Raw genomic sequence first — 56,280 nt, forward strand, 5'->3', positions numbered from 1 at the left:
GCTGCTGTTCTGGAGCGTGGCCACCCTGGCCACTGCCGTGGTGCAGTTCGCCGGTCTGTTCGGCTGGCAGTTCCTCTCCGCCTACGCGGACTGCAAGGTCGGCGCCGACCTGCGCGGGCGCCTGCTGCGCCACCTGTCCTCGCTCGACCGCGGCGCGCTCGCCTCGCGCGGCCACGGCGACCTGTCGATGCGGGCCACCCGGGACACCGACCTGGTCCGCGAGTGGGTGCACGGCCTGGCGATCTGGGTGGTGCTGGCCACCACCTTCGTGGTGGTGCTGCCCGCGCTCGCCGTCACCGACGTCAGCCTGCTGCTGGTGGCCCTGGCCACCCTGCCCTTCCTGGTCTGGGTCAACCTGTACTTCCCCAAGCGCTTCGCCGCCGCCAGCGGCGAGCTGGCCACGGCGCACGGCGACCGGGCCGACGCGGTGGCCGACCTGCTCCAGGTCGGCACCGGCCTGCGCGGCACCGGCGGCCACCGCCCCCTGGTGGACCGTCACCACCTGGCCAGCGCCGAGGTCAAGCGGCGCACCGTGATCGCCGCCCGGGTCGAGGCGAGCTGGGCGGCCGTGGCACCGTTCGTCCCGCGGATCGCGGTCGCGGCCGGCGTCGGCATCGGCGGCCTCGCCGTCCTCGACGGCTCGCTGAAGAAGGGCGCGCTGCTCGCCTTCATCTCCTGGATGGCCATCATCACCCTGGCCACCCGGGTGCTGGTGGATCGTCTGCTGGAGCGCGGCCAGGCCGACGTGGCCGCCGCCCGGATCGACGAGGCGCTCTCCATCCTCCCCACCGTGGTCGAGCCCGCCCCCGGCGCCGCGAAGCCGCTGCCCGCCACCGGTGCGCTCAGCCTGACGGGCGTCAGCGCCGTCCGGGACGGCCGCACCGTCCTCGCCCCGATCGACCTCACCGTCGCGCACGGCGAGTTCCTCGCGCTCGACGGGGCCACCGGCTCCGGCAAGTCCACCCTGCTGCGGATGCTGGTCCGGCTGGACGACCCGGCCACCGGCACCGTCCGCTACGGCGCCACCGACCTGCGGGAGGTGCTGCTGGACGAGGTCCGCACCCGGATCGCCTACGTGGCCCAGCGCCCCGTGCTGCTCTCGGGCACGGTGGCCGACAACCTGCGGCTCGGCCGCGACCTGCCCGAGGAGGCGCTGGTCGAGGCCTGCCGGACGGCCGGCATCCACGACCAGCTGGCCGCCATGCCGGACGGCTACGCCACCGAACTCGGCGAGGGGGGAACCGCCCTGTCGGGCGGTCAGGTCCAGCGCCTGGCCATCGCCCGGGCCCTGCTCGGGGACCCGAAGGTGCTGCTGCTCGACGACTCCACCTCCGCCCTGGACACCAGTACGGAGGAGCTGGTGCTGGAGCGGCTGAAGGTCTGGGCCGAGGACCGCACCGTGGTCTTCTGCACCCACCGCTCCGCCGTGCTGGCCGCCGCCGACCGGGTGGTCACGCTGGCCGCCCCGCTCCACTCCGCCGAGGCGGAGGACCGTACCGAGGAGGTGTCCCGTGGCTGAGCAGCCCGTGCTGAAGGACGAGGCCGACCAGAAGCAGGTGCTGCGCCGCGCGGCCCCGTACCTGCGGCCGCACCGCACCAAGCTCGGCATCGCGCTGGGCGTCGGCCTGGCCGACTCGGCCGCCCTGGTGGCCGTCGCCCCGCTGGTCGGCCTGGCAACCAAGGCCCTGACGGACGGCGACCGTCGGCTGCTCGGCCTCGCGGTGACGCTGCTGGTGATCGCCGCGGTGGCCCAGCTCGCGCTGGCCCGGGTCGGTGAGCTGCTGCTCATCAAGTCGGGCGAGGAGGTGGTCCGTTCACTGCGCGAGCGGGCCGTGGAGAACCTGGCCACCGCCCCGCTGCGCTTCCTGGAGACCCACCGCAGCGGCGAGCTGCTGCGCCGGGCCACCGGCGAGGTGGCCGGGCTGGCCGCCTTCGTCCGGCTGCACCTGCGCAACCTGGTCTCCTCCGGGGCCACCCTGGTCTTCACCGTGGTGCTGCTGGCCGGGTACTCCTGGGTGATGCTGCTGCTGCAGCTCGCCGTCTTCCTTCCGCTGACCCTGCTGGTGACCCGGTGGTTCCAGCGCGACGCCGGTGCCGCCTTCGGCGGCAAGGCCCAGGCCGAGGCGGCCGTCGCGGCCACCTTCACCGAGACCCTGACGGCCCGTGAGGCGCTGCAGACCTCGCGCGGGCTGGCCGGCTGGACCAAGCGCTTCGACCGGGAGAACACCCACGCCGTCACCGCCGCCCGGCGGGCCCTGCTGGTGGAGAACCGGATCGACCTGGTCTCGCTGGTCGAGGGACTGGCACTGGTGGTGCTGCTCGCGGTCGGCGGCTGGATGGTCACCCAGGACCTGATGGGCCTCCCCACGGTGGTGGTCTTCGTGCTCGCCAGCCGGAACCTGTTCGACTCCTTCACCGAGCTCTCCCAGCTGGTCGGCGAGGTACAGGGCGCCAAGACCGGCCTGGCCCGGCTGCTCGAACTGCTGGACGCCACCGCCCCGTCGGGCCCGTCGGGCCCGGTCTCCCTGCCGGAGCGGGGCGAGCTGCGGTGCGAGGCGGTGGAGTACCACTACCGCGCCGACCGGCGGACCCTGCACGCCGTCTCGCTCTCCTTCCCGGCCGGCAGCCGGACCGGTGTGGTCGGCGAGACCGGCTCCGGCAAGACCACCCTCTCCAAGCTGCTCTGCGGCCTCTACGCGCCGGACGGCGGCACGGTGAGCTTCGGCGGCACGGACCTGCGCGAGGTGCCCGAGGCCGAACTGCGGCGCCGGGTGGTGCTGGTGCCGCAGGAGGTCCGGATGGTCACCGGCACGGTGGCGGAGAACCTGGCCCTGGTGCAGGGCGAACCGACCCGCGCGCAGATCGAGCGGACGGTGGAGCGGCTCGGCCTGGCCGACTGGATCGCCGGCCTGCCCGGCGGCCTGGACGCCGAGGTCGGCCAGCGCGGCGGCAACCTCTCGGCGGGGGAGCGTCAGATCCTGGGCCTGGTCCGGGCGGTGCTGGCCGATCCGGCGGTGCTGGTGCTGGACGAGGCCACCGCCGACATCGACCCCGCGACGGCCGCCCGGCTGGAGCACGCGCTGGACGAACTGCGGGCGGACTGCACGCTGATCGTCATCGCGCACCGGCCGGAGACCATCGCGCGGCTGCCCCGGGTGGTGCGGATGGACGGCGGGCGGGTGGTCGCCGACGGGCCCTCGGCCGGGCAGCCCGCCGGGGCTGGCCTTTCACGAGTAAGTTAGGCTAGCCTAAGCTGACTTGATCACTCCTGTACCGAACGGGCCGACCATGACCACCGAAGCCGCCGTGCCCGCCGTGACCGTTCCGCCCCGGCTGCGGATCGTCCGGCACCCGCTCAAGTACCGGTTCCTGGAAGTGAAGCGGGTGCTCCGGGTCACCCCGGGCACGGTGCGGGTCACCTTCGGCGGCGAGGCCCTGGAAGGCTTCTGCGAGCAGCAGCCCACCGACCACGTGAAGCTCTGCTTCGCGGAGGAGGGGGCTGCTGCTCCGGTCGAGCCGGTGGTGGTGGACGACACCTGGGTGGACGCCCCCGAGGGCATGTCCGAGCCGCTCACCCGTGACTACACCATCCGTCACTACCGGCGGGCGGAGCAGGAGTTGGACATCGACATGGTGTTGCACGGCACCGGCGTCGGATCCTCCTGGGCGGCCTCGGCCGAGCCCGGGATGAGGCTCGGCGTCTTCGGGCCGCGCGGCTCCGAGGTGATCGACTTCGTCCACGACTGGTACCTGCTGGCCGCCGAGGAGACCGCCCTGCCGGCCCTCGCCCGCTGGATCGAGATGCTGCCGGCCGGAGTGAAGGTGCTGGCCTTCGCCGAGGTGCCCGGCCCCGAGGACGAGCAGGTCCTCGAGACCGCCACCGACCTCACCATGACCTGGCTGCACCGCGGCACCGCCCCCGCCGGCACCACCGACCTGCTGGAGCGGGCGATCCGCGCCGCCGTCCTCCCCGAGGGGCTGGGCTACTGCTGGGTCGCCGGCGAGGCCAACACCCTCAAGCCGATCCGCCGTCACCTGCGCAACGACCGCGGCCTGTTGAAGCAGCAGGTCGACGTGGACGGCTACTGGAAGCGCGGCACCGCCAACCACGACCACCACGAGGACGACGAGCACGAGCACGCCTGAGTCCGCCGCCCGACCCGTCCGGTGCGATCGCCACGCGGCGGCACCGGCCGCGGGCGGCGTCCGCCGGTGCGTGCCGGTGCCGACGGGGGCGTAGGCATCCCGTTGCGCGGCGCTCCGTCCGTCATCACCCCCTAGGACCCCCCATGACCACCGACACCCTCACCGCCCCGGCCCCGCCCCGGCGGGACGCGGCCGCCCGGCGAGGGCGGTCCACCCGGCGGCGGGTCGGCTGGCTGTTCGGCGGGCTGGCGCTGCTCGTGCTGCTGATGCTGGCCGGGATCGCGGTCGGCGCCCGCTGGGTGCCGCCCGCCCGGGTGCTCGACGTGCTGCTGCACCGTCAGCCCACCGACGAGGACTGGATCGTGGTCCACCACACCCGGATCCCCCGTACCCTGCTGGCCGTGGTGATCGGCGCCGCCCTCGGCCTGGCCGGCACCCTGATGCAGGCCGTCACCCGCAACCCGCTCGCCGACCCCGGACTGCTCGGGGTCAACGGCGGAGCGGCGGCCGCCGTCGCGGCCGGGACTGCGCTGTTCGGGCTGCGCGGCTTCCACTCCTTCGTCTGGTTCGCGCTGGCCGGAGCCGGAATCGCCGCCCTGGTGGTGCAGTTGCTCGGCTCCGGGGGCCGGGCCTCCGCCACCCCGGCCCGGCTGGCGCTGGCCGGGACGGCCGTCACGGCGGTGCTCACCGCCTTCGTCAACGGCCTGATCCTGCTCGACCCGCTCACCCTCAACCGCTTCCGCTACTGGCAGGTCGGCACGCTCGGCGGCCTGGACGCCGCCGTGCTCCGCCAGGTGCTCCCGTTCCTCGCGGCCGGGGCCCTGATCACCTTGCTGCTGGCCCGTTCGCTGAACGTCCTGGCCCTCGGCGACGAGACCGGTCACGCCCTCGGCGCCCGTCCGCTCCGCACCCGGCTGCTCAGCCTGCTCGCCATCACCCTGCTCTGCGGCGCGGCCACCGCCGCCGTCGGCCCGATCGCCTTCGTCGGCCTGGCCGTCCCGCACCTGGCCCGGTACGTGGCCGGTGCGGACCAGCGCTGGGTCCTGCTGCTCTCCGCCGTCTTCGCCCCCGTCCTGCTGCTCGGCTCCGACATCCTCGGCCGGCTCGTCCTGCACCCCGCCGAACTCCAGGTCGGCGTGGTCACCGCCTTCCTCGGCGCCCCGCTCTTCATCGCCCTGGTCCGGGGCCGGAGGATCGCCCAGCTGTGAACGCCCCTGCCTCGCTCCGCCTCCCACGCGGCCTCTCGTTCCGCCTGCACCCGCGCGCCGTCGCCGTCTGCGTGTTCCTGACCCTCGGTCTGGCCGCCTGCGCGGTCTGGGCCCTGACGGTCGGTGACTTCCCGGTCCCGGTCTCCGGGGTGCTGGACGCTCTGCTCGGCAGCGGGCCGCGCGGCACCCGGTACGTCGTCACCGAGCTGCGGCTGCCGCGCGTCCTGACCGCGCTGCTGGTCGGCGCTGCGCTGGGCCTGGCCGGGGCGCTGTTCCAGACGCTGGCCCGCAACCCGCTCGGCAGTCCCGATGTCATCGGCTTCACGGTCGGTTCGGCGACGGGGGCGCTGGCGGTGATCCTGGTCATCGGCGGAAGCGCGGCCTCGGTGGCCGGGGGAGCGGTGGTGGGCGGGCTGGTCACCTCGGCCGCGGTCTACCTGCTGGCGCGGAAGGGCGGCGCCCAGAGCTACCGCCTGGTCCTGGTCGGCATCGGCGTGAGTTCGCTGCTCGCCTCGCTGAACGCCTACCTGATCGCCCGGGCCTCCTTCACCGACGCCCAGAGCGCGGCGGTCTGGCTCACCGGCAGCCTGAACGCCCGGGGGTGGGAGCACTGCGGCCCGCTCGCCGTCGTCCTGCTGGTGCTCCTCCCGGCCGCCCTGGTGCTCGGCCGCTCCCTCCGACTGCTGGAGATGGGCGACGACACCGCCACCGCCCTCGGCATCCGCGCCGAGCCCGTCCGGGCGGGGGTCGTGCTGGTCGGCGTCGCCCTCACCGCCGCCGCCACGGCGGCCGCCGGCCCGATCCCCTTCGTCGCCCTGATCGCCCCGCAGGCCGTCCGCCGCCTCACCCGCGCGACCGGCCCGAACCTGCTCGCCTCCGCCCTGCTCGGCGCGGTCCTCCTCGCGTTGAGCGACCTCGCCGCCCAACGCCTGCTCGCCCCCACCCAGCTCCCGGTCGGCGTCTTCACCGGCGTGGTCGGCGGCCTCTACCTGGTCTGGCTGATCGCCCGTCAGTGGCGCCGCCGCTGACGCCGGTTACGGTGAACCCCGCGAGCCGCTGCGGCGTCTCTCCTCCCGACCGCCACGACCCTCAAGGAGAACAGCGCATGGCCGACGAGAAACCCCAGCAGACCGACGAGCGGGGCCACGACTTCGGGCCCTGGTGGGCAGAGCTCGGAACGGTGGGATCGGTCGCGCTGGTCGTGGTCGGCCTGGTGGCGGTGGTGTGGGTCACCTTCAGACTGCCCGGCACCCCGGAGAACCTGGCGTCCGGCTACTACCAAGCCGCCAGGGTCGTGGCCATCGGCCTGGTGGCCGTGGGGTGCACGGTCCTGGGCCGCCGCCGCGCCCGGGCCGCCTACGCAGCTGAAGTCAGCCGACGCACGACCTCGTGAGCCGTACCGAGGGAGATCCGGGTGCCGGATATGTGAAACGTCGCGAATAGTCGCTGGTCAGGCCGAAGATCCCTGATGGGATTGAGTAACCGCGAGACCTACGATGACCACCATGGAACCAGTGCCCGCCCTCGTCCACTTGGACAGCCCCTTCATCAACTTCCGAGACTTCGACTTCGGTGAGGGCTCCCACGGCTACCGCTGGGTCGACGCCACGCGTTTCCAGTTGTCGTCCGAGGCACTGGACAACCGAGACGTGCTGGCCGCCTTGATCGCACACCCGCAGTTTCGGAACACGTACGACGGAGCCGGCGTCCAAGACTGGCCACGGCACGGGCAGTGGTGGCTTGACCGCATCACCCCCGACGCCTACGAGACCGTCGACGCCGCGACGGCCGTCGATGTCATCCACTCCTGGGCCAACCAACATGGAGACGTCCCGGATTCACTCGCCTCACGCCTGTGTCAGGAGATCTACACCCCAATTCGCGAGGCGACCAGCAGGTACCTACTGGGACAGCTTCCCAAGGACGCGTTCCACGACTACGGCCCCATCCACATCGACTACCACGAACTCGTCCTCATCGACCGCCCCGCAGCGACGCTCACTCTCCTCGTCGCAGCTGACGACTGACGCTTCCGCGATCAGCGCCACAAGCGCTTGAAGGGGGCATTCGGGCAGTTTCCAATACCCGACTCCACCATCACTCAGGTTGAACTCGCCTTGTCGTAGGTGCCGAGAGGTGCCGAGCGGTGGGTATGTCCTGTCCGTGCGATACGCGCAGGGGGGCGGGTTCACTGCCCAGGAACAGCAGCGTCGGGAGTGGGGACGGCTCGATTCTGCCCGAGCGGTAGTAGCACGATATTTCGAGCGGCACGTGGGTGGTTTGTCTACGCTGACGGGCGTGGCTGATGACGATGAGGGACTCGAAGTCCTACGCGCTGCGGCGCTCCTGGACCCGGACGGGCATGATTACTGGCAGGTCGTCAGTGACTTTCACCGCCGTGCGGACCGGTCGGCGTTCGAAGCCGCGTGCACGCTGGCTCGTGCCCAGGACATGCGCGAGCGGGTGGTCGGCCTGGACGTCCTGGGTCAGCTCGGGTACAGCGTCGGCCGCCCGTTCCGGGAGGAGACCCTGCCGATCGTCGTCGAGGCCTGTGTCGACTCGCGCCCCGGCGTGGTCCAGTCGGCGGTCGTGGCATTGAACCACCTCGCCGACCCGCGAGGCTTTGCCGCCGTGCTGGGCCAGGCGGAGCACGACGACGAGGACGTCCGCCAGGCGGTGGCCTTCGCCCTGCCTTCGGTCGCCGGAGCCCCCACCTCCCCGGAAGCCATCGCCGCGCTGATCCGGCTCAGCGGCGACCGGTCGGACTTCGTCCGCGACTGGGCGACCTTCGGTCTGGCACTGGAATCGGCCGGCGACAACGAGCAGATCCGGCACGCCCTGCTGGAGCGGGTGGGCGATCCCGACCCGGACACTGCCGGCGAGGCGTTGCTCGGCCTGGCCCGGCGTGGCGATCGGCGCATCCTGACAGCGTTGATCGCGGCGCTGGACGGCGACGACCCCGACCACATCGCCATCGAGGCCGCGTGCGAGCTGGCCGCACCGGAGCTGCTCCCGGTACTACGCCGGCTCAAGCAGCAGGAACCGCCCGATGACGATGAGGAGCCGTGGATGCTCGACGACGCCATCACCGCGTGTTCCACCGCGGTGTACACGATTGCCGGAGTGGACCCGAAGCGGAGCTAGTGTCCTGCGCCGGAGATCCGTCGTTACAGGTTGAACTCGCGATGTCGGGGGTCAGGTCGGGGCGATGATCAGTCCGGTCTCGGCGAGGCAGCCGTCAACGAGTTGGGGGCGGTACTGGATCTTCCGCAAGCCTCGTCCGACTGTCCGCACGAGGTGGTTCGGATCGGCGAACGCGACGTTGGCCAGGAACCCTCACCGCACTAGCGACCAGATGCCCTCGACCGGGTTGGAGATCCGGAGCGTACGCGGGCAGTTGGTAGACGGTCAGCCAGTCCTGGGTGGCGACAAACTCCAAGACCACATCAGCTGCCCTCCGTCGACGGGCTGCGCACCCCGGGCTGCCGTCGTGAGGGGAGGCGTGAGAGCGTGGGCGCCTCGTGGCGGGAGCGGAGGAGAGCCGATGGGTGCCGGACGGGTGCTGGTGGTGGATGACGACGCGGCGATCCGACGTTCTTTGGAGCGCGGGCTGCGGCTCAGTGGGTTCACCGTCCGGACGGCGGGGAGCGGGCCCGAGGCGCTGGACCTGTTGGCGGGGGAGCCGGCCGACGCGGTGGTGCTGGACGTCTCGATGCCGGGCCCGTCGGGGACCGAGGTGTGCCGGGAGCTGCGTGGGCGGGGTGACGAGACGCCGGTGCTGATGCTCTCCGCGCTGGACGAGACCGCGGACCGGGTGAGCGGGCTGCAGGCCGGTGCGGACGACTACCTGGTCAAGCCGTTCGCCCTGGAGGAGCTGGTGCTGAGGCTGCGGGCGTTGCTGCGGCGGCGGCCCGCGCCGCCGTCCGCCATCCTGCGCTCGGGGCCGCTGACGATCGATCAGGAGACCCGGCAGGTGCACCACGGCACGGTCGAGATCAGCCTCACCCGGCGGGAGTTCGAGCTGCTGGTGCAGTTGGTGAGGAACACCGGCATCGTGCTGAGCCGCGACACCCTGCTGGAGCGGGTCTGGGGCTACGACTTCGAGGTGCGCAGCGACGCGGTCGACACCTTCGTCAGCTACCTGCGCCGCAAGCTGGAGGAGGGCGGACGGCCGCGCCTGATCCACACCGTGCGGGGCGTCGGGTTCGTGCTCCGGCTTCCCGTCGAGGAGGGCGGGCGGTGAAGCTCTCCACCCGGATCGCGCTCTCGGTGGCGGTGATGGTGCCGCTGCTGGTGCTCGGGGCCGGCGGCCTGCTGCTCGGACTGGTCAACAAGGACCTGCGGGGCCAGCAGGACGCCCGGCTGCGGGAACGGGCCGCCGCGGTGCTGCCCTCGGCCCGGGCGTTGCTGGCCGCCGACCACAACGGACGGCCCAGGGCCGAGCAGAACCAGGGGCGCAAGGTGCTCGGCGACGCGCTCGACTCCGGTGTGCGGGTGACCGCCGCGGACGGTGCCGTGGTGCTGGCGGGCGGCCCCTCCCCGATCGACCCGGCCCGGTTGCCGGGTGGGCCCGGTGGGCCGGTCACCGTCCGCGAACACGGAAGCGCCTGGCGGGTGTTGACCGTCCAGGTGGACGGTGCGGTGCCGGGCACGCTGGCCCTGATCGCCCCGGCCGCCGCCGACGGACCCCAACTCGCCGCCGTCCGGCGGCGGGTGCTGCTGGTGACCGTGCTGGCCGCGCCGGTCTCCGGACTGCTCGCCCTCGCCCTGGCCGACCGGGCCACCCTGTCGATCCGCCGGCTCAGCCGCCGGGCCGTCGCGCTCGACCCGGCGGCCGGTGCGGCGGCCTTCGCGCCCGGCCGGAGCCGGATCGCCGAGGTCGACGAACTCGCCACCGCCATCGGCACCCTGCTGGCGCGCTACGACGAACAGGCGGCCCGGACGGCGCACGCGCTGGACACCGCCCGGTCGTTCTCCTCCGCCGCCTCGCACGAACTGCGGACCCCGCTGACCAGCATGCGCACCGACCTCGACGTGCTCGCGGCCCACCCCGACCTGCCGCCCACCGAGCGCGCGGAGGTCGTCCGCGACCTCCGGGCGGACCACGGCCGGCTGGAGGAGCTCCTCACCGCCCTGCGTACCTTGGCCCAGGGCGACCTGGTGGAGGCCTCGGCCTTCGGGCCGCTGGACCTCGCGGAGCTGGTCGAGGACGCGGTCGGGGAGCTCCGCCGGCACCACCCCGAGGTGCTCCTGACCACCGATGTCCCTTCGGAGGTCCGGGTGTACGGCTGGGAGGGCGGCCTGCGGATCCTGCTCGCCAACCTGCTGGGGAACGCCGTGGCGCACGGTCACCGGCCGGGCGAGCCGAGCACCGTCGCGGTGCGGCTGCGGGCCGACGGCGGGGCCGCGGTGCTCTTCGTCGACGACCTGGGGCCGGGGATCGAACCGGCGCTGCGGCAGGCCGTGTTCACCCGCTTCCACCGGCGGCCGGACAGCCCCGGCTCCGGCCTCGGTCTGACCCTGGTGGCGCAGCAGACCGCGCTGCACCGGGGGACGGTGACCGCCGGGCCCGGGCCGGGGGAGCTGGGGACCCGGTTCGAGGTACGGCTGCCGCTGCTGCGGGACGGTGCGTCGACGGTGCCGGGGCAGATGCCGTCGCGGCGGGACTGGCTGACGGCCGATCAGGGGCGCTGAGCGCGCGTCGTGCTCACAGGGATTCCACAAGAAGCCCCGCTACCTTCCTGACCGGCCTGGCCCGGACCCGTGACCTGGGGACCGGGGGCCACCCGTCACCGAAGGAGATCCAGCCATGCCCAGCAACCGCAAGGCCGTCGTCGCCGCCCTCGCCCTGGCCGGCAGTCTGCTCGCCGTCGCGCCCGCGCAGGCGGACACCAAGCCCACCAGTGCCCCGACCGGCGACGGCGCGAAGTCCATCTGCAAGCGGCTGCCCAAGACCCAGGAGCACGTGGCCGCCGCGCTGACCCGGCTGAACGGCGACGCGACCGTCCGCGGCTCGGTGGCCCGGCTGGAGCAGCGGGTGGCGAACGCCAAGTCCGCCGGCCACACCGAGATCCAGACCCTGCTGAACGACCGCCTGACCCACCGCAAGAGCATGGTGCCCACCCTGCAGACCCGGCAGAACGACCTCAAGGCGGTGGCCACCTGGTGCGCCACCCAGGCCGGCGCCCCGGCGCAGGGCAAGTGACCGGCCGTCAGGCCGCCGCCGCCGTGGTCACGCTGGTGACCGCGGCGGTGCTGGCCCTCACCGCCTGCGGCCCGAAGGCCGCGCACCAGGGTACGGACCACGGTTCGGGACAGTCGGCGGGCGCCGACAACGCCCAGGTGCAGGACATGCAGCAGAAGCTCGACGCGGCCGAGAGCGCGGCCGCCGAGGCCGACGCGGACAGCACCCAGGCCGACTGAGGTCCGAGGCGGCGAGGCGTGTCCGGGGCATGCTCGGCCGAACGATCGATGTCCCGGCCGACGCCTGGTCGTTCGCCACCGCGTGTGAGCCGGCCCGCGACGACCTGCTCGACACGCTCCGCCGGGGTGCCGAGGTCGGCCTGTGGGTCGGCGGGGGATCCGACTCCCTGGCGAGGCACTACGCGGGGCTCGACGAGTTGACCGACGGGGCCGCGGCCGCGACGGTGATCGGCCCGGCCCGCGCGGGCCGCGCGGGCCGGGCCCTGATGGTCGGTGACTTCCCGGTCCCGGTCTCCGGCGAGTCCGACGGGGACGTACCGCTTCCGGGTCGGGCGCAGTAGGATTTGACCAACGCCTTGGTTGGCGTTCGGGAGTGTTCAGTACGCTCCCCAGGGGGAGCCTGTCGTCGCAGTCCCGATGTCGCGACGACGGCCGATCGACGTCCTCGGATCGTTGCGCTGATTCCCGCGCAGAACGACCGGGACCACACCGCGCCACCGACGACACGGTGACAGTCGCCGTGCCGTGTCCGGCCCACCGCCGACGCGGGCCGGTGAACGTCGTCGCGGATCCGCTCGACAGTGCCTTCGTCGTGCCACGGAGGAGGGAACTCCGGTGATCCGAAGAATCGTCTGTTTCCTGGCCGTACTGACCTTTGTCATGTACGGCGCAAGCGTGTCGGGGGCGCAGCAGACCGTCCCGCGCGCGAAGTTCGGCGCCACCTTCTACCAGCCGCACACCTCGGGCAGTGACGGGTGGGACACCGCCAGGTGGAACCTGGAACTGTCGCAGATCGCCGCCGCCGGAATCGGCACCGTCATCGTGCAGTCCACCGTCGACGACGGCGGTGTCGCGTCCTACCCGGCGAAGGCCCTGCCCAAGGGCGCGGACGTCACCACGCCGCTGCTCGGCGCCGCGTCGGCGAACGGCGTGAAGGTCTGGCTCGGGCTGGCCGGCCCCGGATACTGGGGCTTCTACCAGAACGCCGCCGACCCGGCCTACACGGCTCAGCTGCTGGCCCGTCAGAAGAGCGTGGCCGCCGAGCTGACGAGCCGGTACCCGGGCAGGATCGCGGGCTGGTACGTCCCGCAGGAGGTCGACGACGCCCTCCTGCTCGACCCGGCGAAGGTGGCCGGTGCCCGGGCCTACTACACCGATCTCGTCGCGTACCTGCAGTCCACCACGGGCCTGCGCGTCATGGCGTCGCCGTTCTACCTCGGTGGCCGCCTCGACCCCGGTCAGTTCGCATGGCGCCTCGGCGCGCTGTTCAACCCGACCCGGATCAACGTGCTCGCGGTCCAGGACGGTGGTGGCAACGGATACGGCGCGGACCAGATCGGCCGGTACTTCCACGCCCTGCGGTACGTCCTGCGGCCGGCGCTCTGGACGAACGCCGACATGTACGACATGGCGCTCGGCGGCGGGCCCATGCAACCCGCGAAGCTCCAGGCCAACCTGACTGCCGTTCAGCCGTACGTCTCGGGATACACCGGATACTCCTTCACCACGCAGCTCGGGCCGTGGGATCTCGGCACCTTCGCCTACTACGACGCGTACCGCGCGTACGCCCAGGGGACCGCGCCGTGAGACCGCCCCGGTGGCGCCGCCGCTGAGCCGGTGCGGGAGACAGTGTCCCGGTCCGGGCGCCGACGGCTCCGGTGCGAGGGGGAGGACCCGCCGTACCGCCGCCGTGGTGGAGCGGTGGGGCGTCCGCAGCGGACGACCGTCGCGGTGCCGGTCGGCCTGGCCCGGGCGAGGCGTCAGGCGGATTCCGGAGGCGGGGTGGTGCGGGAGGTGACGAAGGTGTCGGCCGCGTCGAGGTGGGAGGTGGTGGCGGTGCGGAGGGGGTCGTCCTGGGGGTGGTCCTCGGGGGTGCGGTGGTGGCGGATGGTCAGTTCGCGGCTGCCCTCGGGGCGGGCGGTGACGCGGTAGTCCCAGGGGTGGTCGGACTCGGGGGCGGCGGCGAGGCGGACGCCGACCTCGGTGGGGCGGTTGCCCGGGCCGAGGTAGGTGGACTCCTCGATGGTGCGCAGTTGCTGGGCGGGGTCGCCGGTGAGGTCGTGCTCCTGACGCAGCGGCAGGTTCGGGCCCTCGCCGGAGACGGTGAGGTAGAGCTTGCCGACGGGTGGGAGGTCCGACTGGAGCAGGGGGGCGGCCGCTGCCGCGGCCTCCGCCATCGCGGCGGTGACCAGTTCGTTGGCCGGGCCGTGGTCGGTCCAGGTGGCGCGGTGGACGTCGTAGGGCTCGTGCTCCGGCCAGCCGTCCTTCGCCCCGGCGACCAGGTCGTCCAGGGTGACGGGGCCCTGGGCGGACTTCCGCTCCACGTAGTCGACCACCTGGCGCAGCTCGTCGCCGGTCAGCGGTGTGCCGGCGGGCTTGCCGAGCAGGTCGCCGAGCAGGGTGGAGGTGGCAGTGGAGGAGCCGCCGGAGAGCTCGACCAGTCGGTCGGTGGCCCGGATGTGGGCGGTGCCGGCCTCGGTGGCGGGGCTGAACTCGCCGCCGTAGGCGGCCTGGCCGACCCGGAGGGTGCCGAGGAGCTGCTCGCGTTCGGCGGGCGTGGCGGAGGTGTGGTCGAACGGTGCGTCGGTTCCCGACAGGGTGCGGTGGACGTCGTCGAGCCGTCCGGAGTCCTCGGTGGAGCGGAGCTCGCCGCCGTGGTGCTCAGGGGTGAAGGCCAGGTAGGAGTCGGAGGGCAGGTCGGCCTTGGTGGTGTCGGCGAGTGGGATGTCGACGGTGAAGGGGATGATGCCGGTCTCCTTGACCGGGTTCTGCTTGCCGTCGAAGAGGGTCAGCTCGACCTCGGCGTGGCCCTGGTAACGGGCCATCGGGACGGGGTACTTGGCGTTGGAGATCACCTGGCCGAAGTCGCCGTGGGTGCCGCCCTCGCGCCAGAACCGCTGGGCGCCGCCGGTCAGGGCCGGGTTGTGGGTGACGTCGCCGGTGATCCGTGCGCCGACCAGGCCCTGGGCGCCGGCGTTCTTCGCCGACGGGTCGGAGTGGACGGTGCCCGAGGAGACGGAGTTGGACGGGCTGGACTCCGAGGCCTTCTCGGTGTTCAGGTGCTCGAGGGAGACGATCTTCATGCCGACCTCCAGCCCCTTGCCGCCGCCGAGGGTGATCCGCTTGGTGGGGACGGTGGCCGAGACCTCGGTGCCCTGGGTCGCGGTGGTGAAGAGGGCGGACAGCTGGCTGTGCGAGGTCGCCCCGCTGACCAGCGGCGCCATCTCGTCCCAGGTCTTCCTGCCGAAGAACTCCGGGCCGCGCAGCCGCGCCAGGTCCTGCACGCCGCCGACGTCGCCGAGGAAGCGCAGCACGTCGCTGTCCTTCAGGCCGCCCTCCCAGACCCGCTCCGGCGGGACGCGGACCTCGGTGGTCGCGGGCGCGTCGGGCGACAGCGTCCGGGGCGGCTCCGCGGGCGCGGTCGTCGCGTCCTCGGTGGCCGGTTTTGGGACCGGTACGGTCTCGCCCGTCTCCACGATGGTCTCGAAGCCGATCGCCGCCGTGCGCTGCTGGTGCACCGAGGGGCCGACCAACGGCCGCCTGGTCATGGTGAACTGGAGCTCCGCCTCACCCCGGAAGGCGCTGCCGGGCAGCTTGGCCTTGGTGGCCGAACCCGCCGAGGTGCTGGTGTTGGCGGTCTCCGCGTGCTCCTGGCCGCGCCCGCCGGTACCGGTCAGACCGGCCGTCACCGAGACGGGCGTGTTCGGGATCGGGACGGCGGCCGTCACGCCGAGCAGGCCCTGGTGGCCGTGCGCGGTGCCCTTGGTGTCCGCGAAGGAGCGCTGGACGTCGGTGCCGGTGTTGAACTCGGTGGTTCCGGAGTCGCCCAGGTGCTCCATCCGGTCGCGGAGCACGGCGCCGACCCGGACGGTGGTGCGGCCGTGGTGCACCACGATCTCGTCGCCGGCCGTCATGCCCTTGAGCCGGGCCTGGAGCTTGTCGGGGGTGAGCTCGGCGTCCAGCTTGCTGCGCAGGCCCGGCCAGTCGCTGCCGAACGGGTTGCTCTCCAACTTCGGCTTCCCGTCGGACCGTCCGAAGCTGGGGAGCAGGGAGTTGGGCTTCCAGCCGGACTCCACCTGGGTGAGGAGCGACTCGCCGAGCGTCTGCCGAGGGGGTGGGGTGGTGCCGTCCGTCTTCGGCGGGGTCGGGTCGGGGAGGGCGTGGACGTCGGTGACGATGGCGGAGGAGTCGAGGCGGCGCCCCTCCACGAAGCCCTTGGGCTGGGTGGTGGTGGGCCGGTCGACCGGGCCCGAGACCGGGTCGGCGTCGCGGGTCGGGACGGCCACCCGGGCCACCGTGCCGACCTGTTCGACGTGCGTGCCGTCGTTCACCCCGAGCCGGGTGAACTCCACCTTGACGTCGTAGGCGGCGTTGACGTCGAAGAAGACGGCGGGCTCCACGTGCTTGCCGCGGTTGGAGGCCGAGCCGATGGTCTCCGAGCCGTGGCCGTAGGTGCGGTCCATCCGGTAGGTGTAGCCGCCGGTGGCGTCCACGATCGGGGCCCGCATCCGGAGCAGCCCGCCGCCGTCGAAACGCTCGCGCCCGTCCCGCAGGTTGCCCTGTCCGCGCGAGGAACGGCTGCCCGACTCGAACTCGTACTTGTCCGCCTTGGAGTGGTAGGTCGAGTCCTGCAGCCGTGCGGTGACGGTGACTTCGGCCTTCCAGGTGGTCCCGGAGATCGTCTCGGTGATCTGCCCGCCACGGGTGAGCTGGGAGAGCTTGGTCTTGAGCGCGACCCGGTCGAGGGAGGCGTCGAGCTTCTGCTTCACCTCCTGCGAGGGCTCGCCGTACTTGTTCCGGACCGCGTCCTCCACCGAACTGCGCACCTTGTCGGCGCCGTTGAGGCTGTGCACCACGTAGGAGGCGTTCAGCTCGTGCTGCTCGCGCATCCGGCGGGGTGCGACGTGGGTCGCCTCCGGCGGGGCGGGCTTGGGCGCTTCGGCGGGCGGCTTGCTCCCCGGGGCGGGCTCGGCCGGGCGCTTGAAGTCGACGGTGCCGTCCTCGGTGCGCGGCGCCTGGACCTTGACGGTGTCCCGGGAGTCCAGGCCCACCTCCACCTTGAGCGGGGCCGAGGTGTCGGACCTGCCGCTGCTGCCCTTGTCACCGGGCGGACCGAAGTGCACGTCGACCGTCAGGCCGGCACCGTAGATCACCTGCGGTGCCGAGTACTTGCCGTTGGCGTACACCCGGTCGGCCTGCCGGCCCTGCGCGCCGGCCCGGTCGCGCTGCTGGCCGTTGACGCCGCCGATCAGGTCGGCGCCCGGCGCGCCGGGCGTGGGGCGGGCGACCGTACCGCCGAACTGGCCGTTGACCAGGGCGGTGCGGGAGAGCAGGTTGCGGTCGACGTGGAAACTGCCGGTCTCGTTCACGGTGTTGAGCTCGGCCTTGCCGTCCTCGCGGCGGTAGGTCATCGAGTCGACCCGGGCGGTCGCGGTGACGACCAGGTTCTCCTTGCCCGGGATCTTGATCTCCAGGGGCTCGCCCCGGGTCATGCCGGTGAGCTTGGCCGCCAGGTTGGGCTGGCTGAACCCCTGCAGGACCTGCTCCCTGACGGAGTCCCAGTCCTTGCCGAACCGCTCCCGGCCCTGGGCGTCGACCGCCTTGCGGAGCGCGGCGGTGCTCTCCAGGTCACGGACCACGACGGTCTCGCCGAGGCCGCCCCGGTCGTTGCCGCCGCGCCAGACCGAGTCGGGCGGGCTGGTGACCTCGTGGGTGGGAGGCGGGGTGGTCTCGTCGGCCTTCGGCGCGGGGGTGGTCTCGTCGGGCTTGGGAGTGGCGGGGGCGGTCTCGTCGGCCTTGGGAGCGGCGGGAGTCGATTCGTCGGTCTTGGGGGCCGGGGTGGTGTCCTCGGTCCTGGGGACGGTGGTGTCGGCGCGGTCGACCAGCAGCTTGACGTCCGCCGTGCCCGCCGCGTGCGTCTCGGGCTTGCCGTTGAAGGTCATCTCGAACTGCACCGGGCCCTCGTAACGGACGCCCGGCACCTTGGACTTGCTGGTCAGCTGGGAGGTCCGGCTGTCGCCCGAGATCTCGACGTGGTCCCGCCCGAGCCGCCCCGCGCCACCGCCGCTGAACACGGCGGGGCCCGGCCGCAGCGCGCCGGCCAGTCCGAACTGGCCCGCGTTGCCCCGGTTGCTCGCGGTGCTGCGCACCTGCTGGACGGAGGTGCCGATGTTGAACTCGGTCTCCTTGGTGGTCCCGGTCTGGCGCAGGTCGCCGACCTTGGCGCTGATCTCCACCGAGCCGATGGTCCTGCCGTGCCGGTCCTTGAGCGTGACCGTGCTGGGCTCGCCGGCCGTCATGCTCTTCAAGTCCCGCTGGAGCCGGGGGAAGTCGACCTCGGAGAGGACCTTCTCCCGCATGGCTGGCCAGTTCTTGCCGAACTCCTGCTGCGCGGCCTTCTCCACCTGGTCGAGCAGCGCCTCGACGGGCTGCTTGTCGGTGGGGCCGCCGCCGTGCGGCGAGAGGTCGAGCACGATCTCCTGACCGCCGACCCGGCCGTCCAGCAGACGTTGCGGGGGCGTGCGCGGATCGCCGACCGAGTCACCGTCAGGACGCTGCGGCACCGCGACGTTCAGGCTGAGGTCGACCGCCTCGGTGTGGCTGCCGGTGGGGTCGGTGGTGACGGGCTGGTGGTCGTGGCGCAGCGAGCCGAAGTCCAGCTCCAGCTTCATCTTGGTCTCGAACACGTCGGCGGGCTCGGAGGTCTTGGACCGGGCCACCATGCCGCCCAGGTCGAGGTTGACCTCGCCCTGGCCGCGGTCGTGGAAGTACGAGGCCAGCTCCGCCCCCTCGGCGCCCGCGCCCGCCTGGCGGGTCTGGGCCCCGATGTTGAACTGCCACTGCGAGTCCCGGCTGCCGCCGAGCGCGACGGTGCGGTCGGCGCCGTTCTCGAACTCGATCTTCTCGGTGCGCAGGTGGGTCGACTCGGTGACCTCGCCGCGGAGCTTGATGTTCCCGCTCCAGCCGTTGCCTTCGAGCGGCACCGTCCAGGTCTCGCCGCGGGAGAGCGCGCTGAGCATCGGGCGGAGGGTGGCCGGGCCGAAGTGCGCGTCGGCGAACGCCCGGGCGGCTGCCCGGTCACCCGGGACGACCCCGGAGAGCACGTCGATCACCTTCTGGCGGACGGCCGCCTCGTTCCCGGTGAGGCCGACGACGAGGTCGTTGCCCGCGATCGGGCGGGGGGCGGTGGTCTCCGTGGCGGGGGTCTTCGGCTCGGCCTCGGGGGGCGTGGCCGGCTTCTCGCCGGGCTCCTCGGGCTTCACCTCGGGGTCCTTGGCTTCGGGGTCCTTGACCTCCGGGTCCTTGGTCGTGGGGTCCTCGGCCTTGGGAACGGTCGGGTCCTCGGTCTTGACCTCGGGGGTCTTGACCTCCGGGGTGGGGTTGGGGGTCGGCGTGACGGCCGGTGTGTGGACCGGCGCCGGCTCGCTGCCGTCGTAGTGGTTGCCCCGGTGATACACCGTCACCTGCTGCCCGTCCGGCGGACCGAAGATCGCCAGCGGGATGCCGTCGTGGTCGAGGACCCGCATGCGCAGGTTCAGCGCGTGGGCCGCGGCGGCCGGGAGCATCTCGCCCTCGGTGGTCAGCCAGCGGTTGCGCCAGTCGCGGACCGTCCGCAGCAGCGCGTCCCGCTCCTTGGGGGTCGGAGGCGGGGTGTTGTGGGCGAGGTGGTCACCGACGATGCCCCGGAGGTCGTCGAGCGGCATCCCGACGTAGCCGTCCCGGACGTCGCGCGGGAGGTACGCGAGCAGGTCGTTCGCGGTCAGGTCCGGGCGACCGAGCTGGTGGTTGCGGTAGTTGGCGACCACCTCCGGGGGCCACTGCTCACGGGGCAGGTCGGTGAAGTGCCGGTCCACCGCCGTCTGCAGCCGCCGCGACGGGCTCACCGCACCGGTGCCGTGGGCGCCCGGCAGCCCGGGTGCGCTCACGGCGAGCGAATTGAGCAGGCAGAGGCCGTCGCCGGTCACCGGGACCCGGGGGCCGGGCGGCGGGAAGGTGGCGTCGGAGGTGGCGGGGTGGGAGGCCGGCGGGACGTGGGTGGTCTCGGGAGCGGTGGTGGTCGAGTTGGTGGTCGTCGGGGCTTCCTCGGCGGCCTTCGGCGGCTGCTGGTGCTCCGGGGACGGCGGGGTGTGGGTCGGCGCCGGGGCCTCGGGGTCCACTCGGCCCATGAACTCCCGGAAGCCGTCGTACACCTGATCGTCCGTCGGCGCGGGGCGGCGCGGGGTGCGCTCGGGGCCCGGCTTGAGGGAGCCGCCGCCGGAGGGCGTGGTGGTGGGGGTGGCCGTGGGGGTGGTCGGCCGGGAGGGGGTCGCGGCCGGTTCGGCGGGGCGGGTGGTGGTGCTGCTGCCGTGGTTGCCGGTCGTCGCGGTGCCGTGACCGCCGACCGGGCCGGTGACGAAGCCGTTGGGGACCGGGGGAGTGGCGGCCGGGGTCTGGGGCGTGGCGGAGGGCTCGGGGGAGACCCGGCCGGTCACCACCGGCTCCGGTTCGTTCCTGGTCGGGGACTGGCCGCCGGAGATCCGGGTGCCGCCGTCGAGGGTGGTGTGACCGCTGGTGCCGCCGAGTGCCCCGGCGAGGTTGGGGACCGAGGTGGTGCCCAGGGGCTGCTGCGGCGGCAGGTTGGATGACTCGGTCACGGACTCGCGCACGGGGGTGGCCGAGTGCGCGACGGGCGCGGGCGCGGGGGCCGACTGCTCGTGGACGGGCGTGGCGGGCCGGGAGACGGTCGACTCGGCCGGCGGTTCCTGCCGCTGCACGGTCGTCTCGGTGCTGCCGCGTTCCGGGACGGGCTGGTGGACCGGCGGGGGCGCGCTCTCCTGAGCGGACGGGCGGGGGCTCGGGTCGTGCGTGACCGTCGGTTCGACGGGGCTGCGCTGGAGGGTCGGCTCGTGGGCCGTCACGGGGGCGCTGTCGGTGCGGGTGAGCAGCGGCTCGTGGACGGTGGGCTGCTCCTGACGGAGCGTCGGCTCCGAGTGGCTGCGCTGGAGGGCAGGCTCCGGGGGTGTGACGGGGGTGCTGTCGGTGCGCGCGAGCAGGGGCTCTTGGCGGACGGCCGGCTCGTGGGGTGTGGCGGGGGCGCTGTCGGTGCGGGTGAGCTGCGGCTCCTGGCGGACCGTCGGTTCGACGGGGCTGCGCTGGACGGTGGGTTCGTGGGGTGTGACGGGGGTGCTGTCGGTGCGGGTGAGCTGCGGTTCCTGGCGGACCGTCGGTTCGTCGGGGCTGCGCTGGAGGGTCGGTTCGTGGGGTGTGACGGGGGTGCTGTCGGTGCGGGTGAGCTGCGGTTCGCGGGCCGTGACGGGTTGGTCCTGGCGGAGGGTCGGCTCCGAGTGGCTGCGCTGGAGGGTCGGCTCGTGCGCCTGGACCTGCTCGCGCGGGGTCATGACGGGGGAGTCCGAGCGGGCGGCCACCGACTCCTGGCGCGGGACCGCCGCGTGCATCTGGGTGGGCTCGGCGGGCACCGAGCGCTGGGCGGTGGAGTCGAGGGAGCGGGTCGTCGCGGTCGCCGCGTGCTCGGTGGGCGTGTGCTGGCCGACCTCCGTACGGGAGAACGTCGGTGACGAGGGTTCACTCAGGGAGCGGCTCGAGCCGAACGGCGTCAGCCCGTTCACCCGGGACTCGCCCGGGCTGCTGCTGGGGCGGCCCTCGGTCGTGCCGTGCGTACCCGTGCCGGAGGTCGAACCGCCGCCGTCCAGCGAGCGGCTGGTCGAACCGCCGCCACCACCGCTGCTGCCGCTGCCTTCGCCCGACGGGCCGTGGTAACTGCCCTCCACGGAACGGGGCGTGGGCTTGGAGAAGGTCGGCTGGCCGTCCCCGCCGTCGAGCGAGCGGGTGCCCGAGGTGTCGACGTGCGGCAGGTCGCCGGCCTTGGGGGCGTTGAGGTGGCCCTTGATGGCGGAGGAGCCGGCGTGCAGGCCCGCGCCCGCGCCGCCGGAGAGGCCGGAGCCGAGCAGGGACTCGCTGTCCACCTTGCCGGTGGTGATCAGCTGGGTGGAGACGTCCGCGCCGACGCCGACCGCCGCGCCGGTGGCCACCTTGCCGACCGTGGAGTTCAGCGCGCGTTCGGCGCCGAGCTTGGCGCCCGCTCCGCCGATGCCCTTGCCGATGAGGTGGGCGGAGGCGCCGCCGACCGCGCCGCCGAGGGCGTTCTGGCCGAGCTCCTTCATGTCGATGCTCTTGCGGTGCCCCTCGGCGACCTGGATGCCCTGGGCGAGCAGGTTGATGGCGGCCATCTGGGCGGCCTGCTTGGCCGCCATCTCGATCATTTCCTTGAGCAGGGTCTTGAGGATGGTGGTGACCACCGTCCGGCTGACCCCGACCATCACCGGCACCTGGAGCAGGGAGGCGCCCGCGGTGAACGGGGCCTCGGCCTCGGCGGTGGCGATCTCGAAGGCGAGGATGCCGAGTTGGGCGATGATCTGGATCTTCGCGGTCTCCGCCGCGTTGGCCGTCGCCTCCAGCATGTCGCCCATGCCGTTGAGCGAGTCGACCGCGCCGGGGAGGAAGCCGGGCTCCTCCGGGGTGCCCTTTCCGGTGGCGTACTTCGCCCAGTAGGCGGCCAGCGCCTCGGAGGCGCGGCCCTGTTGGCCGTCGAGCGCGCGCTTGATCGCGGCGTCGGAACTCTCCGTGGCGTCCGTCAGGTCCGAGGCGGCCTGGCGGCAGCGTTCGGCCATGTCGCGGAGCAGGTCCTCGTCGGCCTCCGGCCAGCGGCAGCCGGCCAGCAGCAGGAGCACCCACTGGAGGGGTTCGGGGAGTTCGACGGCCATCGGGTCAGTGCCTTCCGCTCTGCGAGATCCGCGGGGTCACCGGGATGTGCACGGGGTTGTCCACCCGGGCGACCGGCAGGGCCGGGGCCTGGGGTATCGCGATCTCGGCCGCGTCGAGGTCCTCCAGCGTGGAGATGATCGACTGCTCCGCGTTGTCGTAGCCCTCGGCCATGGCCTTCATGCCCTCGGCGATGCCCTTCAGCGCCTCGGGCAGGCTCCTGACCACCTCCAGGGTGTCCTTGCTGAACTTCAGGTAGCCCTTGTCGCCCTCGGCGAACTTCTTCCCCGAGTCGTCGTTGCCCCAAGGGCTTGTGGCTTCCGCCGAGGGCAGGAAGGCCTCCAACGAGGCCGACAGCGCACGGACCTGCTCAGCCGCGGCGAGCAGCGGCGACACCGCCGCCTGGTACTGCTCCGGCTTGACCTGGAACCCCTGCCCGGCGTCACCGCCGCCCTGAGCGGGAGCCGCCGACACGCTCACGCGTCGGGTGGCCTGGAGTCTCTCGGCCCGGACCGGCTCGTCGCTGCTCATGGTGCTCCTCCGTCGTCCACCGGTCAGGTCTTCAGCGGGGGAAGTTAGCCTGCCCGGGTGGCCGCCACATGACGGGCCGGGGGATCGCAGGCATCCGCAGGGATGACGGTGTGACGGCCCATCAGCTCCATGGATGTGCCGGGGGCGGCGTGCGGGTTCCCCTACGGGCGCACCGGTCCGTGTGGTGGAGGGGTGTTCAGAGGCCGCCCGGTCCGTGGCCGGTGAGCTCAACTCGCGTGCGCGACAGTAGATCTGACGGAACGTCGTTTATCGGATGTGTAGTCCGGTCCGTGAAGATCCTGTGCCTGTCCGGCCGTCGGGGCGGCGCACCACGAGTGGAGGAGTACCGGGTGATCGGGTTCGAGATCGAGATCTGTCTTCCCGTCGCGGACCAGGCGGGGGACCCGATCGCCGGGGACACCCTGCTGGCCGCCAGCAGGACCGTGCACGGGTACGGGCGGGGGGACGTCCCGATCTACACGCTGGTCTCCGACTACCGCTCGCTGCCCACCCAGCAGGCGTACTCCAACCTCGAGTTCGTGACCAAGCCCTGGCGCGTGGTCGGGGATGCGCGGGTGGTCGGGCCGGTGCTGGTGGAGAACACCCTGGGCCAGATCCGCCAGGTGCGGGACGCGCTGTACGAGGTGGCGGAGGAGGCCGCCGAGACCGAGGAGGGCACCGCCCCGTTGGACGTGGCGGCCGCCACCTGGCTGAACTACACCACGGCCGGGAAGGCCCTGTTGCTGACCCCGGGCAACGGCTACGAGGAGGAGGCCGGGACCGAGGGCAACGGGGACGGCCTGTACCCGCACTACTCGGTGGGCGTGCCGCTGGGCGGGATGCCGTACTTCCTGGACCGGTTGCGGGAGGCGGCGCCGGTGGTGGACGACGAGATGCTGCTGCCGCAGGCGCGGCACCGGCTGGTGCAGGCCAAGGCCTTCGCCGCCTCGGCGATGGAGGACTTCCGGCAGCGCGGGGCCGGCGAGAGCCGGGCCCGGGAGCGCCGGGAGCTGGACGGCTACCTCCAGTTCGCCTTCACCCAGATCGCGGCCTTCGCGGACTACGTGGCCCCGGACGAGGACGAGGGCCAGATCAAGAACGGCACCGTACTGCTGAGCCGTGCCGTCCTCGCCGAGGTGTTCGCCCAACTCTCCGCCGAGGCCCAGAGCTTCCTGCGGCAGCGGGTGCAGGATCTGATCACGAAGGTGTCCGAGTACCAGGAGGACCCGTACGAGGGGCCGAAGCTGGCGTTCCGCGACCGGGCCACCCGGGCGATCGTCGCCAACGCCCCGGTCTCCCTGGTGGCCTACGCCCAGGCCGCCTTCAACGGCCGCGTCTCGATCTCCCAGGAGCGGGTCTTCGGCGGGATGCGCGAGGTGCCGCCGCACGCGGAGGAGGAGGCCGTGATGATCCCGTTCGAGATCCGCACCCTGCGGGCGAGCCGGAAGACCTGGGGGCAGCTCAGCACGGACCTGGCCGACCTCTGCACCTGGGCCCAGGCCGCCTATGAGCGCGGACGGGTCTGACCGCCCCGCATCCGGTGTTTGATTCTGGTGATTTGGGTTTGATAGCGTTCGATTGCTGTCGGCGACCCCGCCGCACCCGGTCGTCACATGGGCGTGTCGGCTGGTCGGGGTCAAGCCAACAGCGTGGTGGCGGCGGCCGTTGAGGGTCGGTCCGTCGTCACGAGAGGCCGGTGACGCCCCTCCGTTCGTCGGGGGTCACCGGCCTCTCGGCCGTTCTCAGGAGGCCTGGGCGGTCGCGGTGGCGCCGGGGGCGACGGAGACGGTGGTGTAGCTGTAGGTGGTGCCGTCGACGGTCCTGGTGGAGACGGGCCGGGCGGTGCCGTTCACCGTGATGGCGGAGACGGTGCCGGGGAAGCGGGCCTCCCAGGTGTAGGTGTCGGGGCCGGTGGTGTTGGTGAGGGTGGACCTGGTGGCGCCGTCGTGGCGCAGGGTCAGGGAGTTGGCGCCCAGGCGCAGGTCGGAGACCTGCAGCCAGCCCATGCCGGTGGGCAGGTGGGAGGCGGTGGCCAGGGAGCGGGCCGGGGCGTTGGGCTGGACGCCCATCAGGCCCTCGACGGTCTGGCTGACCAGGGTGAAGGAGACCTCGGGGTAGTCGCCGTTGTTGCCCTGCTGGGTGACGGGGTGCTTGTCGTCGCGGCGGTCGTAGACGTACTGCATCCACTTCCACGCGGTGTCGTTGCGGTTGTAGGTGAAGTAGGTGTCGGGCAGGTAGGTGATCGCCTCGATGTTGGCGGGCTTGCCGCTCCCGCTCGCCTGCTGGTCGATGTAGTCGAGGTAGGCGTCGTTGCGGGCGCCCGGTGCGGTGATCCGCTTCATCGGCATGAACCAGCTGTTCTCCTTGCCCCAGCCGGTCGACGAGGAGCCGGCGGTGGAGTAGCCGCGGACCATCGCCGCACCCGAACCCGAGCCGCTCCAGGTGGAGTTGAAGTAGGACTTCAGGTCGGCGGCCTTCTGGGTGTACTGGGCGGAGAGTGCGGAGTCACCCTTGCCGGCGGCCAGCGCGGCCATCGCCAGGAAGGCCTGGTACTGGGAGCCGATGGAGTCGCCGGCCTCGGCGAAGTGGTCGTCGCCGAGCTCCTCGTAGCTGGCGGAGCCGGAGAAGATGCCGTTGCCGGTGCCCTCGGCGACGCCGTTCGGCTTGGCCGAGTCGTGCAGCTCGACGAACTCCTTGGTGGCGTGCCGGTAGTAGTCCCACAGGGCGGAGTCGTCGAGGTAGGAGCGGTCGCCGCTCCAGCGGTAGGCCTCGTCGGCCTTCTCGACCAGCTCGAAGGCGGCCGGGACCTCGCGGACGAAGGAGTCCGGGCCGGCGTAGTCGATCGAGAGGTAGGTCCGGTTGTCGAAGTTGAGTGCCCAGACGGGGTAGTACTTGTGCTCCGGGGTCGCCGAGGCGGCGAAGGCGCGGAGCATGGTGAGGTTCTCCTCGTTGAGGCCCAGCACCGAGGCACCGGCGACCTGGTGGGCCATGTCCCGGGAGTAGTACGCGCTGCGGTGGGCGTAGCCGGCCCAGTAGGAGGCCTGGTAGGTGGCGCTGCCCGAGCCGGAGGGGTGGCCCTCGTCCACGTTGAGCGGGCCGGCGGCGCCGGGGACCTGGACCCAGCTGTTGGCCTTGCGCTTGGCCCAGTCGAAGAGGGCGGCCGCCTTGGGGTCGGAGGAGGTGACCACCGGGTCGGCCGGAGCGGCGGGGGAGAGCATCAGGTCGTCGACGTTGACCCAGGCGGAGCCCGACTCGAAGGCGATCTCCACGCTGTCGCCGGCCTTCACCGGCACCCGGCTGACGGTGTAGCGGGCGTAGCTGGAGCGGCTGGGCAGGGGGACCGTCCCGGCGGTGGCGCCGTTGACCCGGACGGTGAAGGCGGCGCCGGTGCCGCCGGTGGCGATCCAGGCGGTGAAGTCGAAGCTGCCGTCGGCGATCGGGGTGACGGTCTGCCAGACCTTCTTGCCCGCACCCCCGTCCAGGTAGGCGAGCCGGCCGCCGAAGTGCGGGTTGTTGGTGGCGGTGCCGGTGCCGGGTGTGAAGTTCCAGGCGGTGGTGCCGAGTTCGAAGCCGGGGTTGGTCACGGCGATCGGTGCGCTGCGGAAGACGGCGACGTCGTCGACGTTGATCCAGGCGGTGCCGGACTCGAAGGCGATCTCCACGCTGTCGCCGGCCTTCACGGTGACCCGGGGCACGGTGTGCCGGGTGTAGGAGGAGGCCGCCGGCAGGGCGACGGTGCCGGCGGTGGCGCCGTTGACCCGGACGGTGAAGCTGCCGCCCGCGCCGCCGGTGGCGATCCAGGCGGTGACGTCGTAGGTGCCGGCCGTGGTGGGGGTGACGGTCTGCCAGATCCTCTTGCCGGCGCCCGCGTCCAGGTAGGCGAGCCGGGCCCCGGTGCGGGGGTTGTTGGTGCCGGTGCCGGTGCCGGCGGTGAAGTTCCAGGCGGTGGCGCCCTGTTCGAAGCCGGGGTTGGCGAGGGCGGGCGGCGGCGCGGTGGCCGCGGCCGCGGTGGGGGCGGCGGCGGTGAGCGGCGCGAGGCCGGCGAGCAGGGAGAGGGCCACGAGGACGGTCGGGCGCGGGGGCCGGGCGGGGCGCATCGGGGGGCTCCGGTCTGAGGGCGGACGGAAGGCGACGGGCGGACGCTAGCAGTCCGGGTAGGACTTTCCCTAGTCTTGCAAGATTGCGATGCCATATACGTCAGAAAGCTTCCATGAATACCTTGCAAGCAACTTTGCAAGGTTGCTAGCCTCCTGCCCCGTCGGCAACGGAGCCGGCTCGGAGCAAGTGGTCAAGGGGTTCTGACATGGACATAAGCCGTCGCGGAGTGCTGCAAGCCGCAGGGACGCTCGCCGTGGGCCTGGGCCTGTCAGGAGTCGCGGCGTGCGCGAGTACCGGCGCCCCGAAGCCCCGGGCGGGTGCGGACGATCCCGGCTCGGCCACCAAGGGCGACATCTCGGTCTGGAGCTGGCAGGGCCCCGCCGCCCAGCTCAAGGCGCTGGTTCCGGCGTTCAACGCGGTGTTCCCCGACATCAAGGTCACCGTCCAGGACATCGGGAACCCGGCGATCTGGGAGAAGATCAACACCGGCATGGCCGCCGGCGGTGCCGGTCTGGCCGACGTCCTGCACATCGGCGTGGACTACCTGCCGGGCTACGTGGAGAAGTTCCCGATCGGTCTCGCCGACCTGGGCCCGCTCGGCGCCTCCCGCCACAAGGATTCCTTCGCCCAGGGCCTGTGGGCCACCGTCGCCCCCCAGGGCCGCGTCAACGCCCTTCCCTGGGAAGCGAATTCGGGCGGATTCTGGTACCGGGCCGACGTGTTCGAGCAGGCCGGGGTGGACCCGGGCGCGCTGGACACCTGGGACGACGCGATCGAGGCCGGCAAGAAGATCAAGGCCAGGACCGGTAAGTACCTGCTGGGCATCGACAAGCCCGCCTCGCAGGCCGACGCCGCCAACTTCTTCCAGCTGCTGCTCCAGCTCCAGGGCGCCTTCTACTTCAACCTGGAAGGTGCCATCACGCTGGACTCGCCCGAGGCGGTCAAGGCCATGACCGTCATCAAGCGGATGAACGACGCCGGGCTGGTCTCCGACCTGGCGGGCGGCTGGACCGCGCTGATCAGCTCGATCAAGCAGGGCACCGCCGCGGTGCTGCCCTGGCCCACCTGGTTCGGCGGCGTGATCGAGGAGACCGTCCCTGAGGAGGCGGGCAAGTGGGCGGTCCGGCTGCCCCCGGCGATGCGGCGCGGCGGCTCCACCGCCGCCACCGTCAACTCCACCCACCTGGCGATCAACGGCAGCAGCACCCAGCAGGCCGCCGCGTGGACCTTCATCGAGTACGTGCTGACCCGGCCGGAGTCCCAGGTCGCCATCTACCGGGGCAAGGGCATCGCCCCCGCCCTGCTCAAGGCCTACGAGGACCCGGTCTTCCACACCACCTCGCCCTTCTTCCGCGAGCAGCGCAAGGGCGAGGTCTTCCTGGAGGCGCTCAAGGCGCCCTCACCGGCCTTCAACTACACCTCCGACTACGCCCGCGCCCTCAAGGTGGTGACGGACGCGCAGACCAAGGTCCTGCTCAAGGGCGCCGACCCGGCGGACGCGCTGCGCAAGGCCGCCGACCAGCTGGCCCAGCAGTCGGGGCGCAAGCTGGTCAGGTGAGCCGGACGCGGGAGGCGGCGGCCCCCGGGGAGGGGGCCGCCGCCGTGGTGGGGTGACCTTCCGTCAGTGCCAGACCCAGGTCTGCTGGGAGCCGCCGTTGCGGTCCCAGAGCTGGACGTAGGTGCCGTTGTAGCGGATGGTGTTGAGGTCCGCGTCGAGGACGCGGGCGTTCTTCTTGGTCTGCAGGGCGTGGCCGTCCCAGATCCAGATCTGGTTGTCCCAGCCGTTGCAGTCCCAGAGCTGGATCCTGGTGCCGTTGCCCCCGATGGTGTTGAGGTCGGCGTCCAGGCAGCGGTGGTTGTACTCGGTCTGGATCCAGTAGTAGCCGACCGGCTGGCCGGCGACCGGGGTCCAGATCCAGGTCTGCTGGGCCTGGCCGCTGCAGTCCCAGAGCTGCACCTTGGTCCCGTTGCCGCCGATGCTGTTGAGGTCGGCGTCGAGGCAGCGGTTGCTGTACCCGTTGGTCAGGGCCGTGGTGCGGTACTGGGTGGCGGCCAGGGTCGACTGGGACGAACTGCCCACGACCGGGGGTCCCGGGGCCGCGGCCGCCGCCTCCGCACTGGTGGTGCCGCCCACCAGGGCCAGCGAGAGGGTGCTCATTCCGGCCGCGATGCCGAGGCCGATCCGGAGTCTGGTCATCTGTGCCTCACAACGTCTCGTCGCGCGTGCTTCCTTGACCGGTAGTCGGGGGAGGCCTTGCGCCCGTCCCCCGACTGCCTCCTCCAAGGTAGGAGCGAGATAAGCACCGCACATGAGGCCGTCGTCCCGGTCCGGTCCCGGGACCGCTAGAGCTCCTCGTCCCGGGCGAGTTCGTCCCACGGGAGGTCCAGCAGCCCGTCCACCGCCACGGTTCCTGACGGGAGGTCAGGGGTGGGCTGGAGCCAGATCACGGTCAGTTCGGACTCGTGCAGGTACCGGGGCAGCTCCGGATCGACCGGTTCGGAGGTGAAGCGGCCGACGCAGACGACGGCGGGCAGCAGCTCGACCGGACCGAAGGCGCTGCCCGGATCGCCCGTGAGCTCGCGCGGCGGCTCGACCAGGTGGCCGGGGCGCCCGCCGGCGACGGCCTGGCGGCGCAGGCCCGCCAGCTTCATGTCGTTGACGGGTCCGCAGGGGTAGCCCTCCAGGAAGTCGCCGTAGGTCGAGGAGAGCGTGACGGAGCGGAGCTCCACGGTGCGGCCGGAGGCGAGCAGGAGCTGGGTCAGTGCCATGGCCGTACGCTAGCGCGGACGTCCGCCGGACGCCCTCGGCGCTGGTGCGGGCGATCCGGGTGACCCAGGGGAGCGGCCGCAGGTCGTCGATGCCGAGGACGATGGGCGCGCGGGTGTCGTTCATGAGGGCATGCTCCCAGGCGCGCGGGGCGCCGACCAGCGAGTTCCCGCAGCCCGGGCGGGGCGCGCCGACTGACGGGCGGTCGGCTCCGGCCGGCGGCCGACGGGCGGTCAGCCCCGGTCCACGCTGACGCCGCCGACCAGCCCCCAGGCGTTGACGTGGACGGTCGGGCCGCCGAGGCGGTCCGGGCCGTCGTCGCTGACACCGCCGAGGCGCAGGCCGGTGACCTTGACGTTGACGTCGGGGCGGACCCGGAGGCGGACGCCGCCGATCAGGCTCAGTTTGGTGATGCGCAGTTCCGCGGTCTCCGGGAGGTCGACCTCGGTGAGGTCGACGTCGACGCCGCCGATCAAGGAGGCGGCCAGGGTGCGGGCGTGGACCTCCTCGCCCGAGAGGCGGGTGCCGCCGATGATGCTGATCCGGACGTCGGTGCTGCCGTCGTCCTGCTTCCCCGTGTTCGTCATGGGCTTCACCGTAGGGCCGCAGGGGAGTTGACGGACAGTGGGACGACGCACGTGCGGGAGATGACGGATGTCATCCCCCGCACACCGTCGGCTCCGTCACCCCGGGAGGTGCAGGTAGGTGCGCGAGCCCCGGGCCGGGTCCAGGGTGGCCGTCCAGGCGGGCGGGGCCAGCGCGGGCGGGACTTCGGTGAAGCCGTGGCGTTCGAACAGCAGGCCGGAGCCGGTGGTGGCGGTGCAGACGGTGTGCAGGCCGAGCCGGCGGGCCTCGGCGAGGACGGCCGCGACCAGGGCACCGCCCAGGCCCGCGCCCTGGCGGCCGGGCCGCACGCAGAGGTTGTGCAGGACCCCGGCGGGCGGCCGCCCGGGCTCGGGCGGGAGCGGCCGCAGCGCCGCGCAGCCGTCCACCGTCGAGCCGTCGGAGTCGGTCAGCAGGAGGAACTGGGCCGCCGTCAGCCGGTACTCGCGCGGGGTGCGCGGGCGCAGTTCGCCACTGCGCATGAAGGGCCGGGAGAGGGCGTAGAGCTGGCCGGCGTCGGCCGGGACGGCGTGGCGGGGCCGCGGCCGGGCGTGGGAGGGGAGCGGGCGGGTCGGCGCGGCGAGGGTCATCGCAGGGCCGCCGCGAGCCGCTCGGTGGTGGTGACCACGCCGCACTTGTCGGCGATCCAGGCCAGCGCGCCCAGGTGCCGCTCCCGGTCGAAGTCGGCGGTGGCGTCGGCCACCACGAAGGCCTGGAGGTCGTGGCTCCAGGCGTCGGCGGCGGTCATCTGGACGCCGATGTGGGCGTAGACGCCGACGATCACCAGCTGGTCGCGCCCGGCGGCGGCCAGCTGCCCGGCCAGGTCGGTGCGGGCGAAGGCGCTGTACTTCCACTTGGTCACGTGCCCGTCGCCGGGCCGCGGCGCGACGGCCTCGGGGGAGGCGAGCGAGGCCGGGTCGTCCGGCATGCCGGGGCCCCAGAAGTCGTACTGCAGGCCGCGTTCCTCGCGGCTCTGCCCGCCGCGCTGGTGCGAGTGGATCACCGGTACCCCGGCCGCCCGGGCCAGGTCGAGCAGCCGGGCGGTGTTGGCCAGGGCCGGGGCGAGCGGCTCGGCCGCGGGGGCGAAGCGGGAGAGGAAGTGGTGTTGGAGGTCGTGGACCAGGACGGCGGCCCGCGCCGGGTCGACTGCCCAGGGCACCCGGGGTGCCGGGACGTCCCGCTGCTCCGGGAGCGGGTAGGGGGCGATGGTGGGAAGTGCCATGGCGGAGGGGGTCCTTAGCTGAGGAGCGTCGGCCGGAGCCTACTGGGCGGCGGTGGAGCGCAGGTCCTTCTTGCTGACCTTGCCGATCCCGGTCTGCGGGAAGGCGTCGACGAACTCGATCCGGTCCGGCACCTTGTAGTCGGCCAGGCCGGCCGCCCGGACGAAGGCGCGCAGCTGGGCGGCGCGCGGCGGCTCGGCGTCCTGACGCAGGATCACGTACGCCAGGGTCCGCTCGCCCAGGTACGGGTCGGGCACCGCGACCACCGAGGCGTCGTGCACCGCGGGGTGGCCGAGCAGCACGTTCTCCACCTCCTCGGCGGCGACCTTCTCGCCGCCCCGGTTGATCTGGTCCTTGGCGCGGCCCTCGACCACCAGGTGGCCGGTGGGCGTGCGGCGGACCAGGTCCCCGGTGCGGTAGAAGCCGTCGGCGGTGAAGGAGCGGGCGTTGTGCTCGGGCGCCCGCCAGTAGCCGCGGATGGTGTACGGGCCGCGGGTGAGCAGGTGGCCGGTGGCGCCGTCGGGCAGGTCGCGGTCCTGGTCGTCGACGATCCGCACCTCGTCGTCCTGGTCGCTGATCGGGCGGCCCTGGGTGGTGAGGACGGTGAGCTCGTCGTCCTCGGGGCGGGTGTAGTTGACCAGCCCCTCGGCCATGCCGAAGACCTGCTGGAGCCGGCAGCCGAGGGCCGGGCCGAGGCGGCGGGCGGCCTCCTCGCTGAGCTTGGCCCCGCCGACCTGGAGCAGCTCCAGACTGGAGAGGTCGTGCCCGGCGTGCGGGGCCGCGTCCGCCCAGGCCAGCGCGACCGGCGGCACCACGCCGGTGAGGGTGACCCGCTCGCGGGCGATCAGCGCCAGCGCGGTGCCCGGGCTCGGGTCCGGGGCGAGCACCACCCGGCCGCCGACGAAGAAGGTGCCGAGCGAACCCGGGGAGCTGAGCGGGAAGTTGTGGGCGGCGGGCAGCGCGCAGAGGTAGACGGAGGACGGGCTCAACCCGCAGATCCGCGCCGACTCGCGGACGCTGTAGAGGTAGTCGTCGTGGGCCCGGGGGATCAGCTTGGGCAGGCCGGTGGAGCCGCCGGAGAGCTGGAGGAAGGCGAGCTCGGTGCTGGCGGGCGACTCCGCCACCCGCTGCGGCTGCGCGGCGCGCAGCTCGTCCAGCGGGAGGTGCGGCCCGGGCTCGCCGACGACGAAGACCTCGATCGGCTCGGCCAGCGCCGCCAGCACCTCGGAGGCCAACTGCCGGTGGTCGTACCCGGCGTGGCGTTCCGGCACGAAGAGGGCCCTGGCCCCGGCGAACTCGCAGAAGTACGTGAGCTCGGCGCGGCGGTGCGCGGGCAGCGCCATCACCGGGACCACCCCGGCCCGCAGCAGGCCGAAGAAGACCTCGAAGAACTCGGCGGTGTTGGGGAGTTGCAGCACCACCCGGTCACCCGGACGGAAGCCGCGGGCCAGCAGGCCGGCGGCGACGGCGTCCGCCCGGCGGTCCAGCTCCGCGTAGCTCCAGTGGCGTTCGCCGTCCGTGACCGCGATCCGGCCCGGGCGGGCGGTGGCGTGGCGGCGGATCATCTCGTCCAGCCGCTCGCCGGTCCAGTAACCGGCCGCGCGGTAGCGGGCGGCGGTCTCGGCGGGCCAGGAGCCGAGGAGGTCGCGCCCCTCGGGTGCCTCGGGCTCGTCGGTGTGCGTCACTTGGTGTCCTCCAGACCGACCGCGTGCAGGAAGGTGCCGAACTTGGCGGTGGTCTCGGCGAGTTCGGCCTCCGGGTCGGAGGCCTCCACCACGCCGGCGCCCGCGTACAGGCGCAGCCCGTCGCCCTCCGCCTCGGCGCAGCGCAGGGTCACCACCCACTCGCCGTCCCCGTCCGCGTCCCCCCAGCCGACCGCGCCGGTGTACAGACCCCGGTCGAAGGGCTCCAGCTCGGCGATCAGCTCCCGGGCCCGGTCGGTCGGGGTGCCGCAGATCGCCGGGGTGGGGTGGAGCGCGAGCGCCAGCTCCAGGGCCGAGACGGAGGGGTCGCGCAGGGTGGCGGTGATGGTGGTGGACAGGTGCCACATCGCGGCCGTCCGTACCAGGGTGGGCCGTTGGGGGACGGTCAGCTCCTCGCAGTACGGCTCCAGCACCCGGCGGATGGCATCGGTGACGAAGGCGTGCTCGGCAAGGTCCTTCGGCGAGTCCAGCAGCGCGGCGGCCCGACGGATGTCCTCGGCCAGATCGGCGCTGCGGGCGGCGGAGCCGGCCAGCGGGTTGGAGACCACGGTGCGGCCCCGGCGGGAGACCAGCAGCTCCGGGCTGGCGCCGACCAGGGTCGCGGCGCCCCCGGCGGGGACGGCGAAGGTGTGGCCGCCGGGGTCGCGGTGGATCAGCCGGGCCAGCATCGCCGGCAGATCGGCCCCACCGGGCGCCGTCAGCTCCAGCGTCCGGGCCAGCACCACCTTGGACGGGCCGGTCCCGGCCCGCATCCGGCGCACCGCCTCGGCCACCGCCTCCACGTACAACGGTCCTGCGGGGACCGGGAGTTGAGTCCAGTCGCGGCCGCTCGCGGCGGCGGCCCGGCGGGCCGGCAGCAGGAAGGCCGGATCCTCGGCGGCCGGGCCGCCCCGGTGCACCTCGGCGGGTACGAACAGGCGGGCCGGACGGCCGGGGGCGAAGGGGATGGCGCCGACCAGCAGCGGGGTCCCGCCCACCGTGCGGCGGGCCTCCTCCAGCGCCTCGGCGGCCCGCGCCGGGTCGGTGACGTGGCGCAGCACGCCCCGGGCCAGCAGGGTGGAGTGCGGGCCGGCCAGGAAGGCCTGGTCGGGGCCCGGGCGGTAGGCGGCCAGCAGGCTGCTCGGTGAGGCGGCCGGGGTGTCGGCGTGGGTGCCGGCGGGGGCCTGGTAGGCCGTGGTCATGCTGCTCCGTTCTTCGTCCGGCGTGGCTTCGGGCGCCGGGATGGGGAGGATGGGGCGGGGCGTGCGGCGGGGCGTGCGGTGGGGTGACGCCGTGTCAGGCCCGGAGCGTGGCGCCGCCGTCGACGTACAGGTCGTGCATGGTGATCTGCCGGGCGCGGTCGCTGACCAGGAAGGCGACGGCCTCCGCGACGTCCTCGGCGGCGCCGATCCGGCCCAGCGGGATGCCGACCCGGTAGTTGTCCGGGTCGCCGTCGAGCACGCGGCGCTCGCTCTGCTCGTCGGTCCAGAACTGGCGCTGCATCTCGGTGTAGGTGGAGCCGGGGGAGACCAGGTTGCACCGCACTCCGTCCCGGGCCAGCTCCAGCCCGAGGACCTTGGTGAACATCGCGGCGGCGGCCTTGGAGGCCGCGTACGCGGCCATCCGGGTGCGGGGCACCCCGGCGGCGTTGGAGCCGACGGTGACCACCGAACCGGAGCCGCGGGCGGCCATCCGGCGGCCGACGGCCCGGCAGGTGTGGAAGACGCCGGTGGTGTTGACCGCGAAGGTCTCCGCCCAGTCCTGGTCGGTGAGTTCGAGCACCGGGGCGGGGCGCAGGATGCCCGCCACGTTCACCAGGATGGAGATCGGCCCGGTCTCGCGCTCGATCCGGTCCACCGTCGCCTCGACGGCGGCGCCGTCGGTGACGTCCAGGTAGGTCACGTCGTCGTGCGGGGTGTTGATGTCGGTGGCCACCACCCGGGCCCCCCGGTCGGCGAGCGCCCGGGCGACGGCCGCGCCGATGCCGCGGGCGGCTCCCGTCACCAGGGCGATCCTGCCGTCCAGTTCACGTATGTCCTCGGCCATGCCGCTGTCCTTCTCCCGGTGGTGGTGCTTCGGCGCACGGGCAGGCCGGGGCGGGCCGGTGATCTGGTCGGGCGCAGCAGTTAGGTTAGCCTAACCGAACTGTTTTCGGGTGATCGCGACGGGGCCGGAAACCGCTTGCGTCGCGTCTGGCGGGCGCTGGTAGAAAGGGCCATGGACGACGAGATCATCTCCCCGGTCGAGCGTATGCTGGCCGAACGCGCCTGCGAGCGCGTCATCGTGGACTTCATCCACCGCCTCGACCTCGGTGACCCCGGCTCGGTGGCGGAGCTCTTCACGCCGGACGGTTTCTGGCACTGGCCCCACGGGGGACGGCGGATCGAGGGGCGCGAGGCGCTGCGGCGCTACTTCGGCTCCCGCCCGGCGGACCGGCTGTCGCGCCGTCTGATGACCAACCTGCTGGTCACGGTGGAGGCCGGCGGCACGGCGCGCGCCGTCTCCTATCTGACGACGTACCGGGTCGACGGCTACGCAGGGGGGATGATCGAGCCCCGGGTGCCGGTGAACGTCGGGCACTACGATGACGTCTTCCGCCGGGTCGACGGTGTGTGGCTACTGGCCGGCCGTACCGTCTTCCTCCCCTTCGGGGCCGACACCGAGCGACTGTCCGCCTGAGGATCCGTGGGGTGCCGGAAACGGCGGACGGGCCGTCACCGTGGTGCTGGTGACGGCCCGTCGTGGATCGGGGTGCTCATGCGTCGACGCTGGTCAGAGCCTGACGGGCGCGCTCGTTGGTGCGCTTGGCGCGTTCGCGGAGCTTGAGCGCGCGGGCGAGGCGGAAGCTGCGGGCCTCCTGCAGGCGCATGTCGATGGTGGCCTGAGCGGTGGCGAGGTTGTAGGTCATGTCGTCCCCCAAGGACCAGCGGCGTCCGTTGGCATCACCTCGATGCCGGTTCCCCCGGATCGCCTGCTGTGCTTCTGATTCTACACCATCCCGAGCCTCGCTGCCTTCAATTGTCAGCCAGCTCGGGGGATGTGACTCTGTATTGAAGGGGAAAGGACTTGCGTATGAACAATCGGAATGCAGTCCGCCCCTGCCGGGGGCCGGCAGGGGCGGACGATGGAGCGGGGGTGGTCAGCGGCCGGCGCCGGCCGGGGTGAGGGCGTCCAGGGCGACCAGGATCTGGTCGACGCTCTGCTTGGCGTCGCCGAAGAGCATGCTGCTGTTCTCGCGGAAGAACAGCGGGTTCTGCACGCCCGCGTAGCCGGAGGCCATCGAGCGCTTGAAGACGATGACCTGGCCCGCCTCCCAGACCTTGAGCACCGGCATGCCGGCGATCGGGCTGGTCGGGTCCTCCTCGGCGGCCGGGTTGACGGTGTCGTTGGCCCCGATGACCAGGACCACGTCCGTGTCCGCGAAGTCGTCGTTGATCTCGTCCATCTCCAGGACGATGTCGTACGGCACCTTGGCCTCGGCCAGCAGCACGTTCATGTGCCCGGGCAGCCGGCCCGCCACGGGGTGGACGCCGAAGCGGACCTCGACGCCGCGCTCGCGCAGCCGGCGGGTGAGCTCGGCGACGGGGTGCTGGGCCTGGGCGACCGCCATGCCGTAGCCGGGGGTGATGATCACCGACCGGGCCTCGGCCAGGAGTTCGGCCGCCTCGGCGGCCTGCACCTCGCGGTGCTCGCCCTCCTCCTCGCCGCCGCCGGAGGCCGGTGCCTCGACGCCGAAGCCGCCCGCGATGACGGAGACGAAGGAGCGGTTCATCGCCTTGCACATGATGTAGGAGAGGTAGGCACCGGAGGAGCCGACCAGTGCCCCGGTCACGATCAGCAGGTTGTTGTCCAGCAGGAAGCCCGCCGCCGCGGCCGCCCAGCCCGAGTAGCTGTTGAGCATCGAGACGACGACCGGCATGTCGCCGCCGCCGATCGAGGCCACCAGGTGCCAGCCGAGCGCCAGCGCCAGCACGGTGACCGCGATCATCAGGCCCAGGCCCGGGCTGACGGTGAACCAGACCGTGAGGCCGACGAAGGCGCCGAGCGCGCCGAGGTTGAGCACGTTCTTGCCCGGCAGCATCAGCGGGCGGGAGTTGATCCGGGCGGAGAGCTTGAGGAAGGCGACGATCGAGCCGGTGAAGGTGACCGCGCCGATGAAGATGCCGATGAACACCTCCGCGTGGTGGATGCCCAGCAGGTCCGCGCCGACCGCGGTCTGCGCGGCGCCGTGCGCCTCCACCTCCAGGTAGCTGTTCCAGCCGACCAGCACCGCGGCCAGACCCACGAAGCTGTGCAGCACGGCGATGAGTTCGGGCATCTCGGTCATCTCGACCCGCTTGGCCCGCCAGAGGCCGATCGCCCCACCGACCGCCATCGCGACCACGATCAGGGTCACGGCCCCGGCGTCGATCGAACGGGAGGCGACGATCACGGTGGCGGCGAGGGCGAGGGCCATGCCGGCGATGCCGTACGCGACACCCGCGCGGGCGGTGCGGTGCTGCGAGAGCCCCGCCAGGCTGAGGATGAACAGCAGGGCGGCGACCAGGTCCGCGGCGTTCGCGGCCGTCAAGGAGGTCATCGGGCTCAACGCCTTTCGGGGGAGGAGGAGAACATGCCGAGCATGCGACGGGTGACGGCGAAACCGCCGAAGACGTTGATGCTGGTGAGCAGGATCGCCACCGCCGAGAGCACGGTGACCAGCACGCTCTCGTGCCCGACCTGGAGCAGGGCGCCGACCACCACGATCCCGGAGATCGCGTTGGTCACCGACATCAGCGGGGTGTGCAGCGCGTGGTGCACCTTGCCGATGACGTAGTAGCCGATCACCACGGCGAGCGAGAACACCGTGAAGTTCCGGCCCAGTTGGGCCGGCGCGAAGGCGACCAGGGCGAACACCGCGAGCATCCCGAGGCCGATCAGCCCGAAGCGCACCGCCGGGGTCAGCCGGGACGCCTTCGGCTCCGCGACGGCCGCCGGCGCGGGCTTGGCCTGCGCGGCCGGTGCGGCCGAGACCGAGACGGGGGGCGGCGGCCAGGTGATCTCGCCCTCGCGGACCACGGTGACGGCCCGCTGCACCACGTCCTCGAAGTCGACCGTCAGGTGGCCGTCCTTGCCGGGGGTCAGCAGCTTCAGCAGGTTGACCAGGTTGGTGCCGAACAGCTGCGAGGCCTGCGCGGGCAGGCGCGAGGCCAGGTCGGTGTAGCCGATGATCGTGACGCCGTTCTCGGTCACCACCGTGCGGCCGGCCACCGTGCCCTCGACGTTGCCGCCCTGCGAGGCGGCCATGTCCACGATGACGCTGCCCGGCTTCATCGCCGCCACGTCACGGGCCGTCAGCAGCCGCGGCGCCGGGCGGCCGGGGATCAGCGCGGTGGTCACCACGATGTCCACGTCCCGTGCCTGCGCGTGGTACAGCTCGGCCGCCGCCCGGTCGTAGTCGGCCGAGGTCGCCTTGGCGTACCCGTCGGTGCTCGCCTCCTGGGCGACCTCCACGGGCAGGTACTCGCCGCCCAGCGACTTCACCTGGTCGGCCACCTCCGGCCGCGGGTCGGTCGCCCGGACGATCGCGCCCAGACTGGAGGCGGCACCGATCGCGGCCAGCCCGGCCACGCCCGCGCCCGCCACCAGCACCTTGGCCGGCGGCACCTTGCCCGCCGCCGTCACCTGCCCGGTGAAGAAGCGCCCGAAGACGTGCGCGGCCTCGATCACCGCCCGGTACCCGGCGATGTTCGCCATCGAACTGAGCACGTCCATCGACTGCGCCCGGGAGATCCGGGGCACCGCCTCCAGCGCCAGCGCGGTGACCTGACGCTCCGCCAGCGCCTCCAGCAGCTCCGGCCGCTGGGCGGGTGCCAGCATGCCGACCAGCGTGGTCCCCTTCTTCAGGCGGGCGATCTCGTCGGCGGAGGGGGCGTTCACCTTCAGCACGACCTCGGCCGCCCAGGCGTCGCCGACCGCCGCACCGGCCTCGGTGAAGGCCTCGTCGCTGAACCCGGAGGACGTGCCGGCGCCGGACTCGACGACGACCTGGTAGCCGAGCGCGAGCAGGCCGCGCACCGTGGACGGGGTCGCCGCGACCCGGGTCTCCCCGGAGATCGACTCGGCTACCACGCCGATGGTCTGGGGAGGGTGGTGCGCGGAGTCGTCTGCAGACATCTCTCGTGATCTCTCTCGTCGGATGGAGCCGCTGAAAGGGGGTTGGTGCACAAGGTGTTCGACGCGGGCGCAGCAGTCGACGGGCGCACTCCGGCGGGGTGATCCGCGGAGAGTCCCTTGGAGGCAGGAACCTACACGTCCGGGCCCGCCTTGGGGACGGGGCAAAGCCGTGACGTGCTTCACCAAACGGCGGATCTGCCGTAGCGTCAGGCCCCGTGCCCCTGGACCAGGAACAGGTGAACCGGATCTTCCTCCCCGCCACCTACGCCGAAGGAGTGCCGTACCCGCTCCTGCGGGAGCTCCGGTCGGCCACCCCGGTCCGATGGGTCGAGGAGCCCGCGGTGGGCGACTGGCCGGCCGGGCCCGGCTACTGGGCGGTGCTGCGGCACGCCGACGTCCGGCACGTCCTGCGCACCCCCGCGACCTACTCCTCGCACCTCGGCGCCACCCAGATCCGCGACCCCGACACCGCCGCCGAGCTGGCCTTCGCCCGCACGATGATGCTCAACCAGGACCCGCCCGACCACGTGCGGCTGCGCCGGATCGTCGCCGCCGCCTTCACCCCGCGCGCGGTACGGGAGTTGACGGCGGGGATCGAGGAGCGGGCCGCGGCGCTCGTGCGCCCCGCCCGGCCGCTGCTCGCCGCGGGCCCCCTCGACCTCGTCCGCCTGGCGGCCGACCTGCCGGTCTGGACCCTGGCCCGGATCATGGGGGTGCCCGACCAGGACCGGACGCTGCTCGCGGGCTGGGCCGACCGGGTGATCGGTTACCAGGACTCCGACCATGCCGAAGCGGCTGCGGATACGTCAGGTCTGAGCGCGCTGGGGCGCGCGGCGGTCGCCGTCCGTCCGCGCCCGGAGGACCTGATCCGGCCGGACGGACGGCCCGTCAACCCGCGCTCCCGGGCGGCGCTGGCCGACATGTTCGCGTACGCGCACGGCCTGGCCCGGCGGCCGGCTCCCGGGAGCGTGCTGGCCCGGATGGTGGACGGCGGGCTGACGGAGCAGGAGTTCGAGACGACCTTCTTCCTCTTCGCGGTGGCCGGCAACGAGACGCTGCGCAACGGGGTGCCCGGTGGCCTGCACACCCTGCTCGCCCACCCCGAGGAGTACCGGCGCCTACGGGCCGATCCCTCGCGCACGCCCGCCGTGGTGGAGGAGATGCTGCGGTACTGGCCGCCGGTGATCGACTTCCGGCGCACCGTCACCCACGACGTCGAACTGGGCGGACAGCGGCTGCGGCGTGGCGACAAGGTGGTCGTCTACCACGCCGCCGCCAACCGTGACCCGGCCGTCTTCGCGGACCCCGACCGCTTCGACCCCGACCGCTTCGACCCCGGGCGGTCGGGCTCCGGGCGGTCGGGCCACGAGCACGTGAGCTTCGGTGACGGTCCGCACTTCTGCCTCGGTGCGCAGCTGGCGCGGGTGCAGATGCGGGCGATGGTGCGGGAGGTGGCCACGGGGCTGCCGGAGCTGGAGCCGGCGGGGGAGCCCGTCCGGCTGGTCTCCAACTTCCAGAACGGGCTCAAGTCCCTGCCCGTGCGGGTTCGTTGACCGGCTCCTGCGGCACTACTCGAAGCGGGAGGTGTCACCGGCCCCGTGGCGGACGATGCTCGCCTCGCCGTCGGAGAAGTCGATGACGGTGGTCGGCTCGGTGCCGCAGTCACCCGAGTCGAGCACGGCGTCCAGGACGTGGTCGAGCCGCTCCTTGATCTCCCACCCCTGCGTCATCGGCTCCTCGTCACCGGGGAGGATCAGGGTGCTGGAGACCAACGGCTCGCCGAGCTCGGCGAGCAGGGCGCGGGTGACGGCGTGGTCGGGGATGCGGACGCCGACGGTCTTCTTCTTGGGGTGGAGGAGGCGGCGCGGCACCTCCTTGGTGGCCGGGAGGATGAAGGTGTAGCTCCCGGGGGTCGCCGCCTTGACGGCGCGGAACACGTTGTTGTCGAGCTGCACGAACTGCCCCAGCTGCGCGAAGTCCTCGCACACCAGGGTGAAGTGGTGCCGGTCGTCCAGCCGCCGGATCGTCCGGATCCGCTCCAGCCCCTCGTGGTTGCCGAGCTGGCAGCCGAGGGCGAAACAGGAGTCGGTCGGGTACGCGATGAGGGCGCCCGAGCGGAGGCTGTCCGCCACCGTGTTGATGGTGCGGGGCTGGGGGGACTCTGGGTGCACGTCGAAGTACTTCGCCATTGGCCGACCCTACGGCACACCGGAGATCCACGGCAGCAGCCACGGCCTCCGCCCCGGACCGCGTCGACGGAACGTCAGGAGCGGAGCACGGGCGGCCCGGGGGCGGTCACAGGGCGATCGGCCGGTACGCCAGCGCCCGGTCGACCACCTCGGCGGCGCTCCGCACCTGTCCGTCCGCAGGCCAGAAGACCAGACCGGCGACGTGGCCGGTCGGACAGCCGAGCGCCCGGTCGAGCCGTTCCAGCACGCGATCCATCTTGTGCTCGTCGTACTCGACGTCCATGACCTTCCGCACCAGCGTGACCGCTTCTTCACGGCTCATCAGCAAGCCCGTTCACCTCTCGAAGTCCAGGGGAGCCCCCATCCAACCAGGGCACCGGCGAGCCGCGACGTGCTCTCCGCCGCCCCGCCAACGGCCGGAGGGGGCACGCCGTGGTGGCGTGCCCCCTCCCTGGCGACTGTCGGAGCGTCAGCTCACGTTGAATTCGTAGTAGCGGGTCTGGTAGGTCTTCCCGCTCCGGTCCTTCGCGTACACGGTGAGGGTGTGCACCCCGTTCGTGTCAGGGGTCCAGGAGACCTGCGCGGTCCCGTCGGCCTCCGCGGGGACGGTCGTCGTGGTGCCCCAGTCGAAGGAGTAGGTGTAGGACGCGGTGTTCTGGACCTTCGGGGCGAACGTGAAGACTCCGGCGACCCCGACGCCGCCGGTGGCCGCCTCCTCGCCGGTGTACTCCGGGTAGAGCTCGGAGGTGACGGTCGGGCTGGTGTCCACGTGGGCGAAGACCCGGGCCTCGGAGCTGACCCAGCCGTTCGGGCTGTGGCTGCGGACCGTGATCACGTTGCCTCCCTCGCGGTCGAGGGTGAAGGGCACCGAGGCGGTGCCGTCACTGCCGGCCGGGACGGTGAACGGCGTCTCGTAGTTGAGCTGGACGGTGTAGCTGTCGGCCGTGGCGAGGCTCGCGTTCGGCGCCAGGTGCAGGGTGAAGGGCGTCCCGAGCAGCACCGGGTCGGGCAGACCGGTCACGACGGGGGCGGTGTCCGGGACGTAGAACCAGTAGCTGGTGGCCGGCGACGGGTTGAACGCCCGGTCCACGCTGCGGACGTGGAGCACGTTCGGCCCGCTGCGCGGCGGCGTCAGCGAGAGCGTCGCCGGTCCGCCGAGCCGGGAGGCCCGGACGGTGCCCGGCAGCGAGAACGGGTCGGTGTACACCGGCACGCCGTTCGGTCCGTCCCACCAGCCGTTGACCGGGAAGTCCTGGCTCCAGCTGTACTGGTAACCCGCCACGTCGGCGACCGAGTTGGCCTTGAGCGTGAACTCGCCGGGGACCCCGCCGGGCACGGTCTGGCCGGCCGGGTAGTTCGTCGAGGTCAGCACCGGCGCGGCGGTGGGCAGGCTGGTGTCGACGCGGAAGGTGCAGGGCTTGGACCAGGCGGACCGGTCCGTGCCGTCACCGCCCTGGACCTGCCAGCTGTACGTGCCGCCGTCGGCGAGCAGCCCGGCCGGGACGGAGGCGCTCCGCCCGTACTCCCTGAGCATGTTCGTGCCCGTGAACTCGGTGCGCTGCTCGGGGTTGCCCGTCGGCCAGATCGCGAAGTGACCGGTGAGGTACTCGTCGGACGGGTCCGGGTCGTGCAGCATCGCGGTCAGCGACGGGGTCAGGGTCGGGATGAACGGGTGCGGCGTCGTGGTCGCGCACGCGCGGTCCTGGGTGTAGAGCTCGGTGGGAGCTCCCGGCTTGGTGTTGGCCGTGGCGTAGAAGAACATCCGGGTGTTCAGGTGACGACCCAGTGCGGTGTTCGACTCGTCGGCCTCGGGCAGCCGCAGCTCCAGCGAGAGCGTGTGGCCGTCCGTGGTCGCGGCCGCCGCGGCCGCCGCCGTCAGGTCCAGGCGCATGTAGGCGGCGGGGCCGCCGGCGCTGGTGGTCACGGTGCCCAGCAGCTTGCGCTCGGCGGGTGCCCGGCGCCAGGTGACGGGGTTGGCCGGCGTCGCCGTCTGCCAGACCTCGATGCTGCGCGGGACGTAGCTGGTGGCCGAGGTCTCGCCGAAGATGAGCCAGGCGGAGACCACCCGCTTCTTGGCGTCCTTGTCGGCATAGCCCGCCAGGTCGAACGAGGCGTAGGCGCGCGACTTGTGGGCGGTGCCCGCCTCGTCGAGCCAACTGCCCAGCGGCAGTTCGCCGGTCGGCTGCGGGTAACTCGTCGTCGGCGTGCGTTCGTCCGTGTAGGCCAGCGAGACCTGCGGTACCTGGCCGATGGGCGGTGCGGCCGCCGCACCCGTCGCGGACAGGACCACTCCCGCCAGTCCGATCGCCGCAGCGGTGACGACGCTCATGGGGCGCAGGGCCCGCAGACGTCTCAAATGCCTTGCCATGGTGTGGAATTCCTCCCCCGTCGCCCCGAAGGGCGGTGTCGTATGGCGGGCACTCTAGCCCCAGGCCGAGAGGGTGCGCGAAGGGATTGTGGAGCTCCGGAATCCCCGCTCGGACCCCTGTACCGTGCTGCGCCCGCGAACCGTCATCCGGCAGTTCACTCGCTGTTCGGGCGGGGCGGCCATGATGATCGACATGACGACGATCGACGGGGCCGGGCCGAGGGCCCATCACTACCGTTACGCACACCGGCTGTTGGCGGGGCTGGCACGGGACCTCGGGCCGCAGATGCTGGATCACGAGCCGGACGCCGGATTCACCGGGGGGCTCACGCAGCTCTGGGAGGGGTACGGCGAGAGGCTCCCGGAGGAGGAGCGCCTGCCCGCCGACGGTCTGTCCGCCGAGCTGGTCCGGCGCGACGGCTACCGGGCCCTGGTCGTCGTCCTGCCGCCGGCGGTGGCGCCGTCCGAGGCGCACCTGGTGGCGGTGGTCCAGGTCGGCGAGGCCGAGCAGTGCCGCTACCTGACCCTCGAACACGGCGTCAGCCCGATCGACCGTCAGCCGTACACGGTCCTCGGCGAATGGACCGCCGACGGCAGCCACCTCAACCTCGGCCCGGGCCCCGCCGCCGACCCGGAGGCCTTCATCGCGGTAGTGGAACGGGCGCTGGAGGAGTCCGCCCCCGTCCATGCTGCCACCCGGCTCGTCGAACCGGAGGGCGAGAAGCCAAGGGCTCGGGGACTGCGCGGGCTGTTCCGGCGCTGAACGCGGGTGGACGGGCCAGGGTGCCACGGGGCGCGGCCGACCGGTTCGGGAGGTGGTCGGCCCCGTTGTTCGCGATTGCTCCGAACGGCAGTTGACCTTGTCCGCGCACGGTGGTTCACCAGGCGGGGAGGACCTCCATCGGCTTCTCCCCGGCGTTCCGCGGGGCGATCACGGTGCGGTAGTGGCGGTCCAGGGAGAGGATGACCGGTCTCGGGAGCTGCCAGCAGAGTGCGGCGTTCGTCATGTCGGTCAGGCCGATCGCGTGGCCCTCGTACTGCAGCATCAGGTCTTCGGTCTGGCGCTGGAGGTCGGTGGTGATGGCCGGGATCCGCACGATGCCCATTCGGGAAAGTGCATTGATGCGCTGTGTGGCCTCGATCGCGATCCGCTCGCTCACCTTGGTGGTGAGCAGGTAGTCCAGCTCCGCCAGGACCATCGGTGAAATCACCAGGATGCGGGCTGCTCCCATGGCGGAGTTGGCTGCGAGGTGGTCGGGGTCGCGCCGGTCGAAGGCCGCGTACAGGACCGATGTGTCCGCCACGGCCAGAAGGACGCCGTTCATTGGCCGTCCCCGTCGGGCTGCTCGCGGGAGGCGTCCTCAAGGCCGAGTAGGGGAGTGGCGCGCTCCTGAGGCGTGAGCTCGCCGCTGTCGAACAGGCCCCAGTCCAGGTTGTTCGGTCCGTCGGGGATCGGGAAGATTCCGGCAGCGTGCTCGATCGCGAGCTCCTCGGGGGTTCGACCGAGGAGCTTGGCCAAGGCCGTGATGGCCTCGGCAACCTCGCCGGTGACGACGACCTCGGCACGGACGACCGGCGGCTCACCGGGTGGCGTCACTGCTGGCACTGGCTCACGACCTCTTCCTGGAGCAGGCATGCCCACGGCACGGTGCGGCCCCCGTGGTCGGGTGTTCGTTGCGCGGCAAGCGTTGTGAGCACCCGTCGGAGCGGCCCAGTGGGAATCCTACGGCCGCACGGCTCACTGTCCTGGGTTCTGGCATTCGGGTGCACTCGCACGGGTCTGTCCGCGCTTCCGGCCTCCCCGTGCGTCGTGGTGCGGACGACATGGGATCCCGGACTCACTGACCGCGATGGTGCTCAGTGGGCGATGGAACGGGTTGCCCATGGTGGCGCGTTGGCTCGACAGGACTCTGGGAGGAGAACCTTGTCGAGTTCGAGCTTTCCCTCGGCGCGGGCGGTCGGACGCGGGGCGGCCTGGTACCGCGGGGACTGCCATGTCCACTCCGTCCACTCGGACGGGGAACTCACACCCGAGGAGTTGGCTGTCCGGGCGCGGGCGGCCGGGCTCGACTTCATCGCGACGACGGAGCACAACTCAGCGGCGGCCCCGGGTGCCTGGGGGCATCTGGCCGCCGATGACTTTCTGATCCTTCTGGGCGAAGAGGTGACGACGAGGACCGGGCACTGGCTCGCGCTCGGCCTCGATCCCGGCGAGGTCGTCGACTGGAACCACCAGGTCATGGACGGGCTGGTGGACAAGTGGCTGGACCAGGTGCACCGAGCAGGGGGCCTGTGCGTTGCAGCGCACCCGCATGCGCCCTACCCCTCGGGCGACTTCATGTTCCCCTTCCTCGGCTTCGACGTGGTGGAGGTGTGGAACGGACCGTGGGCTTCGGACCGGCCCTGGAATGCCGACAACGAGGCGGCCCTGGCCGAATGGGGGCGGAGCCTCGCGGCGGACCTCCGCACGGGCTCCTGGCGACCGGCGATGGGCAACAGCGACACCCACTTGGAAGGGCAGATCGGAATCCCTCACACCGTGGTCTTCGCCGAGGAACTGAGCACAGAGGCAGTCCTGGCCGGGATCCGCGCCGTCCGCAGCTGGATCGCCGAGTCGGCGGATGTGGACGTGTCGTTCACCGCCCGTGCCGCCGGCCGCGTTGCCGGGGTGGGAGAGCGGCTCGCGACTCATGGTGGGCCTGTGGAAGTCCACGCGACAGTACGAGGTGTGGCGGGGACCGTCAGCTTTCACACCGATCGAGGAAAGGTCCACCGAGCCCCCCTCCCCGATGACGGGGCGGGAGCGGTGCAGTGGGACACGACAGCGGAGCAGTCAGCGTTCGTCCGCATCGAGGTCCGCCATCCCAACGGGCACGTCGCCGCACTCACCAATCCGATCATCCTAAGAGGAGCCCGGGACGATGACGGTGCTTGTGCTCGACCATGAGGAACATTGCACGGGACGGCGACCAGCCGGCCGCGGCCGGTCGCACCCCTCCGGCCGAGCGGCGGTGTCCTCGTCGTCGGGTCAGGCGGGCGGGGGCGCGAGGACCATCGGCCAGTCGTCGTAGGTGGCGATCAGCTCGTCCAGGGGGGCGTCCGGGCTGCCGGTGAAGACGGCGGTCCCCTCGGCGAGTTGTACGGACGCGTCGGGAGCGGCCGAGGTCTGCGCGCGCAGGACGATCACGGCGTCCGGGTCGACGGTCGAGCGGTCGGTGAAGTCGGCGGGGTCCGCGCCGACCGTCAGCAGGGTGGCCGGGTACACGGCGACGGCGATCGTCAGGTCGCCGCCGTCGCGTGCGTGCTCGACCCAGCCGTCGGTCTGCGACAGGCAGGCCCAGCCGTGCACCTCGTGGCAGTGGGTGCCGAGTTGGGCCACGGCGCGCTCCCCGGGGGTGCGTTCGGGATCGACGACGAGGACGGCGACGGGCAGCTCCGGCTCGTCGGGGTCGAGTCCGTGGCGTATGTGCAGGCGGGCCATCGGCACCTCCGGGTCGCAGCGGGTCGGGCGCCATTACACACCCCGTCAAGGACATTGCGGACACCGGCCGCTGTCTCGTGGCGCCCGGGGGTTCCCGTTCGGGGCCGTCGCGGGTGGTGTCAGGGGGTGAGGGTGCCGCGGGGGAGGCCGAGGTGGTGTTCGGCGGTGGTGCGGGGGAGGGTGGCGAGGGTGGGGTGGGTGTAGTCGGTGGTGTCGTTGGCGTAGGAGCCGAGGCCGTCGATGACCACCAGGAGAAGGAGGCAGGCGGCTTCGGGGTCGTCGGTGGTGAACTCGCCTGCGGTGACGCCGTCCTGGATGAGCCGGGTGAGTTCGGTGCGGGTGCGGGACTCCTGGGCGGCGACGGCCTCGCGGAGGGCGGGGCGGTAGCGGGAGAGGTGGCGGGCGTTGAGCCACAGGCGGTCGAGGTCGGTGAAGGCCGGGCTGCTGACGCGGTCGAGGAAGAGGGCCATGCGGCGCAGGGGCGGCAGGTTGGCTTCGGCGGGTGGGAGCAGGGCGGTGCGTTCGCGGGTGGCGGCGTGGGTGAAGGCCTCGCAGAGCAGGGTCTCGATCGCGGGGAAGTAGTGGCTGATCAGGCCCGGGCGCACGCCGAGGCGGTCGGCGACCAGCTGCATGGTGACGCGTTCGAGGCCCTCGGTGAGGGCCAGGCCGGCCGCGGTGTCCAGGATCTCGGCCCGTCGTTCGGCGGGGTCCTTGCGGGTGCGCGGGGTCCGCGGGGCGGCGGAGGCGGGCCGGGGGCCGGGGCTTGACGTCATGGCGAGCAGCCTATTGGATGTCGCACCAACAGGCTATTGGTGCTGTGACCAATAAGCCTGGTTCCGCCGCCGCGCCCGCACCCCCAGCGGGTGCGGCGGCATCGGAGACACCGCCGTCTTCCCCTCCCAGTGAAGGAAGCCACCCCCATGGCGCACACCCCCACCGCTCGTGAAGGCGCCGGGCGCGATCGCGCGGGCCAGGTCGAGACCCGCGGCATCGACCAGGTGCCGGACGGCGATCGGCACGGCCGTCCCGCCGAGCTCTTCGCCGTCTGGGCCGCGCCCAACGTCAGCTACCTGAGCTTCGTGGTCGGCGCCGCCCTGGTGCTCCTCGGGCTGCCGCTCGGCGAGGCCGTCGCGGTGGTGCTCGCGGGCAACCTGCTCTGGCTGCTCACCGGCTACGTGGCCATCAGCGGACCGGCCGCCGGGACGGCCGGGTCGGTCATCTCCCGTGCCATGTACGGAATCCGGGCCAACCGGGCCGTGGTGGCGGTGACCGGCTGGCTGATCTCCTCGCTGTACCTGGCGCTCAACTGGTCGGCCGCCTCCGTCGCCGCCCTCGGGCTGCCGGAGCTGGTCGGGCTGCCCGCCTCGGCCGCCGTCGAGGCGGTGGTCGTCTGCGTGATCGCCGCGGTGACCGTGCTGGTCGCGCTGTTCGGGCACGCCACCATCGTCCGGCTCTACCCGGCGCTCACCGTGCTGCTGACGGTGGTGTTCGTGGTGGTCTCGGTGCTGGTCGTGCTGCGCGCGGACTGGGCGTACGTCCCGGCGGAGCCGCTGCGCGGGACGGCACACCTGGCGGCGCTCGCGGCCGGGTTCACCCTGGTGGCCTCCGCGCCGCTGTCGTACGCCAACAGCCCGGACCTGGCCAGGTACCTGCCGAGGGACAGCAGCCGGCGGGCCGTGGCGCTCTGGACCGCGGCCGGTGCGTACCTCCCCAGTGCGGTGTTCACGGTGGTCGGGGTGCTGGCGGCGACCGGTCTCGACATGACGGACCCTCAGCGGGCGCTGGAGGGCGTGATGCCCGGGTGGTTCGTGCCGGTGTTCGCGCTCGGCGTGGTCGGCAACACGGTGGCCAACAACGCGATGACCGCGTACAGCGCCGGCCTGTCCGTGCAGTCGATCGGCATCCGGCTGCCCCGGGCGGCCGCGGTGCTGGTGGTGGGTGCCGTCGGGGCCGGGTTGACCCTCTTCGCGGTGCTGGTCTTCGACTTCCTGACCGCCGTCAACACCATGATGGAGCTGGTCGTCGTGGTCACCGGCCCGTGCATGGGCGTGTTCGCCGCCGACGTGCTGCTGCGGCGCGGCCGGTACGACGGCCGGGCACTGCTGGACGAGCGGCCCGGCAGCCCGTACTGGTACCGCGCCGGGATCAACCCGGCCGGGGTGCTCGCGACACTGGTGGGGATCGGGGCCGCGGTGGTCTGTGCCGGGGCCAGCACCTGGTCCGGTCCGGTGGCGGAGGCGCTCGGCGGGGTGAACCTCGCCGTGCCGGTGGGGGTGGTCGGCGCCGCCGCCGCGTACGGGCTGCTGGCGCGCGCCTTCGGGACGCTGCCGGCCGGACCGCGGTGAACCGTTCCGTCCGGTGAATCAATTCGTCTACCGAACTGCTCTGTTGCTCGAACCGCACCACCACCACCACCGAAAGGCCCCCATGTACGCCGAAGCCGACCTGATCCTCCGGGCCGGGCGGGTCCAGAACTTCGACACCGTCGCCGATCGGGCGCACGTCGTCGCCGTCCGGGACGGCCGCATCCTGGCCGTCGGCGGCGAGGAGCTCGTGGCCCGCCACCGAGGCGGCGCCACACGGGTGTTGGACTTCCCCGGAGCCACCGTCACCCCCGGCCTCACCGACGCCCACGCCCACCCCGTCTGGGGCGCCATCGAGACCGGCAGCGGGCTCGGCCTGGCCGGCCTGAGCACGCTGGACCAGGTGCTGGCGGCGGTCACCGAGCGGACCGCCACCGTCGTGCCCGGCGGCTGGGTCACGGGCTACGACCTGGACCCCGACGCCTTCGAGGGGGAGCCGGACGGCGAGGTGTTCGGCCGTCGGTTCCCCGGCGTCCCCGTCTCGCTGATGACCCGTGACGCCCACGCCCTGGTGGTCAGCCCCGCCGCGCTGGCGCGGGCCGGGCTCACCGGCGCCGAGACCTTCGACGACGCCTCCCGGATCGCCGTCGGTCCGGACGGACGCCCGACCGGGTACGTGGTCGAACTCCAGGCGATGGACCTGGTCTTCGCGCACTACCCCGAGGTGGAGCCGGCGCGGGCCGCGCGGTACGTCGCGGAGCAGCTCCACCGGATGGCCGCCCAGGGCCTCACCGGCCTGCACGCCCTCGACTTCACCGACCCTTCCGAGGAGGTCTACCGGGAGATCGAGCGCACCGCCGACCTGCCGCTCCGGATCCGCTGCTCCCCGCTCGTCCCCGCCGACTCCACCCCTGAGGTCTGGCGCGAGACCGCCGCGCTGCAGGGCCGGGGCGGGCGCCGCTGGCGGGTTGAGGGCGTGAAGTTCATGCTCGACGGCACCGCCGACAACGGCTCCGCCTGGTTCGAACACCCCGACGTGCACGGCCAGAACCACGCCCCGCTCTGGAAGGACCCGGACGCCTACCGCCGGGCGCTCGCCTACTTCACCTCCCTCGGCGTCCCCACCGCCACCCACGCCATCGGCGACCGGGCCGTCCGCTTCGCCCTCGACGCCATCGAGGCGGCGGGCCCCGCGGCGGGCGGCCCGCACCGGATCGAACACCTGGAGTCGGTGCCGGACGAGCTGCTCGGCCGGTTCGCCGAACTCGGCGTGGTGGCGAGCCTGCAACCCGTCCACGGCACCCGGATGACCAAGGCCGACCACAGCGACGGCTGGTCCACCCGGATCGGCGCCGAACGGGCCGCCCGCGGCTGGCGCACCCGCGACCTGCTCGACCACGGCGCCGTCGTCGCCCTCGGCTCCGACTGGCCGATCGGCGAGGGCGACCCCCGCGCGGCCCTCGCCGACGCCCAACTGCGCCGCCCGGTGGACTCCCCGGACACCGCCCCCGTCCAGCCCGGCCAGGCCGTCACCGCGCGCGAGGCCTACGCCGGGATGACCCGGGCCGCCGCCCACGCGGCCGGCGCCGGCGACCGCCTCGGCCGGATCGCCCCGGGGTACCTCGCCGACCTCACCGTCCTCGCCGCCGACCCGCTCGACCTGACGCCCGATCAGCAGGCCGTCAACCCCGTCCTCGCCACCCTGGTCGACGGCCGGCCGCTGCTCCACGCCGCGGCCCCGGCGCCGGCCACGGCCGTTGCCCACCGCTGACCGACGACCGGCCCGTCGGCCACTGACACCCTTCGCCGGCTGACGGCACCCTCCGCCGGCCCTTCCCTGGAGCAAGCACATGACCGAGCCCTTCGCCCGCCCCGAGCACCGCCGCCACGTCGCGGTCGCCGGCACCGACCCGCGCGAGCGCGGCCGCGCCCGCGGCCGGCAGCTCGCCGCCACCCTCCCCGGCGCCTCCGAGGCGTACGGGCGGCTGTTCGCCGCCTCCGGCATCACGTCCGCCGAGATCCGCGAGGACGGGCTGCGCGCCCTGGACGCCGTCGGTGACTTCCGTTCCGGCCTGCGCGAGCAGATCGAGGGCGTCGCGGAGGGCGCGGGGGTGGAGGCCTGGCAGGTCGGGGCGCTCAACGCCCGCACCGAGATCCTGGCCCGTTCGCGGACCGTCCCGCCGGGCGAGTGCTCCACCGTGGTGCGGCGGTCGACCGCCGCCGACGGGCGGCGGACCCACCTCGGCGTGCAGACCTGGGACTGGCACGTGGAGCTCAGCCCGTACTGGCACACCGTCAACTCCGCCGGCGCCGCCCACGACTACGCCGGGCTCACCGAGCACGGCATCCTCGCCAAGATCGGGGTCAACAGCGCGGGTCTGGCCCTGCACTTCAACATCCTCGGCCACCACGCCGACCGCCTCGGCGGCGTCCCCGTGCACGTCCTGGCCGCACTGGTGCTGGAGGAGGCCGGGAGCGTCGGCCACGCCGTCGAGCTGCTGCGCGCGGCTCCGGTCACCTCCTCCGGTTCGTTCATGCTCTTCGACAGCGAGCGGGCGGTCCTGCTGGACCTCAGCCCCGTCGGGGTCTTCGAGGCCCCGGCCCTCACCGAGGGCACCTGGCTGCGGACCAACCACTTCCTCACCCCCGCCCCCGCCGCCGAGGAGAAGAGCCACCTCTACCAGCCGGACTCCGGCGAGCGGTACGCGTTCCTGGACGAACGCCTCACCCGCGAGCCGGCCGCCACCACGGGCCAGGAGCTGCTCCGTCTCCTGGTCACCGGCCCCGGCGAACCGCCCGTCACCTGTCTGCCCGCCCCGGGCAGTCCGCTGGGCCAGCGCTGGGCCAGCCTGGCCACCGTCCTGCTCGACCCGGCCGCCCGTACCGCCCACGTCCTGGACGGCACCCCGGCCGAGCAGTCGACCCGCCCCTGGTACGAGCTGCGCGCCTGACGGACCGGCGGAGAAAACGGATCGAGGCGGGACGGTCCGTCCTGTTACGGTGAGGCCATGGCTTTCCTCTTCTTCGTCTGAGTCCGGGCACGGCGATCCCGCCGCCTCCGCAGCCCGTCGTACCTCCGCAGACCCAGAGGAAAGCACCCATGCGCGCTCGCGCCCGTTCCGTCATGCCCGCTGCCGCCGCCGTGGCGCAGCTGTCCGTCCGTGACCTCACCAAGTCCTACGGCACCCGTACCGTCCTCGACCAGGTCTCCTTCACCGTCCGTCCGGGCGAGAGGGCGGCCGTGGTCGGGGAGAACGGCTCCGGGAAGTCCACCCTGCTGCGGCTGCTCGCCGGGGCGGAGGCGCCCGACGACGGTGAGGTGACGGTGGCCTTCCCCGGCGGCACCGGCCACCTCGCCCAGACCCTGGCGCTCGACCCGTCCCGCACCGTGCAGGACGCCGTCGACCTCGCGCTGGCCGAACTGCGCGGCATGGAGCGGCGGCTCCGCGAGGTCGAGGCGGAGCTCGCCGATGCCTCGGACGACGAACTCGCCGTGTACGGCGACCTGTTGACAGCCTTCGAGGAGCGGGGCGGGTACCTGGCCGACACCCGGGTGGACGCCGCGCTGCACGGGCTCGGACTGACCGGGATCACCCGGGAGCGGGTGCTCGGTTCGCTGTCCGGAGGGGAGCAGTCGCGGCTCGCGCTGGCCTGCGTGCTGGCCGCCGCCCCCGAACTGCTGCTGCTGGACGAGCCGACCAACCACCTCGACGCGGCGGCCGTGGCCTGGCTGGAGGACCACCTGCGGGCCCACCGGGGCACCGTCGTCGCGGTCACCCACGACCGGGGTTTCCTGGAGCGGATCGCCACCACGATCCTCGAGGTCGACCGTGAGGAGCACACCGTGCGGCGCTACGGCGACGGTTGGGCCGGCTACCGGGCCGCGAAGGCCGCCGCCAGGCGCGGGGCGGAGCAGCGGTACGCGGAGTGGACGGAGGAACTCGCCGGCACGGAGGAGCTGTTGGCGGCGGCGGCCCGGCGGCTCGCCACCACGGCGCCGGACCCGAAGCAGGGCTTCGGCAAGCACCGGCGCTCCAGCGAGGCGAAGCTCGGCGGGCAGGTGCGGTCGGCGCGCGAGCGGCTGGCCTGGCTGCGGCGCCATCCGGTGGCGCGGCCGCCGGTGCCGCTGCGGTTCGCGGCGGGAGTGCCGGGTGGGGCGGGTGGGGGCCGTGCGGACGGTTCCCTCGCGGAGCTCGTGGGGGTACGGGTCGGTCAACGGCTGGCCCTGGAGGGGGAGTTGGTGGTCCGCCAGGGTGGGCGGCTGTTGGTGACCGGTGAGAACGGGGCGGGGAAGAGCACCCTGCTGCGCGTGCTGGCCGGTGACCTGGAGCCGGACGAGGGCGTCGTCCGCCGCCCCGCCCGGATCGGGTACCTCGCGCAGGAGCTGCCCGTGCGCTTCAGCCGCCGCCCGCTGTTGGCGGCCTTCGCGGCCGGCCGACCAGGGCTTCCGGAGGAGCACGCCGAAGTGCTGCTCTCGCTGGGGCTGTTCCGCGCGGAGGACCTGTACGTCCCGGTGGCCGCACTATCCGCGGGACAGCAGCGCCGCCTCCAGATCGCGATCCTGGTGACCAACCCGGCCGACCTCCTGATCCTCGACGAGCCGACCAACCACATCGCCCTCGACCTGGTCGAGGACCTCCAGAGCGCCCTCGCCGTCTCCCACGACCGGGCCTTCCGCGAACGCTTCGCCGGCGAGCGGCTGGAGCTAGGCGCGGGCCGTCGACTCTGACCGGGCCGCTACGGTCGGGGCGCGGGCGTCGTAGGGTTCGGGGCGCAGGGCGTGATCATGACTCGGGTGAAGGGGGCGGATGTGATCGGACTGGAGCCCGTCGGCCAGGTGGTCGGCGGTCGGGTGCCGGTGGAGGACGACGACTGGGCGGGGGTGGAGGCGGTGATCCGCTTGGACGCCGCGCGCTTCGGGCCCGAGGCGTTGTACGGGCTGGAGGGGTTCTCGCACCTGGAGGTGGTCTTCCACTTCGACCGGGTCCCGCCGGAGCGGGTCGAGACCGGTGCCCGCCACCCGCGCGGCAACGAGGACTGGCCGCTGGTGGGAATCTTCGCGCAGCGCGGCAAGAACCGGCCCAACCGGCTCGGGGTGTCGCGCTGCGTGCTGCTGCGGGTGGAGGGCCTGGACGTCCACGTCGCCGGGCTCGACGCCGTGGACGGCACGCCGGTGCTGGACATCAAGCCCTGGATGGCGGAGTTCGGGCCGCGCGGGGAGCAGGTCCAGCCGGGCTGGGCCACGGAGCTGATGGAGGGCTACTACTGACGGCCGCCGGTGGCCTGAATCCTTTTCGCGTGGTGGGCCTCTTATGGTCGAGCGGTCCCGAGGGGGCCGCCGGAGTGCGGGAGGTCCGATGACCGGAGTCGTGGTGGGTGTGGTGGTGCTGGCCGTGTTGACGTGCACGTGCGTGGTGGTGCTGCGGGCGCGGAAGGGGCGGCGTGGTTAGGGGGGCGGTCGGGGCCTGGCCCTCGGAGCGGCTGGTGGTGGCGGCGCAGGAGGGTGACGAGGCGTCGATCGCGGTGCTGGTCGCCGGGGCGTACCCGCACGTGCGGCGGTTCGCCTTCTCGCTCTGCGCCAGCAGCCAGGACGCGGAGGACGCGGCGCAGGACGCGATGATCGTGCTGTTCCGGAAGGTGGGCACGCTGCGGGTGAGTGCGGCGCTGGCCTCGTGGATGTTCCGGATCGTGCGCAACGAGTGCCTGCGGAGGGCGCGTCAGCTGGTGCACGCGGGCGAGACGGGCCCGGAGGCGCTCGCACCCTCGGCGGAGGAGGACGCGCTGGCGGGGCTGGAGGTCGAGCGGGTGGCCGCGGCCGTGGCCGCGCTGCCGGACGACCAGCGGCGGGTGCTGATCATGCGGGACGTCCAGGGGCTGCCGGGCCGGGCGGTGGCCGACGCGCTCGGGCTGAGTACGTCGGCCATGAAGTCGCGGCTGCACCGGGCACGGGCTGCGGTGCGGGAGGACCTGGAGCGGGTGCGGGAGGGGACGATGTGTCGGTGAAGGGGAGTCCGGGGCCTTCGTACGCGAGCCGGTCCCTGCCGGTGCACCTCGTCCGGGGAGGGATCGGCTTCGGCACCCTGGTGGGTGCGTTCGCGCTGCTGCCGGTGGTGGGGTGGGTGGCGCTGCTGCTCCTGCCGGTGGGGCTGCTGGCACTGCGGGGGTGTCCGGCCTGCTGGGTGCTCGGGCTGGTGCAGACCGTCTCGCGCGGGCGGCTGGAGCGGCAGTGCGCGGGCGGGAGCTGCCGGCTGGAGCGGGCCGGGTAGCCGACCGGACGCGGGCGGCCGGGGTGTGACGGTGGGTCAGGCCCCGGCCGCCGCGACCGCGGTGGTGGGCAGGCTGTAGCG

Annotated in this window: 49 protein-coding genes and 1 pseudogene (2 of these 50 running past the window's edge); 27 read left to right on the top strand and 23 right to left on the bottom strand. The window is 72.9% G+C overall.

All coding sequences use genetic code 11. The features are described 5' to 3' along the window. The 8 genes from ACWCYY_RS23855 to ACWCYY_RS23890 form a co-directional block, all read left to right on the top strand. On the top strand, window positions 1-1,519 hold the 3' portion of the coding sequence (locus ACWCYY_RS23855) for an ABC transporter ATP-binding protein (RefSeq protein ID WP_380149776.1). Its footprint begins 263 nt before the window's first position; the window shows 1,519 of its 1,782 coding nt (coding positions 264-1,782); its start codon lies beyond the left edge, outside the window; the stop codon is at window positions 1,517-1,519. After that, the gene (locus ACWCYY_RS23860) at window positions 1,512-3,242 is read left to right on the top strand and encodes an ABC transporter ATP-binding protein (RefSeq protein ID WP_449797174.1); all 1,731 of its coding nucleotides are present in this window, start codon (window positions 1,512-1,514) and stop codon (window positions 3,240-3,242) included. Before ACWCYY_RS23855 ends, ACWCYY_RS23860 begins: the two co-directional genes overlap by 8 nt. A 46-nt stretch (window positions 3,243-3,288) precedes the next feature. Continuing rightward, entirely contained in the window at window positions 3,289-4,146 is an 858-nt protein-coding gene (locus ACWCYY_RS23865) for a siderophore-interacting protein (RefSeq protein ID WP_449797175.1), read from the top strand. Window positions 4,147-4,289: 143 nt separating this feature from the next. After that, entirely contained in the window at window positions 4,290-5,354 is a 1,065-nt protein-coding gene (locus ACWCYY_RS23870) for a FecCD family ABC transporter permease (RefSeq protein WP_449797176.1), read from the top strand. Further along, entirely contained in the window at window positions 5,351-6,382 is a 1,032-nt protein-coding gene (locus tag ACWCYY_RS23875) for a FecCD family ABC transporter permease (protein ID WP_449797177.1), read from the top strand. The genes ACWCYY_RS23870 and ACWCYY_RS23875 overlap by 4 nt, the downstream gene beginning before the upstream one ends. A 77-nt stretch (window positions 6,383-6,459) precedes the next feature. Continuing rightward, window positions 6,460-6,747 (top strand): hypothetical protein, encoded by a 288-nt coding sequence (locus ACWCYY_RS23880; RefSeq protein ID WP_380149781.1) that lies wholly within the window; start codon window positions 6,460-6,462, stop codon window positions 6,745-6,747. Between the two features lie 112 nt (window positions 6,748-6,859). Beyond that, window positions 6,860-7,381: a hypothetical protein gene (locus ACWCYY_RS23885; protein ID WP_380149782.1), complete on the top strand. Its 522-nt coding sequence runs from the start codon at window positions 6,860-6,862 to the stop codon at window positions 7,379-7,381. 271 nt (window positions 7,382-7,652) lie between these two features. Beyond that, on the top strand, window positions 7,653-8,498 hold the full coding sequence (locus ACWCYY_RS23890) for a HEAT repeat domain-containing protein (RefSeq protein WP_449797178.1): 846 nt from the start codon (window positions 7,653-7,655) through the stop codon (window positions 8,496-8,498). Between the two features lie 51 nt (window positions 8,499-8,549). Here the strand turns inward: ACWCYY_RS23890 and ACWCYY_RS23895 are convergent. Then, window positions 8,550-8,790, bottom strand: a pseudogene (locus ACWCYY_RS23895) (transposase); the annotation flags it as partial. A gap of 108 nt (window positions 8,791-8,898) precedes the next feature. Here ACWCYY_RS23895 and ACWCYY_RS23900 point away from each other — a divergent pair. The 6 genes from ACWCYY_RS23900 (at window position 8,899) to ACWCYY_RS23925 (ending at window position 13,364) form a co-directional block, all read left to right on the top strand. Further along, window positions 8,899-9,597, top strand: a complete 699-nt coding sequence (locus ACWCYY_RS23900) for a response regulator transcription factor (protein ID WP_380149783.1) — start codon at window positions 8,899-8,901, stop codon at window positions 9,595-9,597. Next, window positions 9,594-11,048: a sensor histidine kinase gene (locus ACWCYY_RS23905; protein WP_449797179.1), complete on the top strand. Its 1,455-nt coding sequence runs from the start codon at window positions 9,594-9,596 to the stop codon at window positions 11,046-11,048. Before ACWCYY_RS23900 ends, ACWCYY_RS23905 begins: the two co-directional genes overlap by 4 nt. Before the next feature lie 115 nt (window positions 11,049-11,163). Beyond that, window positions 11,164-11,559 (top strand): hypothetical protein, encoded by a 396-nt coding sequence (locus tag ACWCYY_RS23910; RefSeq protein ID WP_449797180.1) that lies wholly within the window; start codon window positions 11,164-11,166, stop codon window positions 11,557-11,559. Next, window positions 11,556-11,777 carry a hypothetical protein gene (locus tag ACWCYY_RS23915; protein ID WP_449797181.1) on the top strand — a complete coding sequence of 74 codons (222 nt, stop codon included), beginning with the start codon at window positions 11,556-11,558 and terminating at the stop codon, window positions 11,775-11,777. Before ACWCYY_RS23910 ends, ACWCYY_RS23915 begins: the two co-directional genes overlap by 4 nt. A 29-nt stretch (window positions 11,778-11,806) precedes the next feature. Next, window positions 11,807-12,118: a hypothetical protein gene (locus ACWCYY_RS23920; RefSeq protein ID WP_449797182.1), complete on the top strand. Its 312-nt coding sequence runs from the start codon at window positions 11,807-11,809 to the stop codon at window positions 12,116-12,118. Between the two features lie 274 nt (window positions 12,119-12,392). Then, a complete protein-coding gene (locus ACWCYY_RS23925) occupies window positions 12,393-13,364 on the top strand; it encodes a DUF4434 domain-containing protein (RefSeq protein ID WP_449797183.1) in 972 nt (323 codons plus the stop codon). A 173-nt stretch (window positions 13,365-13,537) separates the two neighbouring features. Here ACWCYY_RS23925 and ACWCYY_RS23930 read toward each other — a convergent pair whose 3' ends face one another. After that, window positions 13,538-22,537: a WXG100-like domain-containing protein gene (locus tag ACWCYY_RS23930; RefSeq protein WP_449797184.1), complete on the bottom strand. Its 9,000-nt coding sequence runs from the start codon at window positions 22,535-22,537 to the stop codon at window positions 13,538-13,540. A 4-nt stretch (window positions 22,538-22,541) separates the two neighbouring features. Next, window positions 22,542-23,066, bottom strand: coding sequence for a hypothetical protein (locus ACWCYY_RS23935; protein ID WP_449797185.1), 525 nt, complete (start codon window positions 23,064-23,066; stop codon window positions 22,542-22,544). 350 nt (window positions 23,067-23,416) lie between these two features. Here ACWCYY_RS23935 and ACWCYY_RS23940 point away from each other — a divergent pair, with 350 nt between their 5' ends. Next, on the top strand, window positions 23,417-24,592 hold the full coding sequence (locus tag ACWCYY_RS23940) for a hypothetical protein (protein ID WP_449797186.1): 1,176 nt from the start codon (window positions 23,417-23,419) through the stop codon (window positions 24,590-24,592). Between the two features lie 216 nt (window positions 24,593-24,808). Here the strand turns inward: ACWCYY_RS23940 and ACWCYY_RS23945 are convergent, their stop codons facing one another. Continuing rightward, window positions 24,809-27,163, bottom strand: a complete 2,355-nt coding sequence (locus ACWCYY_RS23945; protein WP_449797187.1) for a hypothetical protein — start codon at window positions 27,161-27,163, stop codon at window positions 24,809-24,811. 206 nt (window positions 27,164-27,369) lie between these two features. Here ACWCYY_RS23945 and ACWCYY_RS23950 point away from each other — a divergent pair, with 206 nt between their 5' ends. Beyond that, entirely contained in the window at window positions 27,370-28,722 is a 1,353-nt protein-coding gene (locus ACWCYY_RS23950) for an ABC transporter substrate-binding protein (protein ID WP_449797188.1), read from the top strand. A 63-nt stretch (window positions 28,723-28,785) separates the two neighbouring features. On the opposite strand, the gene ACWCYY_RS23955 is transcribed toward ACWCYY_RS23950, so the two are convergent. The 8 genes from ACWCYY_RS23955 to ACWCYY_RS23990 all read right to left on the bottom strand — a co-directional run bounded on the left by ACWCYY_RS23955 (window position 28,786) and on the right by ACWCYY_RS23990 (window position 35,482). Continuing rightward, window positions 28,786-29,361, bottom strand: a complete 576-nt coding sequence (locus ACWCYY_RS23955) for an RICIN domain-containing protein (RefSeq protein ID WP_345282625.1) — start codon at window positions 29,359-29,361, stop codon at window positions 28,786-28,788. Between the two features lie 146 nt (window positions 29,362-29,507). Continuing rightward, the gene (locus ACWCYY_RS23960) at window positions 29,508-29,933 is read right to left on the bottom strand and encodes a hypothetical protein (protein WP_345282627.1); all 426 of its coding nucleotides are present in this window, start codon (window positions 29,931-29,933) and stop codon (window positions 29,508-29,510) included. 231 nt (window positions 29,934-30,164) lie between these two features. Beyond that, window positions 30,165-30,518: a hypothetical protein gene (locus tag ACWCYY_RS23965; RefSeq protein ID WP_345282631.1), complete on the bottom strand. Its 354-nt coding sequence runs from the start codon at window positions 30,516-30,518 to the stop codon at window positions 30,165-30,167. 96 nt (window positions 30,519-30,614) lie between these two features. Then, on the bottom strand, window positions 30,615-31,124 hold the full coding sequence (locus ACWCYY_RS23970) for a GNAT family N-acetyltransferase (RefSeq protein WP_345282633.1): 510 nt from the start codon (window positions 31,122-31,124) through the stop codon (window positions 30,615-30,617). Further along, window positions 31,121-31,756 carry an isochorismatase family protein gene (locus ACWCYY_RS23975; protein ID WP_380149792.1) on the bottom strand — a complete coding sequence of 212 codons (636 nt, stop codon included), beginning with the start codon at window positions 31,754-31,756 and terminating at the stop codon, window positions 31,121-31,123. The genes ACWCYY_RS23970 and ACWCYY_RS23975 overlap by 4 nt, the downstream gene beginning before the upstream one ends. A gap of 39 nt (window positions 31,757-31,795) precedes the next feature. Next, window positions 31,796-33,439 carry a (2,3-dihydroxybenzoyl)adenylate synthase gene (locus tag ACWCYY_RS23980; RefSeq protein WP_449797189.1) on the bottom strand — a complete coding sequence of 548 codons (1,644 nt, stop codon included), beginning with the start codon at window positions 33,437-33,439 and terminating at the stop codon, window positions 31,796-31,798. Further along, entirely contained in the window at window positions 33,436-34,638 is a 1,203-nt protein-coding gene (locus tag ACWCYY_RS23985; protein WP_449797190.1) for an isochorismate synthase, read from the bottom strand. The genes ACWCYY_RS23980 and ACWCYY_RS23985 overlap by 4 nt, the downstream gene beginning before the upstream one ends. A gap of 94 nt (window positions 34,639-34,732) precedes the next feature. Next, the gene (locus ACWCYY_RS23990; protein ID WP_345282639.1) at window positions 34,733-35,482 is read right to left on the bottom strand and encodes a 2,3-dihydro-2,3-dihydroxybenzoate dehydrogenase; all 750 of its coding nucleotides are present in this window, start codon (window positions 35,480-35,482) and stop codon (window positions 34,733-34,735) included. A 171-nt stretch (window positions 35,483-35,653) separates the two neighbouring features. Between ACWCYY_RS23990 and ACWCYY_RS23995 the strand changes: the two genes are divergently transcribed. Further along, window positions 35,654-36,115, top strand: a complete 462-nt coding sequence (locus ACWCYY_RS23995) for a nuclear transport factor 2 family protein (RefSeq protein ID WP_449797191.1) — start codon at window positions 35,654-35,656, stop codon at window positions 36,113-36,115. Window positions 36,116-36,191: 76 nt separating this feature from the next. Here the strand turns inward: ACWCYY_RS23995 and ACWCYY_RS24000 are convergent, their stop codons facing one another. The 3 genes from ACWCYY_RS24000 to ACWCYY_RS24010 all read right to left on the bottom strand — a co-directional run bounded on the left by ACWCYY_RS24000 (window position 36,192) and on the right by ACWCYY_RS24010 (window position 39,592). Beyond that, window positions 36,192-36,344 carry a hypothetical protein gene (locus ACWCYY_RS24000; protein ID WP_345282641.1) on the bottom strand — a complete coding sequence of 51 codons (153 nt, stop codon included), beginning with the start codon at window positions 36,342-36,344 and terminating at the stop codon, window positions 36,192-36,194. Between the two features lie 231 nt (window positions 36,345-36,575). Beyond that, a complete protein-coding gene (gene pntB / locus ACWCYY_RS24005; RefSeq protein WP_449797192.1) occupies window positions 36,576-38,015 on the bottom strand; it encodes a Re/Si-specific NAD(P)(+) transhydrogenase subunit beta in 1,440 nt (479 codons plus the stop codon). A 5-nt stretch (window positions 38,016-38,020) separates the two neighbouring features. Beyond that, window positions 38,021-39,592 carry a Re/Si-specific NAD(P)(+) transhydrogenase subunit alpha gene (locus tag ACWCYY_RS24010; RefSeq protein ID WP_380149793.1) on the bottom strand — a complete coding sequence of 524 codons (1,572 nt, stop codon included), beginning with the start codon at window positions 39,590-39,592 and terminating at the stop codon, window positions 38,021-38,023. 215 nt (window positions 39,593-39,807) lie between these two features. Here ACWCYY_RS24010 and ACWCYY_RS24015 point away from each other — a divergent pair, with 215 nt between their 5' ends. Continuing rightward, window positions 39,808-41,145: a cytochrome P450 gene (locus tag ACWCYY_RS24015; protein WP_449797193.1), complete on the top strand. Its 1,338-nt coding sequence runs from the start codon at window positions 39,808-39,810 to the stop codon at window positions 41,143-41,145. 15 nt (window positions 41,146-41,160) lie between these two features. On the opposite strand, the gene ACWCYY_RS24020 is transcribed toward ACWCYY_RS24015, so the two are convergent. The 3 genes from ACWCYY_RS24020 to ACWCYY_RS24030 form a co-directional block, all read right to left on the bottom strand. Then, complete coding sequence (locus ACWCYY_RS24020) at window positions 41,161-41,781, bottom strand: L-threonylcarbamoyladenylate synthase (protein WP_449797194.1); 621 nt, start codon at window positions 41,779-41,781, stop codon at window positions 41,161-41,163. Between the two features lie 106 nt (window positions 41,782-41,887). Then, on the bottom strand, window positions 41,888-42,103 hold the full coding sequence (locus tag ACWCYY_RS24025; RefSeq protein ID WP_449797195.1) for an e9imm peptide: 216 nt from the start codon (window positions 42,101-42,103) through the stop codon (window positions 41,888-41,890). Between the two features lie 147 nt (window positions 42,104-42,250). Continuing rightward, window positions 42,251-44,110 carry a hypothetical protein gene (locus tag ACWCYY_RS24030; protein ID WP_449797196.1) on the bottom strand — a complete coding sequence of 620 codons (1,860 nt, stop codon included), beginning with the start codon at window positions 44,108-44,110 and terminating at the stop codon, window positions 42,251-42,253. A 232-nt stretch (window positions 44,111-44,342) separates the two neighbouring features. Here ACWCYY_RS24030 and ACWCYY_RS24035 point away from each other — a divergent pair, with 232 nt between their 5' ends. Beyond that, the gene (locus tag ACWCYY_RS24035) at window positions 44,343-44,912 is read left to right on the top strand and encodes a hypothetical protein (protein ID WP_345282653.1); all 570 of its coding nucleotides are present in this window, start codon (window positions 44,343-44,345) and stop codon (window positions 44,910-44,912) included. Between the two features lie 115 nt (window positions 44,913-45,027). Here the strand turns inward: ACWCYY_RS24035 and ACWCYY_RS24040 are convergent, their stop codons facing one another. Together ACWCYY_RS24040 and ACWCYY_RS24045 are read right to left on the bottom strand one after the other, a co-directional pair. After that, on the bottom strand, window positions 45,028-45,453 hold the full coding sequence (locus tag ACWCYY_RS24040) for a type II toxin-antitoxin system VapC family toxin (RefSeq protein WP_449797197.1): 426 nt from the start codon (window positions 45,451-45,453) through the stop codon (window positions 45,028-45,030). Between the two features lie 17 nt (window positions 45,454-45,470). Further along, window positions 45,471-45,746 (bottom strand): hypothetical protein, encoded by a 276-nt coding sequence (locus tag ACWCYY_RS24045; protein ID WP_449797198.1) that lies wholly within the window; start codon window positions 45,744-45,746, stop codon window positions 45,471-45,473. A gap of 327 nt (window positions 45,747-46,073) precedes the next feature. On the opposite strand from ACWCYY_RS24045, the gene ACWCYY_RS24050 reads away from it, so the two are divergent. Next, window positions 46,074-47,096, top strand: a complete 1,023-nt coding sequence (locus ACWCYY_RS24050) for a CehA/McbA family metallohydrolase (protein ID WP_449797199.1) — start codon at window positions 46,074-46,076, stop codon at window positions 47,094-47,096. Between the two features lie 81 nt (window positions 47,097-47,177). Here the strand turns inward: ACWCYY_RS24050 and ACWCYY_RS24055 are convergent, their stop codons facing one another. Both ACWCYY_RS24055 and ACWCYY_RS24060 read right to left on the bottom strand, forming a co-directional pair. Next, the gene (locus tag ACWCYY_RS24055) at window positions 47,178-47,630 is read right to left on the bottom strand and encodes a hypothetical protein (RefSeq protein WP_449797200.1); all 453 of its coding nucleotides are present in this window, start codon (window positions 47,628-47,630) and stop codon (window positions 47,178-47,180) included. A 119-nt stretch (window positions 47,631-47,749) separates the two neighbouring features. Next, the gene (locus ACWCYY_RS24060; protein ID WP_449797201.1) at window positions 47,750-48,403 is read right to left on the bottom strand and encodes a TetR/AcrR family transcriptional regulator; all 654 of its coding nucleotides are present in this window, start codon (window positions 48,401-48,403) and stop codon (window positions 47,750-47,752) included. A gap of 147 nt (window positions 48,404-48,550) precedes the next feature. Here ACWCYY_RS24060 and ACWCYY_RS24065 point away from each other — a divergent pair, with 147 nt between their 5' ends. From ACWCYY_RS24065 to ACWCYY_RS24095, 7 genes are all read left to right on the top strand, one after another. Then, window positions 48,551-49,975 (top strand): purine-cytosine permease family protein, encoded by a 1,425-nt coding sequence (locus ACWCYY_RS24065; RefSeq protein WP_449797202.1) that lies wholly within the window; start codon window positions 48,551-48,553, stop codon window positions 49,973-49,975. An 82-nt stretch (window positions 49,976-50,057) separates the two neighbouring features. After that, complete coding sequence (locus ACWCYY_RS24070) at window positions 50,058-51,704, top strand: amidohydrolase (protein ID WP_449797203.1); 1,647 nt, start codon at window positions 50,058-50,060, stop codon at window positions 51,702-51,704. Between the two features lie 79 nt (window positions 51,705-51,783). Then, complete coding sequence (locus ACWCYY_RS24075; RefSeq protein ID WP_449797204.1) at window positions 51,784-52,884, top strand: C45 family autoproteolytic acyltransferase/hydolase; 1,101 nt, start codon at window positions 51,784-51,786, stop codon at window positions 52,882-52,884. Between the two features lie 173 nt (window positions 52,885-53,057). Further along, window positions 53,058-54,662 carry an ABC-F family ATP-binding cassette domain-containing protein gene (locus ACWCYY_RS24080; RefSeq protein ID WP_449797263.1) on the top strand — a complete coding sequence of 535 codons (1,605 nt, stop codon included), beginning with the start codon at window positions 53,058-53,060 and terminating at the stop codon, window positions 54,660-54,662. Between the two features lie 57 nt (window positions 54,663-54,719). After that, a complete protein-coding gene (locus ACWCYY_RS24085; protein ID WP_345288141.1) occupies window positions 54,720-55,202 on the top strand; it encodes an SAM-dependent methyltransferase in 483 nt (160 codons plus the stop codon). A 173-nt stretch (window positions 55,203-55,375) separates the two neighbouring features. Further along, on the top strand, window positions 55,376-55,936 hold the full coding sequence (locus ACWCYY_RS24090) for an RNA polymerase sigma factor (RefSeq protein ID WP_449797205.1): 561 nt from the start codon (window positions 55,376-55,378) through the stop codon (window positions 55,934-55,936). After that, the gene (locus ACWCYY_RS24095) at window positions 55,933-56,199 is read left to right on the top strand and encodes a hypothetical protein (protein WP_449797206.1); all 267 of its coding nucleotides are present in this window, start codon (window positions 55,933-55,935) and stop codon (window positions 56,197-56,199) included. Before ACWCYY_RS24090 ends, ACWCYY_RS24095 begins: the two co-directional genes overlap by 4 nt. A gap of 36 nt (window positions 56,200-56,235) precedes the next feature. Here ACWCYY_RS24095 and ACWCYY_RS24100 read toward each other — a convergent pair whose 3' ends face one another. Next, window positions 56,236-56,280, bottom strand: the end of a protein-coding gene (locus ACWCYY_RS24100; RefSeq protein WP_449797207.1) for an N-acetyltransferase family protein. It continues 468 nt past the right edge of the window; 45 of the gene's 513 nt are visible here — the last part of the coding sequence; its start codon lies off the right edge, out of view — the gene reads right to left on this strand; its stop codon occupies window positions 56,236-56,238.

The sequence above is a fragment of the Kitasatospora sp. NPDC001664 genome, assembly GCF_053596675.1.

Excerpts from the sequence above, each read along its gene's own strand:
- ACWCYY_RS24065 (WP_449797202.1), top strand. The coding sequence starts at position 48,551 with ATGGCGCACACCCCCACCGCTCGTGAAGGCGCCGGGCGCGATCGCGCG.
- ACWCYY_RS24035 (WP_345282653.1), top strand. The coding sequence starts at position 44,343 with ATGACGACGATCGACGGGGCCGGGCCGAGGGCCCATCACTACCGTTAC.
- ACWCYY_RS24030 (WP_449797196.1), bottom strand. The coding sequence starts at position 44,110 with ATGAGCGTCGTCACCGCTGCGGCGATCGGACTGGCGGGAGTGGTCCTG.
- ACWCYY_RS23900 (WP_380149783.1), top strand. The coding sequence starts at position 8,899 with ATGGGTGCCGGACGGGTGCTGGTGGTGGATGACGACGCGGCGATCCGA.
- ACWCYY_RS24075 (WP_449797204.1), top strand. The coding sequence starts at position 51,784 with ATGACCGAGCCCTTCGCCCGCCCCGAGCACCGCCGCCACGTCGCGGTC.
- ACWCYY_RS23955 (WP_345282625.1), bottom strand. The coding sequence starts at position 29,361 with ATGACCAGACTCCGGATCGGCCTCGGCATCGCGGCCGGAATGAGCACC.
- ACWCYY_RS24055 (WP_449797200.1), bottom strand. The coding sequence starts at position 47,630 with ATGGCCCGCCTGCACATACGCCACGGACTCGACCCCGACGAGCCGGAG.
- ACWCYY_RS23910 (WP_449797180.1), top strand. The coding sequence starts at position 11,164 with ATGCCCAGCAACCGCAAGGCCGTCGTCGCCGCCCTCGCCCTGGCCGGC.
- ACWCYY_RS24000 (WP_345282641.1), bottom strand. The coding sequence starts at position 36,344 with ATGACCTACAACCTCGCCACCGCTCAGGCCACCATCGACATGCGCCTG.
- ACWCYY_RS24080 (WP_449797263.1), top strand. The coding sequence starts at position 53,058 with ATGCCCGCTGCCGCCGCCGTGGCGCAGCTGTCCGTCCGTGACCTCACC.
- ACWCYY_RS24010 (WP_380149793.1), bottom strand. The coding sequence starts at position 39,592 with ATGTCTGCAGACGACTCCGCGCACCACCCTCCCCAGACCATCGGCGTG.
- ACWCYY_RS23965 (WP_345282631.1), bottom strand. The coding sequence starts at position 30,518 with ATGACGAACACGGGGAAGCAGGACGACGGCAGCACCGACGTCCGGATC.
- ACWCYY_RS23945 (WP_449797187.1), bottom strand. The coding sequence starts at position 27,163 with ATGCGCCCCGCCCGGCCCCCGCGCCCGACCGTCCTCGTGGCCCTCTCC.
- ACWCYY_RS23935 (WP_449797185.1), bottom strand. The coding sequence starts at position 23,066 with ATGAGCAGCGACGAGCCGGTCCGGGCCGAGAGACTCCAGGCCACCCGA.
- ACWCYY_RS23870 (WP_449797176.1), top strand. The coding sequence starts at position 4,290 with ATGACCACCGACACCCTCACCGCCCCGGCCCCGCCCCGGCGGGACGCG.
- ACWCYY_RS24060 (WP_449797201.1), bottom strand. The coding sequence starts at position 48,403 with ATGACGTCAAGCCCCGGCCCCCGGCCCGCCTCCGCCGCCCCGCGGACC.
- ACWCYY_RS23865 (WP_449797175.1), top strand. The coding sequence starts at position 3,289 with ATGACCACCGAAGCCGCCGTGCCCGCCGTGACCGTTCCGCCCCGGCTG.
- ACWCYY_RS23960 (WP_345282627.1), bottom strand. The coding sequence starts at position 29,933 with ATGGCACTGACCCAGCTCCTGCTCGCCTCCGGCCGCACCGTGGAGCTC.
- ACWCYY_RS23930 (WP_449797184.1), bottom strand. The coding sequence starts at position 22,537 with ATGGCCGTCGAACTCCCCGAACCCCTCCAGTGGGTGCTCCTGCTGCTG.
- ACWCYY_RS23990 (WP_345282639.1), bottom strand. The coding sequence starts at position 35,482 with ATGGCCGAGGACATACGTGAACTGGACGGCAGGATCGCCCTGGTGACG.
- ACWCYY_RS23975 (WP_380149792.1), bottom strand. The coding sequence starts at position 31,756 with ATGGCACTTCCCACCATCGCCCCCTACCCGCTCCCGGAGCAGCGGGAC.
- pntB (WP_449797192.1), bottom strand. The coding sequence starts at position 38,015 with ATGACCTCCTTGACGGCCGCGAACGCCGCGGACCTGGTCGCCGCCCTG.
- ACWCYY_RS23970 (WP_345282633.1), bottom strand. The coding sequence starts at position 31,124 with ATGACCCTCGCCGCGCCGACCCGCCCGCTCCCCTCCCACGCCCGGCCG.
- ACWCYY_RS23950 (WP_449797188.1), top strand. The coding sequence starts at position 27,370 with ATGGACATAAGCCGTCGCGGAGTGCTGCAAGCCGCAGGGACGCTCGCC.
- ACWCYY_RS23885 (WP_380149782.1), top strand. The coding sequence starts at position 6,860 with ATGGAACCAGTGCCCGCCCTCGTCCACTTGGACAGCCCCTTCATCAAC.
- ACWCYY_RS23920 (WP_449797182.1), top strand. The coding sequence starts at position 11,807 with ATGCTCGGCCGAACGATCGATGTCCCGGCCGACGCCTGGTCGTTCGCC.
- ACWCYY_RS24025 (WP_449797195.1), bottom strand. The coding sequence starts at position 42,103 with ATGAGCCGTGAAGAAGCGGTCACGCTGGTGCGGAAGGTCATGGACGTC.
- ACWCYY_RS23880 (WP_380149781.1), top strand. The coding sequence starts at position 6,460 with ATGGCCGACGAGAAACCCCAGCAGACCGACGAGCGGGGCCACGACTTC.
- ACWCYY_RS23995 (WP_449797191.1), top strand. The coding sequence starts at position 35,654 with ATGGACGACGAGATCATCTCCCCGGTCGAGCGTATGCTGGCCGAACGC.
- ACWCYY_RS24020 (WP_449797194.1), bottom strand. The coding sequence starts at position 41,781 with ATGGCGAAGTACTTCGACGTGCACCCAGAGTCCCCCCAGCCCCGCACC.
- ACWCYY_RS23985 (WP_449797190.1), bottom strand. The coding sequence starts at position 34,638 with ATGACCACGGCCTACCAGGCCCCCGCCGGCACCCACGCCGACACCCCG.
- ACWCYY_RS24070 (WP_449797203.1), top strand. The coding sequence starts at position 50,058 with ATGTACGCCGAAGCCGACCTGATCCTCCGGGCCGGGCGGGTCCAGAAC.
- ACWCYY_RS24085 (WP_345288141.1), top strand. The coding sequence starts at position 54,720 with ATGACTCGGGTGAAGGGGGCGGATGTGATCGGACTGGAGCCCGTCGGC.